We start from the raw sequence: 57049 nt of genomic DNA, 5'->3' as shown, positions 1-57049 counted from the left end.
ATGGGAAAATACGGCTCCACCGCCCAGGTTTTTAGCATGTTCGGCATGATTGCCTGCGCCTATTTTATTTTGAATTACTCTCTGTCGCACTGGGCTCGTCAACAGCAACAGCGTTTACTGCGCAGCTTATAAAACAAGGTAAAGAAAAAACGAGAAAGAACCCGCCTCAGGCAGGGTTCTTTCTCGTTTGCAGCGAAATTATACAATCAATCATGCAATTAACACAAAAATGAAGGAGAGATTCTTATGCAATTACTGCTGGTTGGAGGCGGCCGCAGCGGCGCTGAATTGCTTAAAATATTTCAAAACATTTCCGAAGTATCGGTCGCAGGCATTGTCGACGTCAAAACCGACGTTGCCGGTATTCAATTGGCCAAGTCCTTAAGAATCCCTACCTATCAAAATTTAAAAGAAGCCTTGCAAAATCCAGCAGTCGATGTGGTCTTAAACATTACCGGTAATCCGGAAGTGCAGCGACAAATCGAAGAATATAAGCCAGACAAAGTACAGATTGTGGATGGTTATATTACATCTATCTTATATCACCTGCTGAAAGCGCAAATCCTCATGTATGAAGAATTGGGCGGACAGCTGCAATCGCTAAGCCAGTCTACGGATGAAGCTAAGGAACATATCCACAAAACCCACGACGTAATCGACTTCATTAAAAATGTCTCCCAGCAAACCAATCTTCTGGGCCTTAATGCCGCCATTGAAGCGGCTCGCGCCGGTGAACAAGGAAAAGGGTTTGCCGTCGTAGCCAGCGAGGTACGCAAGCTGGCCGACAACAGCGTTGAAGCCACCAAGAAAATCACCGACATTCTCACCAAAGTGGAAAATTCCATGCAAGTTGTCGTTTCCGGCATCGAAAACACTTCTAAACTTGCCGAAAAACATATGCGCCATGAAAAAACCAGCGTTTCCTAAAACGCTGGTTTTTTCATGAGAATCCTATCGTTAAATTCTTATCATCACTAGGAATTCGCTAATGTAAAGAATCGTTTTGACGTAAGACGTGAACAAATCGGCGATTTCCTTAAACTAAACGATCTTAGTAGTCCAGTCCTCCACATTCCAAATGTGAGTTACCCAGTCTTCATAGAACTCCGGTTCATGCGACACAAGGAGAATGGTTCCCTTAAACTCCTGCAGCGCTCGCTTAAGCTCGGCTTTGGCTTCTACGTCCAAATGGTTGGTCGGCTCGTCAAGCACCAGCCAGTTAATATCTTTGAGCATCAGTTTGCATAGGCGTACTTTGGCGCTTTCCCCGCCGCTGAGCACCATGATCTGACTGGTAATATGCTCATTGGTCAAACCGCAGCGCGCCAAGGCCGCCCGCACTTCATAATTGGTCATGCCGGGATATTCCTGCCAGACTTCTTCAATGGCCGTGTTGGTATTATGGCGAGTGGATTCCTGCTCAAAATAACCGGTAAATAAATACTCTCCTTGGATGACTTCGCCGGCAAACGGCTTGATTTCTCCCAACAGGGTCTTAAGGAGCGTAGATTTACCCAAACCGTTAACCCCGCGAATGGCTACCTTCTGGCCTCGTTCCAGCAAGATGTCTACTGGGCGGGTCAGCGCCTCATCATAACCCAGCACCAGACCTTTCGCCTCGACAATGGTTCGGCTTGGCGTACGGGCTTCGCGGAAAGAAAACGATGCAGTCGTCTTTTCCCGGGGTTTTTCTAAAATTTCCATCTTATCCAGGCGCTTCTTGCGGCTGTTGGCCATGCCGCGCGTAGCTACGCGCGCTTTGTTGCGGGCAATGAAATCCTCCATACGCTCCACTTCCTGCTGCTGCCGTTCATACGCCCGTATCTCCTGGTTCTTGCGCACCTCATAGGCCGCCTGGAATTGATCATAGTTGCCGCTGTAGCGGGTCAACACGGTATTTTCCACATGATAAATGACATTGACCACTTCATTCAAGAAAGGAATATCATGAGAAACAAGAATGAAGCTATTTTCGTAGGACTTCAAGTAGCCCTTGAGCCATTCAATATGTTCAAAATCCAGATAGTTGGTAGGCTCATCGAGAATCAATATCGTGGGGTTTTGCAGCAGCAGCTTGGTCAAAAGCACCTTGGTCCGCTGACCGCCGCTCAGATCCGCCACATCGCGATCCAGGCCGATTTCACCTAAACCCAGGCCATTCGCCACTTCCTCGATTTTAGCATCCAAAATATAAAAGCCGCTATGTTCCAAGGAGTCCTGAATCTCTCCCACAGTAGCCATCATTTCATCCATTTCTTCCGGAGACGCCTCGCCCATTTTCTCGTATAAAGACAACATTTCCGCTTCCATATCGAACATGGCTTGAAAGGCTTCCCGCAGCACTTCCCGAATGCTTTTGCCCCGGCTAAGAACCGTATGCTGATCCAAATAGCCCACCGTTACCCGGCTGGACCAGGCTACTTTCCCCTCATCCGGCGTCAGTTGCCCCGTAATAATATTTAAAAAGGTAGACTTCCCTTCGCCATTGGCGCCGACCAAGCCTACATGCTCTCCCTTAAGCAAACGAAACGACACTTCCTGCAAAATCTGGCGAGCCCCAAAGCCTTGGGACACGTTTTCAACGGTCAATACACTCATGTTTTTCTCCTCGAAACTTCATACTCATTCACTCACAGATAGCTTATATTTTAACGTGTCAAAGCCCTGGCTGTCAAAGGAAAAGTGCTTTTCCCCGCTCGATCTCTTGCCAGTCAGCAGGCATCGTGCTATGATGAAATTCAGAATCAAATAGCAAGCTAGGGGGGCCAGAAGCGGCTGGCTGAGATACGAATCCTCATTTCGTGACCCTTTGACCTGATCTGGATTATACCAGCGTAGGAAAAGCTCCCATGCATGCCATGCAAGCGCATTCCCTGCGGAATGCGCTTTTGTTTTTCCCTCACCTTGTTCATTTGCTTGCTTTTTCAAAAGAAAGAAGGTATCTTCATGCAACAAACCTTAAAAACCATTCGCTTTCCTCATTTTTTCTTTCTCTGGTTCGGCGCCGCCGTTTCCATGGCGGAAATATTAGCCGGAGGTCTCTTAGCTCCATTAGGATTTCAAGACGGCTTGCTGGCTATTTTAGGCGGTCATGCACTGGGAACGGTTCTATTGGTTCTCTGCGGTCTCATCGGCTTTCGCGAAGGCCTTTCCGCTATTGAATCTACACGCATCTCCTTTGGCGTCTACGGCGCCAAGCTCTTTTCTGTCTTCAATATTTTGCAGTTGGTTGGCTGGACTTCGATTATGATCCTGGCGGCCGCCCGCTCACTGAATGAAACCAGCCGCCAACTTTGGCAAATAGATCAGTATGGCCTTTGGTGCCTTATTGTCGGCGCTTTGGTACTTTTCTGGATCGTCCTAGACCGCGAAGCCGGCTGGAAAAAAGCCAATATGGCCGCCGCTTTGCTTTTATTCGCCTTGACCCTCGTCATGAGCAGCGTCGTCTTCTCTGACACTACGGTTTTAAGCAAGCCCGCCGAAGGAGGCATGCCTTTTGGGGCTGGCTTTGAACTCAGCGTGGTCATGCCCCTTTCCTGGCTGCCGCTTATCGCCGACTACACCCGCTTCGCCCGTTCCGGCCAGGGAGCCGCCTGGGGCAGCGGCTTAGGCTATTTTCTCGGCAGCTGCTGGATGTACATTATCGGCCTTAGCGTGGCTCTTGTCGCTGGCCAGGCCGATCCCGCCGGTATGCTGCTGGCTGCCAATCTGGGCCTCTCGGTTTTAGCCATTGTTCTATTAGCCACCATTACCACCACTTTTATGGATGCCTACTCCGCCGGTGTCAGCGTACATACGCTGCTCCCGGGCTTCAATGAAAAGCACGCGGCTTTAGCGGTAACCGTCGCCGGTACCTTGCTGGCTCTCGGCGTCGACATGGAACAATACGAAGATTTCCTGCTCTTAATTGGTTCGGTCTTCGCGCCGCTCTTCGCCATCTTGCTCAGCGACTATTTTCTCTTAGGAAACCGCCAACTGCGCCCCGGCCTCATGGTTAATTGGCTGGCGCTGGTCATTTGGGCTTTGGGTGTTGCGCTTTACTACCAGCTGCTCAAGCTTGATTTAGTTATCGGCGCGACCATTCCGGTCATGTTCGCCACTGCGGTTACGTATATCCTCGTAGGGAGGTTTGCAGCCAAATGGAGCTTGCAGAAAGACTCGCTGAAAACATCCGCTTAATTCAAAAGCAACGCCCCTTGGTACATCAAATTACCAATCAAGTGACCATGCAAGATTGCGCCAACATCACCTTGGCCATCGGCGCTTCCCCAGTCATGGCTAATGCGCCGGAAGAAGCCGCTGAAATCACGGTTCATGCCAAGGCGCTGGTGCTAAATCTGGGAACTTTGCAACCCCGCAGCGCTGAAGCCATGCTCTTGGCAGGAAAAGTCGCCAAAGCTCACGGCGTGCCCGTCGTGCTGGACCCTGTGGGCGTAGGAGCGACTCGCCTGCGGCAGCAAACGGCCGCACAACTGCTCACAGAATGTCCTCCTGATATTATCCGAGGCAACCTGGCGGAAATCGCCGCCCTGGCAGGACAGACAATCACCAGTCCCGGTGTTGATGCTTTAGCCGAGACGGCTCAAGCTGCTGAAACCGCTTACTCTCTAGCCAAAAAGCTGCGCTGCATCGTCGCGGTTTCCGGAGAAACCGATTGGATTGCCTCTCCTCAGCACCAAGCAGCCAGCTTGCATAACGGAGTGCCTTTATTGCGTTTAGTAACAGGCACAGGCTGTATGAGCAGCTCCCTTATCGGCTGCGCTGCAGCCGTTTCTTCTCCCTGGGAAGCAGCCATAACCGGCCTTGCTTGTATGGGCATTGCCGGCGAGCTGGCTGCTGCCAGCTTAACTCCTTCGCAAGGAACTGGCAGCTTCCGCACCGGCTTATTTGACGCCGTCTCCACTTTGACCGGCGCTGCGCTGCGCCAGCATCTGCGCCTGCAACTATCATCCCTATCAGGAGGTGCCTAATGCCAATTCGTCCGCTTGCTTTTACCGCTCTATTTGTAGCCTTAGGCGTGCTTTTAGGCCACTTAGTCTACATCCCCATCGGCGTTGCCAAATGCTTTCCTATGCAGCACGCCATTAATGTCCTTTTAGCCTCCCTCTTAGGCACGCGTTACGCCGTCAGCGGCGCTTTCACGATTTCCCTGCTGCGCAATCTTCTTGGAACCGGATCGATTTTGGCCTTTCCAGGCAGTCTCTGCGGCGCTTTCCTGGCAGGCTGGCTCTTCCGTCGTACTGGTCACATTGCCGGCGCCGTAGCCGGTGAAATCATAGGTACAGGTTTCCTAGGCGGCTTGCTGGCCTATCCAGTCGCCTCGTGGTTTCTCGGTTCTCAAGTCGGCGCATTTTTCTTCATTATCCCCTTTCTTATCAGTACTACCGGCGGCAGTCTGATTGCGTACGTGCTGTACCGCACGCCGTTGACTACAGTTTTACAAAAACGTTTATCTTCGCACTAACTTGTAATTGTAATCTTTATAACCATTGCAAAAAACGTGTTCCGCATATGCGAAACACGTTTTTATATTTTTTGATACTATTACTTTATAACACAACATAAGCCTCTTAACAGCAGTTATCTAACGTAATTTGGATAAATTGCTCTTCTTTTGCCTAAAATAACGATAAATCAGGGAAAAAGAGTAAAAATAGATTGACAGCACAATTTGCGGCATGCTATTTTATTGTTCGTCGGATTTATTTTATTTTTTTAATCAGGAGGCATTTATGGAACAAAAACAGCATGTACAAATCGTCGTCGCCGATCCTACCGCCCTAGGCCTATTTGGCTTAGCCATTGTCACCTTTGTCGCCGCTTCACAGAAGCTGGCTTGGACAACCGGCGTTTCCTTCATCATTCCCTGGGCCGTTTTTCTCGGCTCTGCCGCGCAGCTCATGGCCTGTGTTTACGATTTCAAACATAATAATATTTTTGGCGCTACTGTATTCGGAGCTTACGGCCTTTTCTGGATTGGGGTCGCTTCTTGCCTACTTATTAAGCTCGGGGCTTTCGGACCGCAATTAGCCGCTTCCGTTGATATCCAACAATTAGGCTTTGCTTACTTCGGTTATTTTATTTTCTCGATTTTCGCAACAATAGCCGCCACAGCAGCTCACAAAGTGCTGTTAACCATCATGATCCTGATCGACGTGCTGCTTCTTTGCCTTTCTCTCGACGCCTGGGGCGTAGGCGGTCATTTTCCCCATACGTTGGCAGCCTGGTCGGAATTTGCCATTGCTTTGCTCTCCTTCTATGGCAGCGGCGCTACGTTCCTCAACAAATTCTTTAATCGTCCTCTTCTTCCTTTAGGAAAAGGACTGCAGCTTTTCAAATAAAAGAAGCCGTGCAAAGTGCACGGCTTCTTTTATTGTTCCTCCGCCTCCGCCAAGAGCGCTTCGATTTTAGGCGTACAGCGCTTCCCTCCGCAAGAGCCGCTGCCAGCGCCTGTAGCTTTTTGCACTTCCGCTACCGTTTTAGCGCCGCCGCGAATAGCTTTTTTCATGATAGCCCTTGAAATCCCTTTACACAAGCAAACCTTAGTCAACTTATCAAGAAGTTCTTCATTCAATTCCTGACTCATCTTCGCACTCCTTTCGAACTGTTTTTATACAAGGCCCAGCCATTTCCAATACGTACTGGCCAAGAGCATTGTCGTCAGATAAGCAATGATACAAAGAGGCACGCCAGTACGAATAAAATCACGCACCTCAAAGGTCTCCGTCGCATAAGCCACCATGTTCTGCGGCGCATTAACAGGCAAGATAAAGCCAAAGCTAATCACATACTGCAGCAGCATGGTCATGCCGACCACATTAATGCCGCTCGACGGCGGCATACCCTGAAGAATGGAGATTACAATAGGAATCATGGCTGCCGCCAGAGCCGTGGCGCTGGCAAAACCCAAGTGGATAATAATCAAAAACGCCGCCAGCACGGCAAAAACAATTAATGCCGGCATTATCTGCAAGCCAAACCAACCCACAATCATTTTGGCCAACCACGCTGCCGCTTTCGTCGAGAGCAAAGCGGAACCCAAGCTAATACCAATGCCAAAAAGCAGCAGCGTTCCCCAAGGAATTTTGCTCTGCGCTTCTTGCCAGGTCATAATCCCCACTCCCGGCAGCAGCATAATGGTAATAGCTGCAATGGTAGTAGAAGAAGTATCAAAAGGATGGAGCACTTTTTCTGTCGCCCACAAACAAAGTAGAATCAAAGAAATACCAAAAAGCTTCTTTTCTTCCCCTTTCATCGGCCCCAGTTCCTGCAAAGCCTTCCGAATCGTTTCCTTGCCGCCGGCAATTTCCTCTGTTTCCGGCGGCATCATTTTTAGCAAAAGAAAATAAAGAACCACGGACATGATGATCGCAAAGGGAGCCGCGGCAATAAACCAATCCAGCCAACTAATGTACACACCCAACTGTTTTTCAATGAATCCCAAAGCAATCATGTTTTGCGCGGCAGCCGTCTTGATGCCTACGTTCCAGATGCTATCCGCCTGCGCCGTAGCAATCATCAAAATCGCTGCAAAACGACTTTTCTTTTCTACGCCAAAAGCCAAGATGATGCCCATAACGATCGGCACCATACATGAAACTCGCGCCGTCGTACTTGGCACAAAAAAGCTAAGAAAAAAGCCTACCAAAATAACCCCGGCCAAAACCCGGTTCGTTTTAGCGCCGATTTTGGAGAGAACTACCAGCGCAATGCGTCGGTCCAAGCCGGTTTTCGTCATAGCCGCCGCCAAGAACAAAGCGCCTCCCACCAACGCCAAAGCGCTGTTGTTAAAACCGGCTAGCGCCATTTCTAAGGCCTTGCTTGTTCCTAGCAGCTTATCCGGACTGGCCACGTTAGGCGCCAGACCAACCAAAAAGGCCATCAGCGACATAATTACGGCGGCGCTCGTCGGATACGAAACCGCCTCCGACATCCAGATCACAACGGAAAATACCAGGATGCCCAGCATACGGTGTCCGGCCACGGTTAAACCATCCGGCGTCGGAACCGCCAAAATAACCCCCAGTAAGGCAAAGGCCGCCGCCAAATATAAATATTTAAGATTCCGTTCGCAGCTTCCGTCAGCAGGACAGCTTGGTGCATTGTTCGCCATACTATTCACTCCTTTGCTTTCTTACGTGGTCTCATTATACATAACAATTCAGAAAATTTCAAGAAAACAAGCCGAGCCTGACAAGTTTCCTCGTCAAGCCCGGCTTCATTGCCGAAGCATATTTACAGAAGAATCTTTGATAACACATAACCCACAGCACAACCAGTTCCCACGCCAATCAAACCGGGGATGATAAAGCTGTGATTGATGATAAACTTACCGATTCTTGTCGTGCCGGAGCGGTCAAAGCCGATACAAGCCAAATCGCTAGGATAGGTCGGCAAAACAAAGTAGCCGTAAGCAGCGGAGAAAAAGGCCACCATTATTTTGGGATCGACTCCCAGGCTGATGCCCATGGGCGCAATGGCCGCCAAGGCGGCTCCCTGGCTGTTAACCAGCTTGGACACCAAGAAAAGAACAATGGCATACATCCAGGGCTGCGTAGCCACTACGCCAGCCAATGCATTTTTCAGCAGCGTAAAATGGGATTCAAAAAAGGTATCGCTCATCCACGCTACGCCAAATACGGAAATAATCGCCGTCATGCCTGCTTTGAAAACAGCGCCATTGGCAATTTCGCGAGTATTCACCTTGCAGGCCATCAAAATAACGGCGCCAGCAATCAGCATCAGCATCTGGATGACCAAGTTCATCGACATCGGCTTCATTTTTCCAGGAGCGCCAAAAGCAGGACGCAGCTCTGGAATAGCGCCTAAGGCAACTACTACCACAATCGCGGAGAAAAAGATCCAAGTAGCCCAATAGGCTTCTTTCGGAAATACTTTATCCAACAAGGTTTCGGAGCCGCCGTAAATATATTCTTTCTGCTCCGGATCCTTAAGCTTGGCTTGAAACTCCTCGTCTTTATCCAAATCCTTGCCGCGACGCAAGCTCCACAGCGCCGCAATCAGCACGCCAGCCAGTGAAGAAGGCATAGCGACTGACAAGAGCTGGATAATGCCAATGCTCTGCCCTACGCCATGGGAGGCAGCAAAAATAGAAACCATGGACACTACCGCCACCGACACCGGAGACGCGCAAATGCCCATCTGCGAAGCCACAGAAGCAACCGCCATTGGCCGTTCAGGACGAATCCCTTTTTTAAGAGCGATATCGTAAATAATAGGGAACATCGTATATACCACATGGCCAGTACCGCAGAGAACAGTCAACGTCCAAGTTGTCAAAGGCGCCAAAATCGTGACATACTGAGGGTGACGACGCAGCAAGCGTTCGGCGAACTGCATCATGACATTTAGCCCTCCTGCAGTTTGCAACACCGAAGCACAGCTAATCACCGCCAAAATAGTAAGAATAACATCCACGGGAGGTTTACCAGGCTGTAACCCAAAACCAAAAGAAAGAACAAAAAGTCCGATGCCGCTGATTAGGCCCAGGCCCATACCTCCAAAACGAGTCCCAACAAGCAGGCAGGCTAGAATGACTAAAAATTCCATTGCTAGCATAAGTTTGTTTTACTCCTCTCTATACATTATTTTGAAAAAATATAGCTTATATACTGTATCATGTTCTAATAAATACGGCTCTATTTTATTATTATTTAATTTTTATGCAGTTTATTTATTCTTATTTGTAATGTTCTAAATTATATTTTTTATTTTATTCTTGCTTAAACCGCAAATCCCTGCAAGGTGTTTCCTTTTTTGTTTATTTTTGGGCATACCGACAAAAAAACAGGACTGTGCCGCAAACCAGCACAGTCCTGTTTCATTCGTCTAAAAGTGAGCGCCGCCTCCGCCTTCTACAACAGCGCCTTCTTCCGTCACCGCTACAATCGCTTTGCCCAATAACGACAACATGTCCAAAAGTTCCTCTTCCTTACTGACCAGCGGCGGCATAAAGACCACCACATCTCCCACAGGGCGGATAAACAACCCGTACTCGCGGGCCTTCAAACAAACCCTGGCCCCCATAGTTTCGCCCCAAGGATAGGGGGTTTGGGAATTCGCATCCTGCATAAGTTCAATTCCGACAATCAGACCGCGTTGCCTTGCGTCTCCTACATGCTCCAACAATGCAATACTCTTAAGCGCCTCGGCTACACAGGCTATTTTTTTCTCTAAGCCTGCAATCACCTTATCGTCACGGAATATTTTCAGACTTCCCAGTGCTGCAGCACAAGCCAACTGGTTGGCCGTATAAGAATGCCCGTGATAAAATGTACGCTTTGACTCCATATCTCCCAAGAAAGCATCAAAAATTTCCTGCGTGGTAAGGGTAGCCGCCAAAGGGACATAGCCCCCGGTAATTCCTTTAGAAAGAGCCATAAAATCAGGACTGACTCCTTCATGCTCGCAGGCGAACATTTTTCCGGTGCGGCCAAAGCCGGTAGCCACTTCATCGGCGATAAGATGAACGTTATATTTTTTCGTCAACTGCCGTACTGCGGCCAAATAGCCTGGAGGCGACATCAGCATTCCTGCAGCCGCCTGTACTAGCGGTTCCACGATTACAGCGGCGATTTCTTGATGATGCGCCGCTAAAAGAGCCTCCATCTCCTGTAAACACTGTCTTTTACAAGTGGTTGCGTCGTGGCTGCAATGATAGCAAGATGGAGACGGCGCCTGCAGCGTTGAAAATAGAAGCGGTTGAAACGTCCGATGAAAAAGATCAACACCGCCAACACTCACTGCGCCAATAGTATCTCCATGATATGCTTGCGCTAAAGCTACAAATTTTTCTTTTTTCGGCATCCCTTGATGCCGCCAGTACTGAAATGACATTTTCAAAGCCACTTCAACCGCTGTAGAGCCGTCATCCGAATAGAAAACCTTTTCCAAACCTTCCGGCGCCAAGGTCACCAACTGCTCCGCCAGTTCCGAAGCCGGAATATTAGCCAAACCCAAGGCCGTACTATGAGCTACTTTACCTAGCTGCGCAATAATGGCTTCGTCAATTTCGCGTCGCTGATGTCCATGAATATTTACCCATAAGGAAGACACTCCGTCATAGTAGCTGCGCCCCTCTGTATCTGTCAGCTTTATGCCTTTCGCTTCGCAAATTACGGTCTGTTGATTTTCCAGCCATCCTTGCATCTGTGTAAACGGATGCCATACATACCGCTTATCTTGTTGTTCTACCAGACTTTCTTTCATGAACTCCACCATCCTTGTTAACCTTTTTTCGCACGAAGTTAACCATATGTATTAAAGAAAAGAGCGCCTTTAAACGCTCTTTTTATATTGTAACTTATTTTTTTCTTGTTGTAAAACGTCATCCTTGCTAAGCGTTTTCAACTTCCTGCGTCAATTTGCTGCAACTCCGCCGCTATCCACTCGTAGACTCGGGGAGATGCCGCCACCAGTGAAATCTTCCGGTCATTCCGAAATGAACGTACCACGCCCCCGGCCTCTGTCACCAATAAAACACCTGCCGCTGCATCCCATGGGGACAAATTCATTTCCCAATAACCGTCAAAAGAACCTTCCGCTACACAGGCTAAATCATAAGCTGCCGCTCCAAACCGCCGCACCGCCCTGGTTTTAAGAAGTAAGGAATTAAAATAGTCCAGATTATTCAAGGGATGCGTAGCCACATCATAAGGAAAGCCTGTCGCCAATACGCAAGACTCCAATGATGGCTTATCAGAAACCTGAAGAAGAACGCCGTTTTTTCTGGCGCCGTCCCCTTTTACAGCCGTAAAAAGCTGATCCAGCATCGGCGCATACACAACGCCCAATATGCTTTCTTGTTTATGCTGCAATGCAATGGAAACAGCAAAAATAGGCAGCCCCTGGGCATAATTCGTAGTACCGTCCAATGGGTCAACAACCCAGCAATATTCCGAATCCGGGCCGCTTGCTCCCGATTCTTCCGACATAATGGCGCAAGAAGGAAATTCACGTCGCAGCGTTTCCAAAATCATTGTCTCGGAACGCAGGTCCACTTCGGTCACCAAGTCAATCTCGGTGCTCTTTGTCTGCACCAACAAGTCGCGACGCCCTAAAAACTCCTTTTGCATCATTCCAACGTCTCTGGCTAAGGCGCTAATCACCTGCAAAGCCTGTTGTAAATCCATAACTCTAAGCCCCCTTCTACAGACAACTAACGGAAAGCTTTTCCTGCCACCGGCAGCCTTCTGCTATTAAATTCTGCTCTACTTTCCAATCCCCTGCCTGCTAAAAGAAGCCTCGTGGCGTAAAAAATCACCAACACCGTTGAAATCAATTCCTTTTACTGTTTATACTTCAACATTCCAGCATAATCAACCTTGAAAATTGAAGGCAAATTGCAGTGTACCAAAAAGAACGCTTCTTCTAAATTAGCAAATATTAGTCTCCACAACGTTCCATAGGGTCCTGCAAGTATGTAGCTTGCTCTTCACTGCACATGCCTCTGCGTAATTGTTTAGCCCAAAGGCATTTGCGCAACAACGCCTTGCGATTTCCTTCCGCTAAATAGCCATAAAAGCCCACCAAAAAAACGGCGCGCAATATTTGTCTGGTACCAATTGGGCACGATTGCGATTCTCGCACAAAATAATCAATATCATCGACCGCTTGCATAACCCGACTTGCCAAATCTCTGCGCGAACCGGAAAAACATTCTACTGCTTGACTATGACAAGAAATCACTTCAATACTTAATGCTTGCATGCCCATGCCATTATTCTGCATCTTCTCCGCCAGTTCCAAAATACGCTGCCCGGATCGCAATACTTCCTGCGCCCATTTCACCATCGGTTGTGTTTCGTAAGCTTCGTACTGCATCAACGACCCCACCCCTTCATGTCTGTTTTGCTTTCATTGTTATTAATAGCAAAAGCCATGCCAAAAGAAAAAGGCCTGATTCCAGGCCTTTCGGTCTAGTTAGCGCACCATTTCGTACATCCCGGTACAAATTATCGTTTGACTGTACGCATAAGTACACTATGAGTCATTGACTACTCTTCACCTTCTTGTTGTCGTTTAGAATATAAGCGACTATAAATGGCCCGGCGTGTCAAACCCATGTATTGAGCCGCAGCCGTTTTATTGCCGTCGAACCGTTTCACTACGCTTTCAATGATACGCCGCATAAAATCGTCTAAGTCAAAGCCTTCTTCCGGCAGTACAAAATCATAAGGATTCAACAAACATTGCATCACTGGCTCTTTTTCCGAAACTCCCAAAGGCAAATCTTTCAGAGCAATCCGTCCCGGCGGCAAAAATAGAGTAACCCGCTCCACTACATTACGCAGCTCCCGTACATTGCCCGGCCAAGAATAGCAACGCAAATATTGTTTGGCCGAATCAGTCAACTGGTATTTACCGCCCGCTTTTTGCTGTAAAAACGATTCAAACAGAGGCACAATATCCTCTACCCGCTCGCGTAACGGCGGAATCAAAATGCGACCTACATGCAGCCGATAGTACAAATCTCTCCGAAATTCACCGCTGTCCGCCATATCCTGTAAGTTTCGGTTTGTAGCGCAGATAAGACGCACATCGCATTTTATCTTTTTTAATCCCCCTACACGGTAAAACTCATGCTCCTGCAACACACGCAGCAGTTTCGCCTGCAGTTCTAACGGCAATTCGCCGATTTCATCCAAAAACAAGGTGCCGCCCTGGGCTAAATCCAGCTTACCTTTCTTGCCGGTTCGCAGTCCGCCGGTAAAGGCGCCGGCTTCATAACCAAATAGTTCGCTTTCAAACATGTTGGCGTTTAAGGCCGCACAATTCACATCAATAAAAGGCTGTCCATGACAATCCGATCCATGATGCACAATCCGCGCCAAAATCTCTTTACCTGTCCCAGTTTCGCCTTCAATCAACACGGGGACGCTGCGATCCGAATGAAACCGTTGCGCCCATTCTACGGCTTGCTTCATCGCTGGCGAGGCCACAACAATTTCAGTCACCCCTCCATAGCCTAACTCCGTACGCAAGCGAGACAATTCATCACGCGCTTCTTTAATTTCCGCTTCAACGCATTCACTGAAACGCTCAGTCAAAAGTTTATTTTCCCGACGCAAGGCCAAGTGCTCTTCCATACGGCTTATCTGCAACGCAACTTCATCCAATTGCAGCGGCTTTTGCAAATAATCATACGCTCCGGCGCGCAAAGCAGCCACCGCTGATTGTACATCGCCAAAAGCAGTACACATGACCACTTCAAATTCATCACGTCCGGGTTCTTCTTTTAAACACTCTAATAATTCCAAGCCCGACATGCCAGGCATACACAGGTCTGTAAAGACCAAGTCAAAGCGATTTTGATGAAACAAAGCCAGCGCTTCCTCACCGGAAGCGCATTTCCATACAGTATGCCCTTTCCCCTGCAGATAATCCGTCAACATCGTACGTATCAGTAAATCATCATCTACAATCAAAATTCGCATAAGCCCACCTCGTTCCACAACCGTCCGCATTCCCCAAACTCATTGAAGAAAAACCCAACGCCGCGCGCCCCTTCCTGAGGCTCATATTTATCTTCTTGGACTCTTTGAGCCCGTTACTCCTGACAATCGCGAAGAAAAACCCACGCAAAAAAAAGCTCCACGCCGCGAACCTCTACCGGTCCGCAAAGGGTATCAGCTTCTCCCTCCACTCCATAAAGGGCTACGAATTTTCTATACTCTTGCAAGCTGCCCTCTTCAGAACAATGAAACCAAACTACGGCCTGCCTTGCGCCAACTCGCTCCGCTTCTAAGAGCGCCAATGCCGTACGATATAGAAACTGGTATTTTACATGGACAATACTCTGTCCCACCAGGCCCAATTGCGCCGATAAAAATTGCGTCCGCGAGTCATCTTCCGTCTTAGGAGCGTCTTCTCTCTCTACAGTCATTGGTTTTCCCTTTAGACGCAGCCACTCTTGCACAGACGGCCCCATTGCATTACAAGCCGTCGCTTCCAACATCATTACAACCAGCTCTCTTTGCTGATTGCAAGCCAGTACATACAAATCGCTGCTCGACGGTACGCCTCCCTTTGGCAAGGGCAAGCGATACTCGGGAAAGGCGAAAAGTTTTTTCAGGCCTTGCAACCGAGGCTGCGTGGCCGCCATAGCAAGAACGTAAGCAGGTAAATTCTCACTCTGCCACCACAACTGCGCCATCAGTCGCAACTCTTGGGAACATTCCCACTGCGCTGAATTACCTAGATACTCTTTCCAACGCTCTAATGAATCCAAGGGAACATGCATGCGCATTCCACCCAGCCTCCCATCATTTCCGGTTTTCATGCGCCCTATTATGTATTTTTTGCAGCATCATCGCAAATTGTTTTCGTTCCGTTTCGTCCAAACAGGCTGTAAGCTGTTTAGCAAAATAGCGATATCCTTCATCCTCCAGATGAATTAGCTGCTCTCCTTTTGGCGCTAAATGAATATGATATACCCGCAAGTCTTCTTGAGACTGACATTTGTAGACATATCCCTTAAGCACCAATTTTTGCACAATCGCCGTTACTGTCGATTTTTTTACCTGAAATTTCTCTGCAAGATCACGGAAAGTAGGCCGCCCCAGCTCCCGTACGGCATGCAGGTAATGTAACTGCGTCAAGGTCAGCGCACAAAGATCCGTCCCTGCTTCCGCTTTTTGTCGATGTTCTCGTACAGCCTGCCGCATTACGCACGAAATCGCTTCAATAGTCTCTACCACCAGGTCTTCAAATTGCATTCCCAAGTCTGGCTCCTTTCCTTAGCAAACCGAGTAATCATAAAAAACAAGCTTGCTGCCTGTTATCGCCCTAAGCAATTCCGATTATTTAAAAATATATAAATATACTTTTGTTTTATATTCGTCGACTATTAAATTTTCCCTGCCTTGCTTTTACGCCCCGTTTAAGCAAAAAAACTACTGGAAACCTCAAAATCATTGATACATATATCTCGCACAGTTCAATTGGTAAAATAGTGTCTTGTTAAAGGAAAAAAGGACCGCTAAAGCGGTCCTTCTACTCTTTTTGCCGGTCACGCAGCGCCCGTTCCATGTCGCGCTTTGCGTCGCGTTCCGCCAAATCCTGTCGTTTATCATATAGCTTTTTACCACTGGCCAAGGCCAACTCTACTTTGGCTTTCCCTCGAGCAAAGTATATTTTCAAGGGTACCAACGAAAAGCCTTTTTCCCTGGTTTTCCCCAAAAGACGATTAATTTCCTGGCGATGCAGCAGCAGCTTGCGCGGCCGCAACGGATCGTGATTGAAACGATTCCCCTGATCATAGGGGCTAATATGCATTTGTTGCAAAAATACTTCACCATTTTCAATACGAGCATAGCTATCTTTTAAATTAGCCTTACCGGCGCGCAATGACTTAACTTCCGTACCGGTCAAGACAATTCCCGCTTCAAACGTCTCATGTATATGATAATCGTGGCGGGCTTTGCGATTTTCCGAGACAATCTTTATTCCCGCCCCATTTTGACTCATTGTTTTTTCCTCCTCTTGCTTTTAACCCGGTCCGATGGTTTGCCGCGTTTTCCCCCAACAACATCCTTACCTGCCTGATGTTTCGGCTTATGCGGCGCATTCTGTTTTTTTGCAACAACCGGGCGCGCCCTTTTCTCGTCCCCAACGCCTTTAGGCTGCTTTTCCCCGCCGGCAACCAGTTGAAAATCAATATTTCGCTCTAGCGAATTCACGCGAGCCACCCGGATCGTCACAGGCTGCCCCAATTGGAAGAGGCGACGCGTCCGTTCCCCCAACAGACTGTAACGTTCTTCAATAAATTGATAATAATCGTCATCCAGCGTAGAAATATGCACAAGCCCTTCCACACCGTTATCCAGCTCTACAAAAAAGCCGAAGGCCGTTACACTGCTGATCACGCCGGCAAATTCTTCGCCAATGAAGCGTTCCATATATTCCACCAGCTTCAACTGCACGGTTTCTCGTTCCGCTTCCGCCGCCGCCCTTTCTCGTTGCGAACTGTGCAGCGCAATTTCAGGCAGCTCTTTTTCTAGTTTTTCCCTTCGTTTTCCCTTAAAGCCTTTTTGCAGCCACTCTCGCAGCATGCGGTGCACGATTAAATCCGGATAGCGTCGAATCGGCGAAGTAAAGTGTGTGTAATACGGCGCCGCCAGACCAAAATGCCCCAAGTTTTCCGCTTCATACCGCGCTTGTTTTAAAGAGCGCAGCATAACGGTACTGACTATTTTTTCCTCTGGCCGCCCGGCAATGCGCGTTAGAATCCTCTGCAGCGCCTCAGGGCGCACTTCCCCTTGCGTCCGCCGCAATTGTTCGCCAAAGTTATTCAGCAACAAATCCAACTTCAGCAATTTTTCCGGATCCGGATTCTCATGGACTCTAAACAAGAACGGCAGCTTCTGACGATGCATGTGTTCCGCTACCGTTTCGTTCGCTACCAGCATAAATTCTTCGATAACCGACTCGGCAATGGTCCGAACACGCCGGACAATTTCCAAAGGCCGCCCCTCAGCATCCAGCTTTACTTTGAGCTCTGGAAAATCAAAATCCACAGCGCCGCGGCGCATACGCCGTTCGCGCAAAATGTGGCAAAGCTGCTCCATTTTTTTCAGATGCGGCAAATGCGAATGATACCGTTCTTCCACCGACTCCAGGCCCTCGACAAGCATTTTCCTCACTACTGTATAAGAAAAACGCTCCGCAACTCGAATTACGGCCGGGAATACTTCATATTGCCGAACCCGCCCAGAGGAATCAATTTCCATTTCACAAGACATGACCAACCGGTCCACCTGGGCGTTTAAGCTGCAAATGCCGTTGGATAGGCGCTGCGGCAGCATGGGGAGCACTCGGTCCACCAAATAGACACTCGTACCGCGTTGCCGCGCTTCCACATCAAGACGGCTTCCTTCCCTTACGTAATGGCTCACGTCGGCGATATAAACACCTAGACGGTACATTCCATCAGCCATTGCCTCTACATAAACCGCATCATCTAAGTCCTTGGCATCCTCGCCGTCAATCGTAATGATGGGCAAATGCCGCAGATCACGCCGTTCCGACAATTCCTCTTCCTGTACGGTTTCCGGCACGGCGTCGGCTTCCGCCAGCACTGGCGCATCAAAATCGGAAGAAAGCTGATGCCGCCGCAAAATAGACAAGACTTCCAAGCCTGGATCTCCTGGGCGTCCCAGTTCTTCAATAATCTTTCCTTCGGCGCTGCGTTTTCGCTCTGGCCAGCTAGTAATCTCTACAACGACTTTGCTGCCGCTGGCGGCGCCGCCAAAGAACTCTTTGGGAATAAATACGTCCTGGCCCAAACGCACATCATCGGGTCTGACAAAACCGTAATTGCGCCCGGCTTCGAAGAGACCTACCATCTGCAAATTCGCCCGGCCCACAATGCGAATGATTTCCCCTTCCCTCGAACGTCCCTGTACCGGCCGCCGGGAATGCACACGCGCGATTACTCGATCGTTGTGCATAGCTGTCCCCATATCATCAGGAGCAATAAATACATCGCTTTCCTCCGGATGCAGGCGCACTTCGGGAATAACAAAACCAAAGCCCTTATTAGTCATTGCCAAACGTCCGACAACAAGGTTCATTTTTTCCGGCAAGCCATACCGCTCATAGCGAGTTTTAACGATCACCGCTCGTTCTTCTAATTCTGCCAAGACCTCCCAAAATTCAGCCAGATCGTTACCCTTCAAACGCAGTTTTTCCGCTAATTCCTCTGCGCTCAAGGGCCGATAAGCTTCTTCTTGCATAAATGACAGTACAAGCTCTTCCAGGCGGCTCATGACAGATCACCAAGAATCGCCACCAGGGCCTTCCCTTCCGCCGTAACCGAGCCGTCAGCCAAGCGGATTTGCGCAGTCATTTCCGCCATGTTCCCTCGTTGACCCACAACTCTTCCTTCAATCAGCAGTTCTTGGCCGATCGGCGTCGGCGCGCGAAAGCGAACCTCCAGCTTAGCCGTAACAGCCTGCTTTCCTTTGGCATAGTAATACCGCCCCATGATCTCATCCAACAGTGTGCTTACAAGCCCGCCATGCATAACGCCGTTGTAGCTTTGATGTTCCGGTCCCGCCGTGAAACGGCTGCGATACACGCCGTCGGCCGTATCTTCTTCAAAGTGCAGCTTCAAGCCAATTGGATTCAAAGAACCGCAAGCGAAGCACCACTGATTAGGATCTTCTTTCATTTCCGCCATTTTCTAGCCCTCCCGTCATTCTTCTTAGGGAGCCGTCAAAAACGCTTTCACTTGCGCAAAGACCAGCTCCCGTTCTATATCCAAGGTCACCAAATGACCCGATTTCTCCAGCCAGACCAATTCCTTTTGCAAACTACCGGACTGTTCGTAAATATGCAGCGCGCTCCGCGGCCGCACTGTGTGCTCGCGGCGGCCCTGCATCACCAGCAAAGGCGCCTGCACCTGCGGTAGCAGCCGCTGCACATGGCGAATCAGTTGTAATAGGCTTTTTACGCATGCCAACGGAGTCGACTCATAGGCTACGGTATAGCAATCGTCTACATCCGCAAAGCGACGCCGTTTTTTAGGCGCATAGGTGCGAAAGAGACGAAACATATCTACATAATGAGCTCTTTTATCATACAAATCAATGGGGGCGCTTAACGATACTGTCTTCCATACCGGCAGTTGCGCGCTTAACGCCAATGCCAGCAATCCCCCCATGGAAAGTCCCACTACAGCTACTTCTGAACACAAGGAACGAAGCAGCCAATAACCGTCTTCAGCTCCTCCATACCAGAGCGGCCAGCGAGTTTCCGCCATTTCTTCCACCGTTGTTCCGTGCCCAGGCAGTCTCGGCGCCAGCACTGTATACCCTTCTTGATGCAACGCTTCGCCCAAAAGGCGCATCTCCGCCGGCGAACCGGTAAAGCCATGCAGCAGCAAAACTCCTTTTTCTCCTCCTGGCAGCAAAAACGGCTCTGCACCGTGTAAAATCGCCATTGCCCGTCCCCTTCCCTGCTTATTTCTTAATTATACCATTGAGACGCAAGAAGAGCACCGCTTGCAGCGGCGCTCTTCCGTTAATAGCTTATGTTTTATACACGAAATTTAGCAATTCCTTGCCGCAAATCTTCCACTGCTTGCAGTAATTGCTTGGCTTCGGTTTGCACTGATTGGACTGCCTGGGCCTGTCCATCCATGGTCGAAGCCAGTTGTCCAGTAATAGCGGAAGTCTCCTCCGCGCCAGCGGACAAGGAACTAAAGCTGCCCACTACCTCTTCCGTCTCATGAAGCATTGATCCAAAACGCTCTTCCATAGCATTCAAAACGCCCTGCATCTCCTCGACGGCTTGCGTAATTTCCTGGAACATAGCATCCGTGCTCCGCACCGCCTCCTGCTGCCGTTCCGTAACATCGCAGGCTCGCTTGATTTCCGCCACCGCCTGGTGTGAAGCTTCTTGAACCTGACCGATTACCTGCCGTATTTCGCCAGCTGCCTTGCTGCTCTCCTCCGCCAGCTTGCGTACTTCTTCCGCCACTACGGCAAACCCGCGACCATGTTCGCCCGCTCTAGCCGCCTCAATGGAAGCGTTAAGCGCCAATAGATTGGTCTGCTCGGCAATCCCCTCGATCGCTTCAGTGAAGGAAGCAATGCGACGATTTTCCTGGTCAACACGCTGGACTACCGCATCAACGCCTTCCACGGCCTGCCGCTCTTCGTTCATCTGCTGATTCAGCACGCCCACAATTTCATTTAGATCCTTACTGAAGCGGCGAATCATCTCATAGGCTTGCCGCACATCCTGCAAACGGTTGCCTGCATGCTGCACATGCCCAGCCATATCATGCATCCGGGCCACGCCCTGCTCCAGCTCTTTCGCTTGCGAAGCGGAAACAGTGGCAATTTCCTGTACTGACGCCGCCACTTCCTCTACGGACTGCGCCGCCGAAGCAGCGTTGGCATCCAATTGGCGCGAGCGGTTTTCCACATCACCGGCTACATTCCTAGCGCCGGCAACCAAAGCGCCCACTTCTTGGCGCATATTCTCCAACGACTGAAATAAAACGCCGCTTTCATCGCTATAGTTCAAATATGCAGGTTCAACTTTTTGCGAAAAATCCCCCTGTCCCAGTTGTCCCAGTAAGTTCGCTGCATTTGTTAAAGGCGCAGCAAAGCGACGCGCCAGCAAGAAGGATAGCCCCAAAACCAGAAGAATAGTAACGCCAAGCACAAGCAGCAGCGCACTACGCACATGGGAGGCGCTCTCATTCAGCTGCGCCGCTTCTACCAGCACAACATATTTCCAGCCGGATTGTTGGGAAGTCACTACGTTCGCAACATGCTCCACACCATTGAGTTCTAAGGAAACTTGCCCCTCTGCAATGCCAGCTAATGTACTCAAGGAAGAATCCTTCAAATCCGCCAGCTTTTTAAAATTCAATTCCGGATTACGAGGATGGGCAATAATCGTTCCTTTACTATCCAAGAGTACCACATAACCAGTTTCACCAATTTTGATGTCCTGAATCAGCTTTGTCACTACCGGCAAATCTACATTCACGCCCATCACGCCGCGGAACTGCCCTTGTTCATCCGTCACAGCCGTAAAAATACCAATCGTAGGCACGCCTTTGCTCGTCATAAAGGGATCTGATACCCAAGCGTCCTTTTGCTTCAAGCTCTCTTTGTACCAATCGCGGCTGCGCGAATCATATCCTGTTTTCCGCGGAATAGCCGGCCACTGCAAATAGCCGCCATCTGAGAGACCGAAAGAAATCGTGTTCACCTTCGGATGGCTTTTGGAAAACTGTACAAATTGCTGGTACAGCTCCGCTTCATACCCCCCTGTAGCGAAGGGGTCCATAGGTACCATGCCATCCGGACCTCCTTGCTTTTCCATATAGCGTGTGACGCTAGCGCCGCTGCGGCGAGCCAAGGGCCATTGCGCCAGCAAACGGACATTTTCCTTTTGTCCTTCAAAAAATAAGTTCACCGCGTTGTCTACTTGCATGACCTCGCGAGTCGTACTTTGCAAAAAATCGCTTTGGGTCTGTTCCTTAACGGTCCGATCCAAAACAGCCGCCAGTATAAAAAGCGGTATCAAGACAATGGCCAGCAGGGCCAACGATAATTTTCCCTGCAGTGAACGAAACGGCTTTAACATCCTAGTTCCTCCCTATGTTTCAACAATGAATGGTTTCAGTGTAACGAATTCTGTTCTGGAAAACTATCAGATAAATTCTGATAAAAAAGCCGGAAGCAGCTTGCGCTGGCTTCCGGGCATCTTTTTATGTTTTAATCACTTTTTTCACTTCAATGCCACTGCGGTCATTAATGCGGTAAAATTCACCCTTTTCACCGCTAACCAACATATTTTCGCCGCATTCTTCATCCCACTGCACAACCCAGCCTGTTTTTCCATTCGAAAGCTCTACTTTTTGCCCCAATAAGAAAAAATGAATTTCCTTAAGAAGCGCTCTGCCAGCCATTACCTCAAATTCGGCTCCATATACCTGTTTATACAGCTCTCTAGCCGCTCCAAAAGGGCTGACCTCTGAACCATCCGGCTGCCTGCGGCTGGTTCGGCTTTCATACGCATCTGCTAACGCCAGCACTTTAGCATACGGATGTGTTTTCATGCTGCCCACCCGCATCGGATATCCCTGTCCGTCCGGGCGCTCATGGTGTTGCAGCACTCCCATAAGCACAGGCAGCGGCAATGGCGTCTCTTTGCATGTTTCTTGCAAATATCGATAAGCCACAAGCGGATGCGTCCGCATAATGCGCTCTTCTTCAAAGGTTAACGTCCCTTTTTTATCCATAATGCGCAGAGGCAAGTGAAATTTCCCTACATCATGGAGCAATGCCGCGAAAACGGCTTCGCGAATATCTTTCTCGCCAATATTTCCTTGCGCCCGCATAATCATCGCCGTCAAGAAAGCAACACTCAACAAGTGATTGTTAATGAGTGTTTCCTCTTTTTTTTCAAAATGAAGCAACGGCAAAACTTCAGCCCGCACTAGACATAAATCGGCAATTTCATCCGACACCCGCCAGAGAATCGGCCAATCCACAGGACTGCGCAACCGTATAGCCGCCCATATTTTCTTCATTTCTTCGGAAAGAACGTTGTAGCGCTGCTTAAATAAGGTTTGTACAGGACTAACCAACGGACAGTACGCGCCTATCGTCTTCCACGCTTCCTCAGCGTTTACCGAAGCTGGCAACTCGTCTGTTTCCTGCATTTCTCCTATAACAAAAGTATTTTTATCGGTCCGCACCACATCAATCGCAGATAAGGACAGCCGCTGCAACAAAGCAATCGCCCGTTCATCCAGCACGGTCCCGCCTTGCATTACAATCGCGCCTTTACTGTTTTTCGCAGGTCCAGCCAAACACATGCCCGGCCGCAATTGCTGCACCGAGCAAGACATACCTTGTGCTTCCTGATTCATACCATGTCCCCTCCTGGAGGCATTACTGATTTCAAGCGTCTTGCCTAAATTTATAGAGTTTCTGAAGATAACTCGCAAAAATATAGATAATTTAAAAAAATTATACCAGTTTGCAACAAAAAAAAGAATCCTCCAAAAGGAGGATTCTTTAACATTGGAATTTAAAGACAACCAGCATTAGTAAGACTTTAGTCCCCCAACATCTCTTTTCTACGCGGCTGTACAATGGTTTGAATAGCCATACCGCACCGATCATTCAACAAATAAGTACGCCCTCGTTTGTCCATTACCACTGCATTTTCTCCGCAGCTTTCATCCCATTGAGTCAACCAGCCTTCACTGCCATTGTCCAAACGCACTTTTTGGCCTACTAAAAATTGATGTATTTGAGTCAATAAAGCCCGCGTCGCTGGAACGTCCAGACGGTCACGCGACATATCGCGCCTCAGTTCCCTCGCTGCCGTAAAAGGATTGTGCTGTTTTCCATACATTTTTTTAGATGTCATCGCATCATACATATCAGCAATAGCCAAAACGCGGGAATATGCATGCATTTTAGCTTGCCCCACCGAAATAGGATAACCGCTGCCGTCTAAGCGCTCATGATGCTGCAAAACGCCAGCTAAAACAGGCAACGGAAACACGCCAGCTTCCTGCAGCAAGCGAAACCCTAAAACGGCATGCCCTTGTACAGTTCGCATTTCCATTGGAGTCAGCGATTCTGTTTTATGTAAAATTTCTTCCGGAACTTGCAATTTTCCTACGTCATGAAGCAACGCAGACAGGGCCACTTCATTTACTTCTTGTTCATTCCAATCCAGTAAGCGAGCCATCATCGCCGCCAATAAAGAGACATTTAGAGAATGATGCACTAAATACTCTTCCTGGCGAGACATAAAATGAATACAAGGCAGCACTTGCACTGCCAGCAATGATAAGTCCGCAATTTCGGATACGACCGCCTCAATTTCATTCCAAAGGACTTCTTCTTTTGCTTCATTGCTTTCCGCCTGCAAATTGGCAAACTGCCTCGTCAGCCGCACCATCCATCCTTCATAATGCTCACGAAACAAATCCCATAACGGATCAACAATGCTGCAGAAAGGGCCAGGATGCCAAGAAGACTCCCTCTCCACAATTTCAGATACAACGGCCCGTCGGGGCGGCGCCATCCCTTCTTCGCGCCACTCCACAACATCTACAGGCCCGATATGCAGCCGTCCAAGAATTTCAATAACCCTGCGATTCAGCTCGGTTCCCGGTTTCAGGATCATACGGCCGCAGCCATCTGTCACCGGCGCCACTAGCCTCATGCCCGGCCGCAGTTCTTCTACCGCACAGCCTCGGATTACCGCCATGCCGCCCATAAACAACACTCCTCCTTTGCAAAGAATGAAAAACCCCCGACAAAATGCCGGGAGTTAATGATCTCAGAATGTGCTGATTGGCGAGCAATGGCTCGAATAACCAGCCGATTCTTACCGCATGATAACGGATAAAGCCATAGTTACCAAACCAAAAAGAATACCTAATATCATTGTCGCTCTCGCTAAAAACTGGTCCAACCCTCTCGCTCTGCCGCCAAAAAGGCTCTCAGCGCCGCCGCCGATGGAGCCGGATAACCCTGCGCTTTTTCCTGATTGCATTACCACGCTGGCAATCAAGGCTACGCAGATGATTGCATCAATAATCATCAAGGCTGTGCTCACTACCTACACCCCCATTTTTGTCTTAGCTTATATTTTAACACAAAAGTCAAGAAAGCCCAAGCGAAAGATACTCTCTGTCCGACTACTCAGCCTCTAGAACTACTGGCTAAAGCCAGTCCTTCCACTTTTTCAGCTCCCACCGCTAAGAGCGTTTTAGCACATTCATCCATCGTAGCGCCAGTTGTAAAGATATCATCCACTAAGAGAATCCTTTTCCCTTGGATTAAGTTGCTTTTTTGTACCCGAAACGCGCCGCGAATATTTTTTCTTCTCTCATTCGACGGCAACTCCCATTGCGGCAGCGTCTCCCTCTCCCGAAGCAGCACATCAGGAAGCCATAAAAATCCTTGTTTGCGACTCCAAGAGGAAAACAGTAATTCGGTTTGGTTATAGCCTCGTTCTCGCCGCCGCTTCGGATGCAACGGCACTGGAACCACCGCATCTATACCTGCAAAGCGTACCGTTCCTGCCGCCTGCGTTAAAAGCCAAGCTAAAGCGGCTTGTTTATTATCCTCGCCATGGAATTTAATATCCTGCAACAAATGGCGCACCGCGCCGCTGTACTGACAAACAATGAAACAACCTGCCAAGTGCTTCAATCGATGCAACGCAGGAGACAAAGCTTTGAGGGAGAGCACCGGTCCTAAACATAAAGGACACCATTGCCCATGTTCCGCCACCGCTTTGCCGCAACCAGGGCATTTAGGAGGATACACCAGGTCTAGACAGGCTTTGACTAACGTCCCCAACAAGAAAACACGCCTCCTTTGAGGAAAAACCAATGCATTAAACCATACAGTTTAGTAAAAGCACTAAGCAAGTCGCTTTCGCATGAGATGTGAATAAATGATTAGCTCCTGCTCTAGCATGTTTCGCCTTTTAAGCGCTCCGCCAACAAGGAATACCTCTTCTTCGTCCGATCATTGCCTACGGCCGTATTAATTGCCGCTTGGCTGCCAAGAAGAATGACTTTCTCTTTCGCTCTGGTAATAGCCGTATAGAAAAGATTGCGCTGCAGCATGCGGTGATGTCCTGGCACAAGAGGCAAAATGACCACCGGGTATTCACTGCCCTGGCTTTTGTGTACGCTCATCGCATAAGCCAAAAGAAGCTGATCCCCTTCACCGGCCTCATAGACTACCTTTTGCTCCGGGTAACGCACCGTCACTTTGCCGTCTGCCAGTTCGCAAATTTGGCCGATATCACCGTTAAAGACGCCTTTTTCATAATTATTACGAATCTGCATAACTTTATCTCCCAAGCGGAGCACTTGATAAGGCAAATTCAATTCTCCCTTGCCTGGTCCCGGAGGATTAACCGCCTGCTGTAACAGCTTGTTGAGATTTTCCACGCCGCAAGCAAGTCGGTGCATCGGCGATAAGACTTGAATATCACGCAGCATATCATATCCTTGAGCCGGCAGCTCCTCTTGACACAAGCGCACCACCATCTCCGCCGTCATTTCATCGCTGCTGCAGGGATAAAACTGAAAATCCCGGCTGCTGCGGCAGTCCGGCGTATAGCCGCCATTAATGCGGTGAGCGTTTTCCACAATCCCTCCGCCTTGCGCCTGACGATACACTTCAGTAAGACGCACGACCGGTACCGCCTCCGAACGCATTAAATCCTTCAAAACGGCGCCCGGCCCCACCGAAGGCAGCTGATCCGCATCGCCTACAAAGATAACCCGGCAACCATCGGGTACAGCCTGTAGAAAACTATCTGTCAAGGGCATGTCCATCATGGACACTTCGTCCAAAATCACCACGTCCGCTTCAAGCTGCCTGTCGGCATCCCGCAAAAAGACCTGCGCCCCGGAACCGTCCACCGAAGCTTCCAAAAGTCGGTGTACCGTAGAAGCCTCTTTGCCGGTAGCTTCCGCCAGCCGCTTAGCCGCTCTGCCGGTCGGCGCACCGAGAAGAATCTTAAATCCTTCTTTTTCCAGTACCTCCAGCATACCGCGTACTACCGTCGTTTTGCCTGTTCCAGGTCCGCCGGTCAAAATCAAAACCCCGTGCTGTAGCGATGCCATCATGGCTTGCCGCTGCGCCTCCGCCAATTCTAAACCAGCCTGATCTTCCCACTGTTCCACAAGGCTTTCATAGTTTGCAGATCGCCCCGCACGCGCCCTGCAGGCAAGCTGTTTAAAGCGCTGGGCCACTCGGGTTTCCGCATGGTACAGATACCAGGGATACAGCAACGTCAAACCGTCCCAAGCTTCGCTGCAAAGCACGTCTTCCGCAATAAGCCGCCGCAAGCATTCTCCCACCTCCAGCGAATCCACACCTAAAAGCTTGCTGCATTCGCTGCGCAGCATTTCCTCCGGGATGCAGCAATGTCCGGCTTGTCCTACAAGAGACAAGGCGTATTCAATCCCCGCTTCCAAGCGTTCATCGCTGTTCCTAGGCCGCCCCATAGCTTGGGCCATTTGGTCTGCCGTACGAAAACCAATGCCATCGACTTCCGCCGCCAAGCGGTAAGGGTTGTTTTGCAGTATCTCCTGCGAAAGCGAACCGTAGACAGAAAAAATTTTAGCTGCATAAGCGCCGCTAACGCCGTGCATTTCCAAAAACAGCATCAGTTCACGCTGCTCGGAAACCTCGCTATAGGCATCATGTATGGCCTGTGCTTTTTTCTTGCCAATCCCGTCCACTTCCGCCAGCTTTTTGGGCGAAGCCATTAACACGTCTAGCGTCCGCTCCCCAAAGCGCTGCACCATCCGAGCGGCCAAAGCCGGTCCAATACCTTTAACAACGCCGGAAGCCAAAAAGCGTTCAATTCCTTTGATGCTTGTCGGCGCGACGCGCTTCAAAGACGCCACCTTGAACTGCCGACCAAAACGGGCATGTTCCACCCATTCGCCGCTCGCTTCCACAGCCTCGCCCACTAACGGCGCCGACATTTGACCGGTTACGGTGCAAGCGCCAGTACGCCCGTCCAGTTTCATGCGAAACACCGCAAAGCGGCCATCCGGACTTTGATAGGTGACGGAATCCACCGTCCCGGTGATGACTTCCATAAAAACTCCTTAGTATCATTGAACACAGAGCAACAGAGCAAACAGAGGAAATGCGGAGAAAATTACGTTCTCCTGCGTCTCCCCTGTTTTCTCTGTTTTTCTTTGTTACATCATTTACAGTTGCTATATTATTTCGCTTTACACAGCCAATTTCCTGCCTCTAAGCGTTATTCTTCCTGCAGCTCCAGCCACTGGGCATAGACTTCATCCAATTGGGCCGCCAATTTTTCTCTTTCTTCGGCCAAGCGCTGCATTTCCTCCGGCTGCTCCAGATTTTCCGGCAAGTATAGCTGCTGTTCATTCCATTTTAACAGCATTTCCAGCTCCGCAATACGCTCCTCCAGTTTAGGCAATTTACGTTCTGCGTCGCCTTTGCGGCGTGAAGCGCTCATCGCAACAGGAGCCGGTTCTTCTTTTGGGAGAGTTACCGCCGGTTTTGGCGCAGCACTCTGCTTGCCGGCCGGTTCCGCCGCTTCCTCTGCCAGCAGTTGCTGCGCTGCTTCTTTTTGCTCTTGATAGTAGCTGTAATTGCCCACATATTCCCGCAATACGCCGTCTTCCAGCTCCAAAATGCAATTGGCTACTTTATCGAGAAAATATCGGTCATGAGATACCACTAAAAAGGTGCCCGGAAACGCCATAATCGCTTCTTCCACCGCTTCACGCGCCGGAATATCTAAATGGTTCGTCGGTTCATCCAGCACCAGAAAGTTGGCCCCGGACAACATGAGCTTTAAAAAAGCCAGTCTCGCCTTTTCACCGCCGCTCAAGTCGTCAATACGCTTATACACGTCGTCACCGCGAAACAAGAACGCTCCCAAATAACCTCGGCTGCGCTCTTCGCTCAAATGGTACTCGCTCATAATTTCATCCAGCAAGCGATGCGGCCCATAGAGAGTCTCATGCTCCTGCGCAAAATAGCCCACTTTAACGCGATTTCCCAGTTTAATTTCGCCCCGTAGCGGCGTTAGCTCGCCCAGTACCAGCTTCAAAAGAGTTGTCTTCCCCGCGCCATTCGGCCCTACCAGCGCTACACCGTCGCCGCGCCGAATTAAGAGAGACAGCTTTTCAAAAATAGTACGGCTGCCATAGGCGGTAGCCACATTCTTGCACTCCAGCACCCGCTCGGCGCATTCCGCCGGCGGCGAAAAAGCAAAGTGATCAAAGCGGGCTTGCGAAGCCGGCAGCACAATGCGTTCCATACGAGCCAGACGTGTCTCACGCCCCCGAGCTTGTTTTGATTTAACCCCTGCCTTATAGCGTCGAATGAATTCTTCCGTCTGGGCAATAACGGTCTGCTGTTTCTCATAGGCCCGTTGCAAGGACTCCATACGCAGCGCTTTTTGTTCCAAATAGCGGCTGTAGTTACCTTCATAAGCGGTGACCGTGCCGCTTTCCAGCTCCAAAATACGCGTAGCTACGAGATCTAGGAAATAGCGGTCATGGGAGATAATCAGCATGCCCCCGGCGTAACCGCGCAAAAACTCCTCCAGCCACTTCGTCATGGCAATATCCAAATGGTTTGTCGGCTCGTCCAAAAACAAAAAGTCAGGCTGCCGCAAAAGCGCCCGAGCCAACAAAATACGCGTTTTCTGCCCGCCTGAAAAGGCAGCCGCCTCCCGCCCAAAATCATCTTCCGTAAAGCCCAGACCAAAGGCCACTTTGCGGATGGTTGCGTCTACCTCATAGCCGCCGCCACGCTCAAAATGCTCTGTTGCCCTGGCATAGGCCGCCATTTTCCGTTCCAGCTCTTCCGGTTCTTTTTCGCCGGCCAATTCCTTCTCCAACCGCCGCATCTCTTCTCCGCAAGCCAGCACATCCTCATACGCCTGGCGCAGTTCTTCATACAGCGTAACCGCTCCAAAATCGCCCTGCTGCTCTACATGCCCCACGGTTTCGCCGGCCGGCCAGGAAATCTGCCCTTTGTCATGCTGCTCCGTACCTAAAAGGCAGCGAAACAGCGTGGTTTTGCCAGCTCCATTGGCTCCAATAATGCCGATTTTATCACCGCGCCGCACTTCAAAAGATACATTTTGAAACAGCGTCTCTATACCAAAGGCTTTGCCTAGCTGCTGCACCCGAATCGTTCCCATTTTGCTCTCCCATCATTCGTCCCTAAAATCTGTTCTTAATTATAGCATACAAGAAACGGTTTCGGTGAAAATGGGAACGAAGCTCGACGATTGAACAAGAGTCGCGCTGAGAACCGGAGGGCGTGCAAGAAGGCGCGATGGAGTTAGAAATTTTGCATAAAACAATGGCGTAAAGCCAGAAAAAAGCAAGCCGCCTCGCAACGGAGACGGCTTGCTTAAGCTCAATGATATAGGTCTTAGCCTTCCAAGGTGCAGATCGCGTCAGGACGGCGTACTAAGAGCGCCGCCGTTTCCAGCACACGGAAGACATGGTTCATATTGGTGGCCCCCATATAGGCAGTGGCCATATCCTGACCGATGGCCAGATTCAAATTCTGTGTGCCTGTGGCCAAAACAACGGCTTTATTGCCGGATATAACATTCGAGTAGTGAACGCCGCCGGTCAAAATGGCTTTTACCTGATCCAGTTCCAGCATGCCCGTATTGCCGAAAACGCGCACCAGCTTACCGAATAGCATCGGGCTCACCACCATGGCGTACGGACCGTAATGACCCGCTTCAGAAAGAGCGCCTACGGCTTTCACTACATCCGCTAACGCTGCGCCAGTCTCGCTCCAGTCGCTCATCTTCTGCGTCAGACGGCCGGCCACATTAAAGAGCCCGGCATGTCCTAGCTCCGCATTGCCGTTAAAAATCAAAGAATCTTCCTGCACCGCCACATAGTTGGCCGCCACCGCTGCTGTCGATACATCCAGAGGCAATCCCAGATGCCGGTCCGCTTCCACATCGCGCCACATAATTTTGAAATCCTTATACAACATTGGCAGATTCACAGTCGCTCGATGGCTGGCTTCCACCACAAATTCTTCCGTTTCTCCTACCATATCAATCCCGGTGGGAGATTTTCCGCTGAATACGGAATAGGGAATACTGTACACGCCCGAGCCCATGGGGCCCAAAACATCGATTACACGACGCGCTACCAACATAGTACGCGCGGTTTCAACTACCGCTTGATCTACGCGAGCCCATTCGCCGTCTGTCAAAGGCGCTGATTTACGATCTAAATAATCCATGTTCATTCCTCCTTATTTTTTACCAAACAAGCTGCCTACGGTCATCGCCGGAGCCTCTTCCGTCTCGCCCTCAACCACATGCTCGCCTCCAGCGGTATGGTCTTCTAAAAACTTTTCTTTTTGAATTTCATCAATCCGCGTAATTAAATGAGTCAGTTCAGCTACATGCTCTTTTTCATCATCCCGTATGTGCGCCAAAAGGCCTTTAATTTCTTCGTTATCAATATTGTCAATATGCCACTGGTATTGGTTGATGGCTTCCAATTCGCCCACCAAATCCTCACGCAGCCAAATCAACGTCTGTTCCAACGGAGTTGCTTCTCGGGACTCATTTTTTCCATAAGCCATGTATATCTCCTCCTAGTAATTAATTCTATTGTTTCATTTCTTCACAAATAAGAATTATCCTTCTTTTAATTTTCTGTCTTTTATGGAAATCAAGCTCTATTTTCTTAGAAAAGATCAGCTTGAGAAAAAAAGAAAACCGCTTACGCGGTTTTCCCTCTTCTAGCCTATTCCACTTTATATTTTTTCCCTACAGCCGCCCCGTAAACGACGAAACGCTCTTCTTCGCCTAAATCCAAAAGATCATGCAGCGCTTCATCATCAAAAGCGCCGATGGCGCAGCAGCCACAGCCAACTGCTTCGCTGCTAAGATACAAATTCTGACAAACATGGCCTGCGTCTAAAAATAAATAGCGATAGCCTCGTTCGCCGTAACGCCAAGTCATGCGCGGCGATTCGGCCACCCAAAAAAAGCTGACCGCACTGTTTTTTACAATTTCCTGTCCTTTGCAAGCATGACTGAGCACTGCCGGCCAAGCCGCCTCTGTGCTCAACTGCTGTAGTTGATGATCCAGCGCCAAAAAGCGATATAACCCCGGTTCCAATCCTTCGACGCGGTTAATGAGCAAGTACGTCTCCAAGGCATGCCGCGCCCCGGCGGAAGGAACAGTCCGAAAGGTAGCCGCCCGCGGCACTACCTGCTTGACCCCTTGGGTGCACCAAAGTAGGAAGGACAATTCCTCCTGGGTCAATGCCTTACTGGCGTATTCGCGGACGCTTGTACGCAATTCAACAAAGGCTAAAAAATCCACCGGCATAGCTGGAAAGGTATCCGGCTGCGGCAAGTTAAAAATAGGCAGTTCCCGGTCAACTTCCGTTTCCAGCCGCGGCTGCGCCAGCCCCATCTGCTGGGGTGTCGGCACGCCGCCGTCCAAACGAGTTTTCTTTAAGAATTCCTGCCCCGCAGGCTTTCGCATTAGGCTTTGCCTCCTTTGCCTTTTTTACGACGCCCTTTTAACTCCAGCAGCAGCTGCTGCGGCGTCAGCTCATGGAAGGCCAAAAGCACTAGGCAGTGATACCACAAGTCAGCCATTTCGTAGAGAATTTCCCCAGCGTCGTGATTTTTCGAGGCAATAATGGTTTCCGCCGCCTCTTCGCCGACCTTTTTAAGAATCTTATCCTGTCCTTTTTCAAAAAGATAGGTTGTATAAGATCCTTCTACAGGCGTCAATTTGCGTTGATGAATGACATCATACACTTCGCCCAGTACCGCTGGCAGCGATGCGCCATACACTTCAGAGGCGTCCACTTCCGGCGCCAGCACAGCCGTTTTATTCTCTAAGCGCCGGCTGAAGCAAGAAAAGGTTCCTTCGTGGCAGGCAACGCCGCTTTGCTCCACTTTAACCAGCAGGGTATCGCCGTCGCAGTCATAGAAAATATCCTTTACCTTTTGCACATGACCGGAGGTTTCTCCTTTTTGCCACAACCGCCCGCGGCTGCGGCTGAAAAACCAGGTCACACCGCTGGCCAGAGTCTTCTCCAGCGCTTCTTTATTCATATAAGCGACCATCAGCACCGCGTTTGTTGCTTCATCCTGAATGACCGCGGGCAATAATCCCTGAGCGTCAAATTTTAGTTGTTCCCATTCCATTAATAACGCACCTCCACTTGGCGGCTTCGCAAATAGTCCTTGACCTGCCGCACTGTAAACTGTCCATAGTGAAATACCGAGGCCGCCAGCACTGCATCTGCTTTGCCAGCCGTCAACACATCATAAAAGTGACTCATTTCGCCAGCGCCGCCGGAGGCGATTACCGGAACATTGACCGCCTCCGCCACAGCGCGTGTCAGCGGGATGTCATAGCCGTCCTTCGTGCCATCCTTATCCATGCTTGTGAGCAGAATTTCTCCGGCTCCCAGTTCTGTAGCCTTGCGGACCCATTCCAATACATCCATACCTGTCGGCGTCCTGCCGCCATTGACATAGACTTCCCAGCGATTATCACCGCAGGCTTTAGCATCTACCGCCAGCACAATGCACTGCCGCCCAAAGGCGTTCGCGCATTCACGCAGCAGTTGAGGATTTTTGACAGCCGCCGTGTTAAAGGAAGCCTTATCGGCTCCGGCTTTCAGCATGCGACGCACATCATCCACGCCGCGAATACCGCCGCCAACGGTAAAGGGGATAAAGACTTTTGAAGCCGTACGCTCCACTACCTGCACCATAGTATTGCGTTCTTCACACGAAGCGGTGATATCAAGAAAAACCAATTCGTCCGCCAATTCTCCGTCATAACGCTCCGCTAGCTCCACCGGATCGCCAGCGTCGCGGAGACCGACAAAATTGGTCCCTTTCACCACTCGGCCGTCTTTTACATCTAGACAAGGAATAATACGTTTCGTCAGCATGCCCCCTCGCCTCCCTTCGCCGCCTGCAACGCCTCTGCTAAATCCAAGCTGCCTGTATAAAGAGCCTTGCCGATAATGACGCCCTCTACGCCGCGCGAAGCGACACGGCCAACTTCGCGAATATCCGTCAAGTCCTTGACGCCCCCCGAAGCAATAACCGGAATTCCCGCCGCTTCCGCCAAGCGCGCAGTAGCCTCGGCATTGACGCCGCTTAACGTTCCGTCGCGGCTGATATCGGTATAAATAATGCGGGCCACCCCTACCGCCGCCATGCGTTTTGCCAACTCCGTCGCTTCCATGCCGCCGCTGACACCCCAGCCTTCCACCGCTGCAATGCCGTCTTTAGCGTCAATGCCCACAACAATGGCGTCACCAAAAATACGACAGCCTTCTTTAACCAATTCAGGCTGGCGCACCGCCACAGAGCCGAGAATCACCCGGCGTACGCCTTTAGTCAAAAGCAGCTCCACCGTTTGCAGGTTGCGAATGCCGCCGCCAAGCTGTACAGGCATAGTTACGGCCTTTAATATTTCTTCTATTGCTGGCAGATTAGCAGGCTTCCCCGCTAAAGCGCCGTCAAGATCGACCACATGCAGATATTCTGCACCGGCTTCTTGCCAGCGCTGCGCCATCGCGGCAGGGTTATGGCCATAGACCGTTTCCTGGTCAAAGCGCCCTTCCGTCAAACGGACACAGTTGCCGCCGCGAATATCAATTGCCGGAAAAAGTATCATGGCTGCCACTCCTTAAAGTTTTTCAAGATCTGCAAACCAACGGTTCCGGATTTTTCCGGATGAAACTGCACGGCCTGCACATTGCCTTGGCCGACTGCGGCCGTAACGTCCCCGCCGTATTCCGTCACCGCCGTCACCAGCGATGCATCCTCCGGCACCGCATGGTAGCTATGCACGAAATAAACAAAGCTTCCCTCTGGCAGTCCTTGAAACAAAACTGATTCCTGCCGCCAAGTCAGACTGTTCCAGCCCATGTGAGGAATTTTCAGTCCCGGAGCTTCTATCAACTTGACTTGCCCTTGAAAAATCCCTAATCCCGGCACGCCAGGATCTTCTTCACTGCCCTCAAAAAGCATCTGCAGCCCTAGGCAAATGCCCAATAGAGGCTTACCAGCTGCTGCTGCTTCCTGAATGGCCGGAACCAAGCCGTACCTTTCCAGGTTTCCCATGCAATCGCCAAAAGCGCCAACCCCTGGCAGAATCACTTTATCCGCGCTTAAGATATCTTCCGGCTTGGATGAGACGCGCACCTCGGCGCCCAGCCGTTCCAAGGCTTTTTGCACGCTGTGCAGATTGCCTCGCCCGTAATCAATAATGTTGATCATACGCCTCTCTCCTCCATGCCTTTTTATTTAATCCAAGGTTCCTTTCGTCGAAAGAACGCCCCTCACCCGGCTATCTTTAGCCATGGCGTCCGCTAGCGCCCGTCCCAGCGCTTTAAAGATGGCTTCTACCATATGATGGGCGTTCTTGCCGGATAACAGGCGTACATGCAAAGTTAGCCCTGCATGCACCGATAAAGCCCGCAAAAACTCTTCCACCAGCTCCAAATCAAAGTCTCCCACCTTGCCAAAAGGCAGCTGCGCATCAAACACAAGGTACGGACGGCCGCTGATATCCAGGCTGACCATCGCCAGCGCCTCATCCATCGGTACAAAAGCCGTGCCATAGCGAGCAATGCCGGCCTTATCTCCCAGCGCCTGCTGCAGCGCCTGCCCCAGGCAAATGCCGGTATCCTCCACCGTATGGTGGCCGTCCACTTCCAGATCCCCCTGCACTTCCAGTTGCAAACCGAAAAAGCCGTGCTTTCCCAGCAAAACCAGCATATGGTCAAAAAAGCCAAGACCTGTCTGTACTAGCGGTGTTTTCGGTTCATCCAGTTGTACTGAAAGACAAATTTTCGTTTCCGCCGTGCGGCGCTCTACCGCAGCCGTACGCATTAGCTTCGCTCCCAAAAAGCGCGCATTTCCCGAAGCAACGCATCGTTCTCCATAGAAGACCCGACGCTAATTCGGAAACAGTCGCTCAATTCGCCGCCAAAATTGCGGATACAGATGCGTTTTTCCATTAAATATGCTACCATTTCTTGCGTTTTAGCACTGCGCCCAAAGATAAAATTCGTCTCAGACGGATACACTGTCAAATCTTGGATCTTACCCAGTTCTGTAGCCAAGCGCTTACGCTCCAACACCAAGGTATCAATCAAAGGTTGAAACTCGTCGCGCATCTGCCATACGGTTTCCGCCACTACCAAAGATATTGCGCTCACATGGTAAGGCATCATCAGCTTGCTGATCATCGTTGTAACCTGCGCGTCAGCCAACATGTACCCCACCCGCGCCGCCGCCAAACCATACGCTTTGGAGAAGGTTCTGGCTACAATAAGATGTCTGTATTTAGGCAGCAAATCCACCACAGAATCCCCGTAGAACTCCATATAGGCTTCATCCGCCACAACCGGACAAGGCGCACCGGCAATGATGCGTTCAATTTCCTCGCGCGGCGTCACCGAGCCAGTAGGATTATTGGGGTTGCAAAGCAGAATCACCGCGGCATTGTTTTCTCTAGCCGCCTGCAGCACTTTAGCCGCATCCAGTTGGTATTGTTCATTAAGAGCAACCGGCACAGCCACGCTGTCCGTAATTTTCGCATAAATACCATACATGGAAAAAGAAGGCGTCGGATAGACAATGCCTCTCCCCGGTCCGCCTAATGCATGACAGATAGCAGCCAAAATCTCGCTGGAGCCGCCGCCTACCTGCACCTCTTCGACAGCTAAGCCATAGGATTCAGCAAGCATTTCCCGCAGCCCCATTTTCCCCAGATCCGGATAGCGGTTAAAGGCCAAACAAGCCAAACGGTCCTCTACTCGCTCCGCCACCCTTGGCGGCAGATTAAAGGGGCTTTCGTTTGCATCCAGTTTTACAGCCCAATCGCTTTCTTCCACAGTATATACCGGCAGTTCTTCTAAGCCGGGACGATAGGTCCACATCAGTCATTCCTCCTTACCTTTACTGCATTGGCATGCGCCTGCAAGCCCTCCGCTTCGGCCAAGCGAATGACGTCATCCGACACGGCTGCCAGCGCTTCCTGAGTGTATGCAATCAGGCTGGTTTTCTTCATAAAAGTCTCTACATTGAGTACCGAATAAAATCTCGCTGTGCCGCCGGTAGGCAGCACATGGTTGGGCCCAGCAAAATAATCGCCCAAAGGCTCCGGCGAATAAGGCCCTAAAAAGATGGCTCCTGCATGCCTTAGCAGCGGCAGCAAAGCAAAGGGCTGCGCCGTCAACACCTCCAAATGCTCCGGAGCGGCTACATTGGCCAATTCCGCCGCTTCCTCAATGGAGTCCGTCACTAAAATCAGACCGCTCTTTTCTAAAGCCGCCTCCGCCATCTCACGGCGCGGTAAAAGAGCCAACTGGCGCTCCAATTCGCTTTCTACTGCTGCCGCCAAAGTTTCGCTATCTGTAATCAAGATGCTCGAAGCCAGTACATCATGCTCAGCCTGACTAAGCATATCTGCGGCAATATAATCCGCTCGAGCGCTATTGTCCGCTAAAATTAAAATCTCGCTAGGTCCTGCCAGCATATCAATATCACAGTGGCCGTAGACGGCTTTTTTGGCTAACGTAACAAAAATATTGCCCGGTCCGGTAATTTTATCCACTTTGGGCACGGTTTCCGTACCGAAAGCCAGCGCAGCCACGGCTTGAGCGCCGCCCACTTTAAAGACCCTATGCACTCCGGCTTCGCGCGCTGCCGCCAATACGCAGGGAGCTAAACGCCCTTGACGATCTGGAGGAGCTACCATGATAATTTCCCGCACGCCAGCAACCGCCGCTGGTACAGCATTCATAATAACCGACGAAGGATAGGTGGCTGTGCCTCCTGGTACATACAAGCCAACTCGGTCCAACGGCCGACTGTTCTGCCCCAGCATAGCCCCATGCTCTCGATACGTCAGCCACGATTTGGGCAGCTGTTCACTGTGGTAGCGACGCACATTAGCCACAGCCCGACGAATGCTTGCCAATAACGCCTCATCTACCGATTGACAAGCTTCCTCCCACTCCGCCGCCGTCACTTCCAACGTATCCGCCGTCAACTGCGCCCCGTCAAAGCGCTGTGTATAATCGCAAAGAGCTTCATTTTTACGGCAACGCACATCGTCCACAATCCGCTGCACAACCTGTACCGCAGATAATTCCTCCCCAAAGGATTCTTTAATACGCGCCTTCGCCTTTTCTCCCAGCTCCACTTCGTCAAAAGCAGGCTTGCGCAGCAACGCTTCACAGCCTTCACGGCCTAATTCTCTACTATTTTTTCTGCGAATCATTGCTTCCCCTCCTCCTGCAACAAAGCGCGAAGCCCTTCTACCATCGCTTGGATACGGTCAAACTTCATTTTAAAGCTCACGCGGTTAGCGATAAAGCGAGCTGTCGCCTCTTCAATCGGTGCAATTTCATCCAATTGATTTTCCTTCAAGGTCGTGCCTGTTTCCACGATATCCACAATCAGCTCCGCCAGCCCCACCATAGGCGCCAGTTCAATCGAACCGTTAAGCTTAATAATTTCTACTTGAATTCCTTGCTGATAGAAAAAGCGTTCCGCCACGTTAGGATATTTTGTAGCCACCCGCATGTGCGCATAATCGCTCAGCTTCTCTCGCTTCATGGCCCGCGGCACTGCAACCATCAAACGACAGCGTCCAAAACCGAGATCCAGCAGTTCATAAACATCCCGCTCTTCTTCCAGCAATACGTCTTTGCCAATAATCCCCACGTCCGCCGCTCCATATTCTACATAGGTCGGCAAATCCGCTGTTTTGGTAATAATAAAGCGCACTTTCTTTTCTTCGTTCGTCAATACCAGCTTGCGTGATTTTTCGCTGAGATCATCGGCTGTATAGCCAATGCGTCCCAATAATTCCGCCGCTTTGGCAAACAATTTCCCTTTAGGCAAAGCTACCGTCAGGTAATTCATATCACTCGAAGTCATTGCGCCGCCTCTTTTCCGTTAATTCTTTATCTAGTTAAAGTGCTAATACGTAGATATTAACACTTGTAAAAAGATTCGTCAAGATGTGTAGGATTTTGCCAAAGAATGTCGAATAAGAAAAACTATTCGTGTTATTTCAATGTTTACAGGAGGGTTTTTCTATGCCCGCATTTCATATTGTCGTTCTTAATAAGCTAAAGCAGGAGCATCTAGAAATGATCGAGGCCGCCGCACCGGGCAGCACCATCATTTCCTGCACCCTGGAAGAAGCCAGCATCCACATGGACAAAGCGGACATTCTCCTGGCGTGGGGCTTTAATGACATTCGCCCGCTCTTTTTATCCGCTTCCCGTCTGCACTGGGTTCATTCTCTCAGCGCCGGCGTAGAAAAGCTGACCTTCGCGGAGATGCGTCGCAGCCAGTGCTTGCTTACCAACTCGCGGGGCATTCACGGCATCCCTGTTTCCGAGCACGTTTTGTCCATGATGCTTTCTTTTTCCCGCAGCCTGCCGGGATGCGCTAAAAATCAAGCAGCTCACCTTTGGAAACGCGTGTCCTGTGATGAGGTGCACGATAAAACCATTGGCATCTTAGGCTTGGGTAGCATTGGACGAGAAATTGCCAAAAAGGCAAAAGCGTTCAGCATGAATGTTCTGGCCATGAAAAGGGAAGAAACCTCTGAGCTTTTCGTTGACCAGCTTTATAAGCCTCATGAACTAATGGAAATGCTGCCACAATGCGATTTCGTCGTCGTCTCTCTGCCTTTGACGGAAGAAACCAAGGGCCTCCTAACGCTGGAACAGTTCCGCGCCATGAAATCTTCCGCTTATTTTATCAACATCGCCCGCGGTGAAGTACTTGTAGAAGCAGATTTAATTACCGCCCTGCAAGAAGGCTATATCCGCGGCGCCGGCTTGGACGTTTTTGCCCAGGAACCGTTGCCGACGGATTCGCCGCTTTGGGATATGCCTAATGTCATCATAACGCCCCATGTAGCCGCACTATCTCCCTACTACCTAGACCGCGCTATTAAATTGTTCGCCGACAATCTTACCCGGCTCATTCATGACCGGGAAATGTTTAACATTGTCGACAAGACGAAAGGGTATTAAACTTATCAATTTAAATCGTCGGCTTGCCGCAATAAGGTCAGCTCCGGAGGCTCCTCTGCTTCCGGAGCTTTATGATGCTTTTTTACCGCCTCTACCAATGCGGTTTCGCACCCTGCCGCTAAAAGCAGGCGCGCACTGCGTTCCGGATGGTGAAAATAGACATGAATGGCGTGTCGTAGGTTACGCAGCCTGCCCCCTCTGCCTTCACGCCCCCATTTGCGAATTCCCGGCGCTAGGCGATGCAGCAGCACCATGGCAATTTTATCCTGAGTGCTGACATCGCCTTTTATTTTGCCTACGTCATGTAGAAGCGCCAAACGAATGAGAAAACGCTCCTCTATATCCTTCCTGCCTACTGCAAGCCGCCTGGCGCTCCGTACTACACCCAAGCAATGATATTGATCCGGCAGGTTCATACCCCAAAACAGTTTTTGCTCCGCCTCATTTAAATAGGCTTGCACCAAATCCCGATCCTCATCGGTTATGACGGCATGGAGCGCCGCCCATACCTGCCGCACGCGCTGTTGCCACATAACAATCAATCTCCTGTAAAGTATTCCAGTCGCCCGCAGCAACGGCCCTCACAGCGTTGTTTCGCTTCAGTATGATTTTCCTCTTGCGCCGCCAGCTCGACCCTCAGCCCCTCCTGGCGCAAGCTTGTCGCCCGTTGAATCGCTTGCACCAAGCCTTTCTTTGCCCAAGAAATATATACATCGCTTTTCGCGGCGCAAACCTCCAGTTTTTGCCTTTGTCTCGCCAAGAGGACTCGTTCAATTCCCAAGGCAAAGCCGGTAGCCGGACAATCCTGCCCGTAAGCGCCCGCCAACTGGTCATAGCGTCCGCCGCCAAGCACCGGAAAACCAAGCCCTGGCGTGTACGCTTCAAAAACCATGCCTGTATAATAGGAGAAATTACGAAAAACTCCTAAATCAAAAACCACATGCTCCGCCACCCCATAATGCTCCAGCAAGGCGTAAATTTGGGCTAAATTATCGAGCGCCCGGCGGCTGACGTCATTATTCACTAAGCTGCGGGCTTCTTCCAGCAATTCTCGTTTGCCATGCAGCAAAGGAATCCGGCGTAAAAGCTGCTGCACTCCTGCAGAAATGCCACTGTCTGCGAGCAATTTTTCCAAACCGACTAAATCCCGGCTTGTTAAAGCCTGGCGAATTTCACGGCTTTGTTCTCCCTGCAAGCCAGCTTCCATTAAGAGACCATTGATAAAATCAACCTGTCCTAAGCTGATTTGAAAGGAACCCAATCCGGCATCCAACAGACTTTCCACTGCTAAAGCCACTACTTCGGCGTCCGCCGTAGCGCCGCCTTCACCCAAAAGTTCAACCCCTGCCTGGTAAAATTCGCATTGCCGTCCGGCCTGCGCCTCTTCATAGCGAAACACATTCGCTAAATAGCAAAGCCGCAGCGGAGCTTCCTGATCCTTCAGACGGGTAGCCGCCACTCTGGCAATGGGAGTGGTCATGTCCGGCCGCAAAGCTAAAAGACGATTATGACGGTCGAAGAACTTGTATAAATGCGCCTCAATCCCTTCGCTGCCAGCCTGCAAAGTTTCCATATACTCCATAGTAGGGGTAATGATCTCCTCATACCCCCAACGAGCAAACAAACGAATAAGGCTTTCCTCCACTTGTCGTTTTTGTCCTACTTCGCCCGGCAGGAAATCACGCATCCCATAGGGAATTTTAGGTACAAATTCATTTTTTCTCATGTATCTCTTCGTCTCCTTGCTCCGCCTCATTTTTGACTTCCATACGTTCTAAAATCAGCTTGTAGCCGTCAGCGCCGTAATGCAAACAACGCTTGACACGGCTGATCGTAGCGGTGCTGGCTCCGGTACGATCTACAATTTCATCATAGGTATGTTTTTTACGCAGCATCCGAGCTACTTCCAACCGCTGCGCCAGCGCCTTAAGCTCGCTAATTGTACAAATGTCTTCAAAGAGTTGATAACATTCTTCCACTGTTTCCAACTGCAATACTGCTTCACACAAATGGTCGGTAAGAACATCTTTCAACTTCGGATTTACCATTAGATTACCCCTTTCATCAACACATGAACATCTTATACATATTCTCTCTTTCCCTTCAAAGTCCTCCCTTCACTTCTTTTCTTCTTTAGTTTGTGAAAATATTTTTTTCTTGACAGCGCTCTAGACGCGTGCTAAAGTTATTCTCACGTAATCAATTGCATCCGTAAGCATTTGATTTTTAAGAACTGATAATTTCATATTTTTTCATCAAGAGCTGGCAGAGGGACGGGCCCGATGAAGCCGCGGCAACCATCACATAGGTGAACGGTGCCAATTCCTGCAGGATACGCCTGGCAGATGAAGAACTGAGTTGTACTCATGACGTCTCTTCGCTTGCCACGAAGAGATTTTTTGTATTTACATGCATTTGCAGAGAGGGGATTCACCATGATTCAGCTAGAAAACATCGAAAAAACCTATCCCGCTTCCAGCGGCTCCGACGCCGTTCACGCCTTGCGGGGCATCAGTCTCACCATTGAAGAGGGAGAGATTTTTGGAGTCATAGGCAAAAGCGGCGCTGGCAAGAGCACCCTTATTCGCTGCATCAATCTTCTGGAGCGGCCTACTGCCGGAACCGTTACTGTTAACGGCCAAGAACTGACTTCCTTTAATGAACAACAGCTCCGGGAAGCGCGCAAAAAAATCGGCATGATTTTTCAGCATTTCAATCTGCTTTCCTCCCGCACAGTATTTGAAAACATAGCCTTCCCCTTAGAGTTGGCTGGTGTCAGCAAAAAAGAAATCGAACAAAAAGTCAGCCGCCTCTTAGAGTTGGTCGAGCTCTCCGACAAGCGTGATCAATATCCGGCGCAACTTTCTGGCGGACAAAAACAGCGCGTAGGCATCGCTCGCGCACTGGCAAACCAGCCAACCGTGCTGCTTTGCGATGAAGCCACCTCCGCTCTAGACCCGCAGACCACCAAAGCCATTTTAGAGCTACTGAAAAATATTAACAAGCAACTTGGCCTGACCATTGTGCTCATCACGCACGAAATGCAAGTCATTAAAGAAATTTGCGACCGTGTCGCAGTCATTGAAAACGGCGTCATCAGCGAAGAAGGCCCTGTTTTGGATGTATTCACCCAGCCTAAAACCGATACAACAAGAGAATTCATTCGCACCATCATTAACCATGATCTGCCGGAAGTTCTCGCAGACGTGGCTTTCTCTTCTACCCCCTTGCCGGAAGGCAATCTGGTACTGCGCCTATCCTTCTTAGGGCAATCCGCCGAAGAGCCTGTTATCGCTACTTTGATTCGTCAGTATCAAGTCACGCCCAACATTCTCTACGGCAACATCGACCACATTCAAAGCACTCCCTATGGTACGCTCATTTTAGAACTGTCAGGCGCGCAAACAGATCTAGATGCGGCCTTAGCCTATTTGAAACAACGCAATCTTGGAATTGAGGTGATCGGCTATGTCTCAAGACATGCTTCTCTTGCTGGTTAAGTCTTTGGGAGAAACCACCTATATGGTAGCTTTTTCCTCCTTTGTCGCCGCTCTTTTCGGCATTCCCTTGGGTGTCATTTTAGTCACAACTGACAAAGGACACATCCTGGAAAATTTAGCTCTCTATCGCGTTTTAGGCGCTATTGTTAACGCTTGCCGTTCGGTTCCTTTTATTATTTTGATGGTAGCCATCATTCCTGTCACCCGTATGATCGCGGGAACCTCTATTGGCACTGACGCCGCGGTTGTGCCCTTAAGTTTGGCCGCCATTCCCTTTTTAGCTCGTATTGTAGAAACCGCTATTAAGGAAGTAGATTATGGATTGGTGGAAGCTGCGCAAGCTATGGGCGCGTCGCCGCTGGCCATCATTACCCGGGTGCTTTTACCAGAGTCTATGCCTTCCATCATTTCGGGATTAACCTTAATGGTCATTAGCCTTGTAGGCTATTCCGCCATGGCCGGCGCCATTGGAGGCGGCGGTCTGGGGGATTTGGCCATTCGCTATGGTTATCAGCGTTTTCGCGGTGATGTGATGTTGGCAACGGTTGTCGTTTTGGTCGCTCAGGTACAAATCATCCAATCCTGCGGCGATCTGATTGCAGCCAAGCTCAATAAAAAATAAGAAAATTTCAAGGAGGTAATTTCTATGAAAAAAAAATCTCTGCTTCTTCTGGTAGTTCTTCTCTCGTTGACCTTGGTTATTGCCGGTTGCGGCGGCAATGACTCCAAACCCGCAGCGCAAAATGCCAAAACCGTTCTGAAAGTCGGCGCCACTCCGGTACCGCATGCGGAAATTCTCAACGTCGTTAAGCCGATTTTAGCTAAAGAAGGAATCGACCTGGTAATCGTCGAAATGAACGATTATGTACGTCCAAATCTTGCGGTAGCGGATAAGGAACTGGACGCCAACTTCTTTCAGCATGTACCCTACTTGAATAAATTCATTTCTGAACGCAATTTGCAGTTGGCTTACACTACAAAAGTTCATATTGAGCCTATGGGCGTATATTCTCAAAAAATTAAAAATCTTAACGACTTAGCCGATGGCGCTCAAGTTGGCATTCCCAATGACCCGACAAATGGCGGACGCGCCCTTTCTCTGCTGGAAAAAGCCGGTTTACTGAAACTTAAGGAAGGCGTTGGCGTAAACGCTACGATTTCCGATATTGTCTCCAACCCCAAAAACCTAAAAATCCGTGAACTCGAAGCGCCGCAACTGCCTCGTTCTCTTGAAGATCTGGCTATTGCCGTTATCAACACGAACTATGCGCTAGAAGCCAAATTAGTCCCTGCTAAAGATGCTTTGTTCATTGAGCAGAAGGATTCTCCTTACGCTAATATCTTGACGATTCGCAAGGGAGATGAAAATCGTCCTGAAATTCAAAAGCTGACGAAAGCGCTGACCTCTGACGAAGTGAGGAAATTCATCAACGAGAAATATCAAGGTGCAATCGTTCCAGCGTTTTAATCTGACGTGCAGCCCCTGTGCGGAAGCAACGCTGCGTTGCGCCTGCATGGGGGTTTTTCTATGTCAAATCGCAAACTAGCCATCTTACTAGTAAGTCTTTTAGTAGTTATGATCGGCATTGGCTATGCCGTGGCCATTATGACCAGCACGGTCAAACCGATTAAAGTGGGCATTGTGGCCGGACCGCACGAAGACATCTTAAAGGTCGTACAAAATGTCGCTGAAAAAGACGGCCTGCACATTCAAGTCGTAAAATTCAACGATTATGTCAAAATCAATGAAGCCCTGGCCAATGAAAAGATAGACGCCAATATTTTTCAGCCGGAAGCCTATTTAACAACTGTCAATAAAGACCGTGGTTTTAAATTGCAAGCAGCAGCCAAGACGGTACTTTTCCCCCTGGGTTTTTATTCAAAAAAAATCTCCAGCCTCAATGATTTGCCGCGCGGGGCTGTTGTCGCCCTGCCCCAGGATCCGATCAGTCTGAGCCGAGCCTTGCTACTGCTCCATAAAAGCGGCGTCATCGCCTTGCGGCAGGATGCGCTGCCAGCCCCTACGCTGGAAGATATACAGGGAAACCCCTTGGGGCTTGTCTTCAAAACAGCTATGGCCAATACACTTCCCAGACATATGGAAGACGCACATCTCTTAGGCATTCCCAGCGGCTATGCTTTTTCATACGGCCTAGCGCCCAACAAGGCTCTGCTCATGGAACCGGCATCCTCCGCCTATGCGCATGTCATTGCCGTACGCGAAGGCGAAACCGATAACCGTTCCCTCCAGCTATTTATCAAAGCGTACCACTCTCCTGAAGTACGCAATTACATTGAAGAACATTTTCAAGGCACTATTTTACCAGCTTGGTAAAACGTTCTCTCGGTGTGAACACTTGACTTTTTGCAATGTTCTTGTTATACTTAAATCAAAGAAAAGGGTAGATGAAGAGAAAGTCGCCGGAAGCAGTGGCGACAGGTAGCTCGACAACTACCACAGTCAGGGGTGAGTCCAATGAAAGAGGAAGCAGAGTTTCGGTCACCATGTAAGGGGGCGGTCGTATCAGCAAACAATTGGGCAGTCCCACAACTGAATAACTGACTAAACGAAGTGCATCAAGTGTATGCACCGAAGAGCGCGATTCCTATCGTGCGAAAAAATAGAAATCCCCGGTCGACTGGCTGAGTCGACCGGGGATTATTTATTGTGAAGAAGCGACAATGCCATACAAGACAATTTCATTAACGCTATTCGCCATCTCGTCAATATTATCTTGCACAAAACCCTGAAACACCATCATTACGATCACGCTAAAAATACCGCAACCCACAAGGCGGGTTTCGCAGTCTCGCAAAGCTCCTGCTTCAATACCTTGCAAAATAACAGCCTCCAGGCGGCCTATATTACGACAAAACCATTGGTTGTATTTTTCCATGGTCTGCTGCGGCACCGCCGCCAATTCCGGAGCTCCTAAGCCACGCATTTCATGCATCATGACGCGCCATAAATCCGCATTCACCATAAAAAACGCTAAAAACTCCCGAATCAGCGTATGGATTTTTTGCAGCGGCGGCTCTGAAGAATTAACAATCGCTTCGGCAACCTCTTCAAACGGAGCGCTCCGCTCTTGTATCAAGGTATAAAAAAGCTGCTCCTTATTGACAAAATAGTTATACACTGTACCTTTGCCTGTATCGGCTAGGGCAATGATTTCATCAACGGTCGCTTTATGATAGCCCTTTCTTGCAAACACTACGCCTGCCGCATCCAGAATCTGTTGTCTTTTACTCCGGACCTCTGCCGCTGCTTCCGAGGCGTGTCGCTTGCGCATGGCCTAGTTCCCCCTATATAAAAAGTGCGGGGGCCTTCCGCCCCCGCCTGCTTATGAACGCGCCGCTTGATTCAAGACGGCGTTTCTTAGTTGAAGCCTGATTCGATTACATTATAGTTCCATTTCTCACAGTCTGTCAACCAAGATCCCCGGAAAGATAACTTAGCGGCGAGCCAACGCTCGATACGCGATATCTTTACGATACTGAACACCTTCAAAGGAAATACATTTGACTCCTTTATACGCTGTCGCTACTGCTTCAGCAATATCAGCGCCGCTGGCGGTAACCCCCAGCACTCGGCCTCCTGCAGTAACAATATTCCCGTCCGCCGACAGGCCGGTTCCCGCATGAAATACGACCGTTCCTGCTGCTGCAGCCTCAGCCAAACCCTGGATAACGTCTCCCTTACGGTAGCTTTCTGGATACCCGCCAGCCGCCATAACTACGCATACGGTGCTGCTTTGCTTCCACTTGACCTCTGTTGTCGCCAGCTTGCCATCTATGCATGCCAGCATAATCTCAACCAGGTCGCTTTCCAGCAAAGGCAATACCACTTGGGTCTCCGGATCGCCAAAGCGCGCGTTAAATTCAACTACGCGAGGGCCTTTCTCCGTAATCATCAGCCCGGCATAGAGCACGCCTTTATAGGGACAGCCTTCTGCCGCCATAGCTTTAACCATAGGCTGCAAAACTGTTTCCAAAGTCTGCTTTAAAATAGACTCCGTAGCCACCGGAGCCGGAGCATAGGCGCCCATGCCGCCCGTATTCGGTCCTTGATCGCCGTCAAAAATACGCTTATGGTCTTGAGCCGCGACCATTGGCACTACCGTTTCGCCATCGGCAAAAGCCAGCAAAGAAGCTTCTTCTCCCTGCATAAACTCTTCGAGCACAACTCGGTTGCCAGCGCTTCCGAAGCGTCCCTGGCAAAGCATATCATCGATAGCAGCTACGGCTTCTTCTTCCGTCATGGCCACGACCACGCCCTTGCCAGCCGCAAGGCCGTCCGCCTTGACTACGATCGGCGCGCCATTTTTACGCACATACTCTTTCGCGGCTTCAGCATCAGTGAATACCGCAAAATCCGCTGTTGGAATACCGTATTTAGCCATGATTTCCTTAGCAAACTGTTTAGAGCCTTCCAAACGGGCCGCCGCCTGGGAAGGTCCGAATGCGCGCAAGCCTTTGGCGGCAAAAAAGTCCACGATTCCTTCTACCAAAGGCCCCTCCGGCCCTACCACTGTCAAATCAATATCGTTTTCTTGGGCAAATGCCGCTAAGGCTTCGTGATCCTCCACACCGAGATTCACGCATTGCGCCAAAGGCGCCATCCCAGGATTTCCGGGAGCGCAAAAAATAGCTGAAACTTGTTCGCTTTGCGCCAGCTTCCAAACCAACGCATGCTCGCGGCCGCCGCCGCCAATGACTAAAATACGCACAATCCCACCTCTTTCCAAACATCGTCTTTGAGTTTGCCGTCTATTAACAAACACTAGCATACAGAAAAAGCAGAGACAGACGGTATTCTGCCAAGAAAACACTCATGCCGCATTTGCCTCAACACCCATGTTCTCTAACATCCTCCGCTGCCTCTGCCTGTTTTTAATGTTTAAAGTGGCGCATACCGGTAAAGACCATGGCAATGCCATGCTCATCGGCCGCCTGAATGGATTCTTCATCCCGAACGGAGCCGCCAGGCTGAATAATGGCGGTAATTCCCGCTTTTGCCGCCGTATCAATGGTATCGCGGAAGGGGAAGAAAGCATCGGAAGACAATACCGCTCCTTTAGCCGCTTCGCCGGCCTGTTCCAAGGCAATAGCCGCAGAACCGACTCGGTTCATTTGACCAGCACCGACTCCTAGAGTTTTATCTTCTGCTGCTACGACAATAGCGTTGGACTTCACATGTTTAACCACCGTCCAGGCAAAACGAAGCTGCTTCCATTCCTCTTCTGTCGGCTGGCGCTTAGAAACCACTTTCAGTTCGCTCTCTACGAGCTCCTGCGTATCTTTTTCCTGCAGCAGCAGACCGCCGGAAACTTTTTTAATATCCCATTCTTTATGGCCCTTCTGAGGTAATGGCGCCGCTAAAAGACGGATATTCTTCTTCTGAGACAAAATATCCATCGCTTCCTTCGTATAGGAAGGAGCAATGACCGCCTCCAAGAAAATAGTGCTTAACTCGCCGGCTGTTTCGGCATCTACTTCCCGGTTTAAGCCGACAATACCGCCAAAAGCGGATACCGGATCCGCGCTATGCGCTTTGCGGTAAGCATCGGCCAACGTTACGCCCATGCCAGTGCCGCAAGGATTGGTATGCTTGATAATAGCCGCTGCTGGCTGCGAAAAATCCGCCGCTACTGCATAGGCCGCTTCCAAATCCACCAGGTTGTTAAAGGATAATTCTTTGCCATGCAGCTGCTGCGCTGCCGCCAGGCCGCTGTGAGCGCCTCTTTCCTTGTAAAAGGCAGCCGCCTGATGAGGATTTTCGCCATAACGCAGATCTTGCGCTTTTTCCCATACGCCGTGCAGCGTTCCAGGAAAATTGTCCTCTCCATCCAACCGTTGCGCCAAGTACCGAGCAATGCAGGCATCATATTCGCCGGTATGACTGTAGGCTTCCTGGGAAAGACGCATGCGGGTTTTATCCGATACTTCGCCGTTTTGGCGCAGCTCCTCTACCACCGTCTGATATCGATCAGGATTGACGACCACGGTCACATAAGCGAAATTTTTCGCTGCCGCACGAATCATAGCCGGTCCGCCAATATCAATGTTCTCAACGGCTTCCTCCAGGGTCACCCCTTCTTTAGCTATGGTTTGACGGAAAGGATACAAATTCACGGCTACCAAATCAATCCCCGTAATGCCATGCTCTTTCATAGCCGCCACATGCGCTTCATTGTCACGGATGGCCAAGATGCCGCCATGCACATACGGGTTCAAGGTTTTTACGCGGCCATCCATGATTTCCGGAAAGCCCGTAATATCGCTTACATAAGTTACAGGCAGTCCCGCCGCCCGCAGAGTCTTCATCGTACCGCCGGTAGAGACGATTTCCACGCCCATTTGGCAAAGCTCTTTGGCAAACTCCACTACGCCGCTTTTATCAGAAACGCTAATTAATGCGCGCCGAATTTTCATCATTTTTACCTCACTTTTCGCTTCGGATATGAACCTGTCGTCCTTCAATCTCCAGACGTTCCTCGCAAAACAACGCAATGGCCCGAGGATACAGCCGATGTTCCACATGAAGAATACGATCCGCCAGCGTCTGGGTTGTATCCCCTGCTTCAACCGGTACGGCTTCCTGCAGGATGATGGGACCGCTGTCCATGCCTTCATCTACAAAATGCACAGTACACCCTGCCACTTTAACACCGTAACGGAGCGCTTGTCCCTGCGCATCCAGTCCTGGAAACGCAGGCAGCAACGACGGGTGAATGTTGACGATAGCTCCTGGGAAGCGCTGAATGAAGCAAGAACTCAAAATGCGCATAAAACCAGCCAATACCACCAGGTCTACTTGATGCCGTTCCAGCTCGTCCGCCAGAGCGGTCTCATAAGCAGCCCGATCTGCAAAAGCTTTCCGTTCTAACACTACCGTCGGAATGCCCATGCCGCGTACACGCAGCAACGCTTTGGCCTCTGGATTATCGCTGATCACAACCCCCACCTTGGCCAAAGGCAGTCTCCCCGCATGAATGGCGTCCAAAATAGCCTGTAAGTTGCTGCCGCGTCCAGAAACAAGTACGCCCAATGCCTTTTTAGCGGTCATGGTCGAACTCGCCTCCTTTAAGGGTCACTTCTCCGTTGCCAGCGACGACGGAACCGATGCGATAGCAGGTTTCTCCGCGCTGCGCCAAATCATCCATTACAGCCTGCGCCTGTTCCTGCGGCACTACCAAAATCATGCCGATACCCATATTGAAGGTACGGTACATTTCCGGCCAAGCCACATTGCCCCATTGTTGCAAAAGCGAGAAAATCGCAGGGCGCGGCCAAGCTTCAATATCCACTTCCACCGCCGTACCCTCAGGCAGCACGCGCGGAATGTTGTCGTAAAAACCGCCGCCGGTGATATGCACCAGCCCGCGCAGATCGAAGCGGCCGAACAAAGGCAGGCACGCCTTAGGATACAAGCGAGTAGGTTCTAAAAGCTCTTCGCCCAAAGGGCGCCCCAGCTCCGGAACCACTGTTTTCAAATCCAGCTTTTGCACATCCAAGCAAATTTTGCGCACCAACGAATAGCCATTGGAATGAACGCCGCTTGAAGGTAAGCCCAAGAGAACATCGCCGGCTTGAATGGTTTCACCAGTGATAATCTCTTCTTTTTCCACGACACCGACGGCAAAGCCTCCGATGTCGTATTCGCCTTCGCCGTAAAAGCCGGCCATTTCCGCAGTTTCTCCCCCAATGAGAGCGCAGCCGGACTCTTTACAGGCCCTGGCAATACCGCCGACGATATCAGCCACCTGGGTCGGACTAACTTTGGCAACCGCCAGATAGTCCAGGAAAAAGAGAGGCTCCGCTCCTTGCACCAAGATGTCATTTACACACATGGCTACCGCATCCTGGCCGATGGTATCATGCTTGTCCATCAGAAATGCCAAGCGCAGCTTAGTACCAACGCCGTCTGTGCCCGAAACAAGTACAGGCTCCCGATATTTTCCCGTATTCAAAGCGAAAAGACCGCCAAAACCGCCTATATCGCCAAGCACTTCCGGTCGATAGGTGCTGCGCACATGCGCTTTCATCCGTTGTACCGCCTCGTTACCAGCGTCAATATCTACGCCGGCGTCGCGATAAGTCAGGGACGGCGCGTTTTTCTTCATCTCAGACATGCACTCTTCCTCCATTAACGTCGCTTTTGCTCAAAAATGAATTTCTGGGTTGCAATTTCCGCTTCGCACTCGATCTCTGTCGGATAGTCATTATTAAAGCAGGCGTAGCACATTTGGCTGGCGTCCACATTAGCAACACAGCCTTGCAAGCCTTCAATAGTCAAATAATGCAAAGAATCGGCGCCAATAAACTCACGGATTTCCTCTACGCTTTTGCTGGCGGCAATCAATTCCTTACGAGCCGAAGTATCAATGCCGTAATAGCAAGGACAGGAAATTGGCGGGGAGCTGACACACATATGCACTTCCTTAGCTCCTGCTTCCTTAAGCATATGCACGATTTTACCGCTCGTCGTGCCGCGCACAATGGAATCATCCACCATCACAACGGATTTTCCGGCCACAGCCGCCCGAACAGCATTCAACTTCAAGCGTACGCCCATATCCCGCTTCTTCTGCTCCGGCTGAATAAAGGTCCGGCCAATATAGCGGTTTTTCATTAGGCCTTCCATAAAAGGAATGCCCGACTCGTAACTATAGCCCAAAGCGGCTGTCGTTCCCGAATCCGGCACGGAAATGACGACGTCCGCTTTGACGCCATGCTCTCTGGCCAGTTGACGACCCATTTCAAAACGCGCCTGCTGCACGCTTTGACCGTCAATCACGCTGTCAGGACGAGCAAAGTAAATATATTCAAAAATACACAACGCTTGCCGTTTCGGTTGGGCAAAGCGGAAGGAATGCAAGCCACTTTCGTCCACAACCACCATTTCACCGGGTTCCACGTCACGAACGAACTCAGCGCCTACCGTATCCAGCGCACAAGATTCCGAAGCAATTACATAGCCGTCATTCAAACGACCTACGCAAAGAGGCCGAAACCCGTTCGGATCTCGTACTCCTAACAGTTTGTCCTCGGTCATAACCACCAAGCAATACGCGCCATCCACATCCCGAAGGCTCTCCATAACCTTTTCTTCCAAGGAGTCTTTGCGGGAACGAGCAATCAAATTGACGATCACTTCGCTATCAATGGACGTTTGAAAAATACAGCCTTCCTCTTCCAGCTTCTTGCGCAGCGAACCGGCATTCGTTAAATTGCCGTTATGAGCCATAGAAATGGTCCCGCCTGCGTATCGCACCATCAACGGCTGCGTATTGGCCAAAAGACTAGAGCCAGTTGTCGAATAGCGCACATGGCCAATGGATATATATTGGTTCTCCATACGAGGAAGTTGGTGGCGAAATACTTCGCCCACCAGTCCCATGCCGCGATGGACATCCATCCAGGCTCCGTCAGTAACGGCAATGCCGGCGCTTTCCTGACCTCGGTGCTGCAAAGCGTACAGCCCCCAATAGGTGCAATGCGTCACATCTTCCGTATGGGAATAGATACCGAAGACGCCACATTCTTCATGCAGAGTATCGTTGTCCATCACATCGATCATTGCTTATTTCTCTCCTGTCAAGCGATACAATACTTCTTTATAAGCTTCTTCTACATTGCCCAAATCCCGGCGGAAGCGGTCCTTATCCATCTTTTCGCCGGTTTTGCTGTCCCAGAAGCGGCAGGTATCCGGAGAAATTTCGTCACCCAGAATCACTTCTCCTTTATGAATGCCGAATTCCAGTTTGAAGTCAATCAATTCCAAGCCTTTTTCTTTCAGGTAAGCAGAAAGAATTTCGTTGATTTTCAAAGCATACTCGGAAACCTTCTGCATTTGCTCTGGAGTAGCCAAATTCATAGCGGCAATATGATAATCGTTGATCATAGGATCGCCCAGTTCGTCATCTTTGTAGTAGAATTCCAAAACCGTTTTAGCCATTTTGGTTCCTTCCGCAAGGCCCAGACGTTTCGCCAAGCTGCCAGCGGCAATATTGCGCACTACCACTTCTACCGGTAAAATTTGCAAAGTTTTTACCAGCATTTCCCGATCGCTGAGACGTTTTACCAAATGATGAGGAATACCGGCTTTGCCCAGCATTTCAAAGAAAAACGCGGAAATTTTGTTATTCAAAACACCTTTATCCTGAATGGTTCCTTTTTTCTCGCCGTTAAAAGCGGTGGCATCATCCTTGTAATACACGAGCAGCTCATCTGGATTGTCTGTTGCAAAAATCTGTTTCGCTTTGCCTTCGTATAAGGGTTTCTTTCCCACAGATATATCCTCCTTATGCCTTTGCAGCTTCCTCATTCCAAATTTTTGTCACCTTATCCGCTTTAGCGGCTACTTCTTCAGCCATTTGCTTGCGGTACTCTTTCAACTTGGCCGCTAGCTCTTCATTGCCTACAGCTAAAATCTGCACAGCGAAAATCGCGGCATTCTTAGCGCCGTCTACAGCCATGGTCGCTACAGGAATCCCTGAAGGCATCTGCACAATGCTCAAAAGAGCGTCAAAGCCTGCCAAAGGAGTCGCCGCAATCGGCACGCCGATGACCGGCAGCGTAGTAAAGCTGGCAATTACGCCAGGCAAATGAGCGGCTGCGCCAGCAGCTGCAATAATAACCTTCACGCCGCGCTCAGCAGCGCCGGCGGCAAACTCATGAACCACATCCGGCGTACGATGCGCCGAAGCCACGATGACTTCACATTCCACGCCAAAAGACTTGAGTACTTTGGCCGCTCCTTCCAGCCTAGGCCAGTCGGAATCGCTTCCCATTATGATAGCAACCTTCATAAACAGCCTCCCTTTGCATTTCATCATTTCATCACATTGGGTCAGTTCTATGTTTGCTGCGATTCTCCTGCACCTTTCCTTCCGGCACCGGACTCGTTGCGGAAGGAAAACCCGGAGAACAGGCGCGGAAGAGTTTCCTCTTCCGCGCCATGGCTGCATCGCCTCACAGGATATTTTAAAGATAAAGGCGGCTTATTCCGCAAGGAACATATAACGCAGCACCACCAGCACCGCTAAAATATAGACAATCCAATGCACTTCTTTACTGCGTCCATTGATAAGCTTCAATAGAGGGTATAACACCAAGCCGGCGGAAATGCCGTTGGCAATGCTATACGTAAAAGGCATCAGAATAATGGTCATAAAAGCCGGGAAAAATTCGGTAAAATCGGTGAAATCAATATTGCGCACTGATTCCATCATCAAGGCGCCGACAATGATCAAGGCCGGAGCCGTCGCCGCACTGGGAATAAGACCTACCAACGGCGTGAAGAACATGGACAATAAGAACAGCAAACCGCAAACCACAGCCGTCAAACCGGTACGACCGCCAACCCCAACGCCAGCGGCGCTTTCTACAAAAGCGGTAATGGTGCTGGTTCCTAAAAGCGAACCGATACTGACACCGGCAGCGTCCGTGAGCATCGCCTTGCCCATCCCCGGAAAACGACCTGTTTTATCCATTAGACCGGCTTTCGTAGCCATCCCCACCATAGTACCCATGGCGTCGAAGAGTTCCACAAAAGTAAAGGTAAAGATAATGGTCAAGAGTCCCATGTTTAAAGCGCCCATGATATCCAAGGCAAAAAAAGCATTGCGGCTAAAATCAGGGATAGACACCGGCGAAAAACCGGCGGGAATATTAACAATGCCTGTAGCAATACCTGCAACCGAAGTCAGCAAAATGCCGATCAAAATCGCGCCCTTTACTTGACGGCCCATCAGGATCGCCGTGATAAAAAGACCGCACAGCGCCAAAAACACATCCGGGCTGCCCAACTTGCCCAGCTCGATAATGGTTTCAAAAGATAGCGGCGTGCCATTGCCATGTGCCGCGACAATCTTTTCCAGCGTCGGCGGAATAAGAGACAAACGAATACTCATAATGCCGGAAAGCTTCAGTCCCACAACGGTGATAAACAAGCCAATCCCCACGGTAATAGCCTGTTTCAAGGCCATGGGCATGCCTTCCACCAGCAGTTGGCGAACTCGAGTAACTGTCAATAAGATAAAAATAAGACCGGAAATAAAAACAGCGCCTAACGCAGCCTGCCACGGCACTCCCATGCCGATAATAACCGTAAAAGCGTAAAATGCATTCAAGCCCATTCCCGGGGCCATGGCGATCGGATAATTAACAAATAAGCCCATCATAATTGTAACCAGACCGGCTCCAATGGAGGTAGCCAGCAAGACGGCATTTTTATCCATCCCTGCGGCGCCTAGAATACTAGGATTGACAAACAGAATATAGGCCATAGCCATAAACGTAGTAATCCCTGCGGTGATTTCGGTATTTACATTGGTGTTTCTTTCACGCAATGCAAATAGCTTTTCCAACATGTGCGTCTCTCCTCTGTCTGCTATTTTTTGATACCTAGAGAAATCTCCTGATTTTCCGAATAAGTGCAGCTACCCGCTCAAACAAAAAACACCGCCAGAAAATTCGCGGGTTTTGCCTGAGCGAAAATTCCGTCCGGTGCGGCAGCTAGGGAGTCTTTCCCTGCACTATCTGGCATCTGCTGGAGATTCCGCTCGTAGTCAGACAATTTACGGTTGTCCGGTAGAGACATTTGGGCCGTATTCCCAAACATATACGAGCCGTATGCGGTTACGGTTTTATTTTAACAGCATCAGCAGAGTGAGTCAACGAAAACATGAACCTTATTTCTTCATTTTTATTTAACGTTCGGATTTCTCTTTTTTTCTTTCCCCTTAAGGTTTCTTCTATTTCGTACGATATAAGGGATGAAGGTCCTGTATTGTTCGTGACCAATTTTAACACAAAGGAGGCCCCTGTCATGGTTCAACGCATTCAACGCATCGATCGCATCCGCCCTATTGATTCATACTCCTCGGGGCAATCCGGTTTGAAGCAAAAGCGAAAAAAACAAGCGCCTTCCTTTGGCCGTTCCTTGCAAAATGAAGTAGCCGCCGAAGCAGATAAAGAAAAAAACACGCCCCTGCCGCCATTACAAGCGACCATTTACTATACGGTATAGATAACAATAAAAAAATGACCGTAACGCCCAAACGGCTGATGTGACCCCAATAAGTTAGACTTTATAGCGTATCAGTTTTTACTGGTACGCTATGTTTATGCAGCATTAAGATGAAGCCTGTATTCTAGAGGACTCATCCAACACAAGGACTGCTTGATTCTTTGCTCGTTGTAATATTTTACATACTTGTTTATTGCATCTTTCAATTCATCATAGCTGTAATAAACGACGCCGTAGTACATTTCTTGTTTCATAATTCCAAAAAAGTTTTCCATTACCGAGTTGTCATGACAGTTTCCCTTGCGAGACATACTTTGATATATTTTATTAGCCTTTAAAGTTCGTGTATATGCTTTCATCTGGTAAGCCCATCCCTG

At 49.9% G+C, this 57049-nt stretch carries 57 protein-coding genes and 3 riboswitches (1 of these 60 cut by a window edge); of the genes, 12 read left to right on the top strand and 45 right to left on the bottom strand.

Annotated elements, in window-relative coordinates; translation table 11 throughout:
* Together C508_RS0108055 and C508_RS20830 are read left to right on the top strand one after the other, a co-directional pair.
* Positions 1-132, top strand: partial view of an amino acid ABC transporter permease gene (locus tag C508_RS0108055; protein ID WP_018703042.1) — the end only. The gene continues 513 nt to the left of window position 1, outside the view; only the last 132 of its 645 coding nucleotides appear in the window; the start codon falls outside the window, past its left edge; the stop codon is at positions 130-132.
* 114 nt (positions 133-246) lie between these two features.
* On the top strand, positions 247-927 hold the full coding sequence (locus C508_RS20830; RefSeq protein ID WP_018703041.1) for a methyl-accepting chemotaxis protein: 681 nt from the start codon (positions 247-249) through the stop codon (positions 925-927).
* A gap of 114 nt (positions 928-1041) precedes the next feature.
* Here C508_RS20830 and C508_RS0108045 read toward each other — a convergent pair whose 3' ends face one another.
* Positions 1042-2598: an ABC-F family ATP-binding cassette domain-containing protein gene (locus tag C508_RS0108045; protein WP_018703040.1), complete on the bottom strand. Its 1557-nt coding sequence runs from the start codon at positions 2596-2598 to the stop codon at positions 1042-1044.
* A 150-nt stretch (positions 2599-2748) separates the two neighbouring features.
* Positions 2749-2859, top strand: a riboswitch (TPP riboswitch).
* A gap of 87 nt (positions 2860-2946) precedes the next feature.
* Here C508_RS0108045 and cytX point away from each other — a divergent pair.
* The 4 genes from cytX (at position 2947) to C508_RS0108020 (ending at position 6341) form a co-directional block, all read left to right on the top strand.
* Positions 2947-4179, top strand: coding sequence for a putative hydroxymethylpyrimidine transporter CytX (gene cytX, locus C508_RS0108035; protein WP_018703038.1), 1233 nt, complete (start codon positions 2947-2949; stop codon positions 4177-4179).
* Complete coding sequence (gene thiM, locus C508_RS0108030; RefSeq protein WP_018703037.1) at positions 4140-4970, top strand: hydroxyethylthiazole kinase; 831 nt, start codon at positions 4140-4142, stop codon at positions 4968-4970. The genes cytX and thiM overlap by 40 nt, the downstream gene beginning before the upstream one ends.
* Positions 4970-5464, top strand: a complete 495-nt coding sequence (thiW, locus tag C508_RS0108025; protein ID WP_018703036.1) for an energy coupling factor transporter S component ThiW — start codon at positions 4970-4972, stop codon at positions 5462-5464. The genes thiM and thiW overlap by 1 nt, the downstream gene beginning before the upstream one ends.
* Positions 5465-5732: 268 nt before the next feature.
* Positions 5733-6341, top strand: coding sequence for an acetate uptake transporter (locus tag C508_RS0108020; protein WP_018703035.1), 609 nt, complete (start codon positions 5733-5735; stop codon positions 6339-6341).
* A gap of 29 nt (positions 6342-6370) precedes the next feature.
* Here the strand turns inward: C508_RS0108020 and C508_RS0108015 are convergent, their stop codons facing one another.
* The 31 genes from C508_RS0108015 to hisG form a co-directional block, all read right to left on the bottom strand.
* A complete protein-coding gene (locus C508_RS0108015; protein ID WP_018703034.1) occupies positions 6371-6586 on the bottom strand; it encodes a (2Fe-2S)-binding protein in 216 nt (71 codons plus the stop codon).
* Positions 6587-6610: 24 nt separating this feature from the next.
* Positions 6611-8113: a DASS family sodium-coupled anion symporter gene (locus C508_RS0108010; RefSeq protein WP_018703033.1), complete on the bottom strand. Its 1503-nt coding sequence runs from the start codon at positions 8111-8113 to the stop codon at positions 6611-6613.
* Positions 8114-8235: 122 nt separating this feature from the next.
* Positions 8236-9579, bottom strand: a complete 1344-nt coding sequence (locus C508_RS0108005) for an anaerobic C4-dicarboxylate transporter (protein ID WP_018703032.1) — start codon at positions 9577-9579, stop codon at positions 8236-8238.
* 270 nt (positions 9580-9849) lie between these two features.
* Complete coding sequence (gene bioA / locus C508_RS0108000; protein WP_018703031.1) at positions 9850-11229, bottom strand: adenosylmethionine--8-amino-7-oxononanoate transaminase; 1380 nt, start codon at positions 11227-11229, stop codon at positions 9850-9852.
* 137 nt (positions 11230-11366) lie between these two features.
* Positions 11367-12152: an inositol monophosphatase family protein gene (locus tag C508_RS18145; protein WP_018703030.1), complete on the bottom strand. Its 786-nt coding sequence runs from the start codon at positions 12150-12152 to the stop codon at positions 11367-11369.
* Between the two features lie 253 nt (positions 12153-12405).
* Positions 12406-12846, bottom strand: coding sequence for a hypothetical protein (locus tag C508_RS0107990; protein ID WP_156817598.1), 441 nt, complete (start codon positions 12844-12846; stop codon positions 12406-12408).
* A gap of 170 nt (positions 12847-13016) precedes the next feature.
* The gene (locus tag C508_RS0107985) at positions 13017-14456 is read right to left on the bottom strand and encodes a sigma-54-dependent transcriptional regulator (RefSeq protein WP_018703028.1); all 1440 of its coding nucleotides are present in this window, start codon (positions 14454-14456) and stop codon (positions 13017-13019) included.
* A gap of 113 nt (positions 14457-14569) precedes the next feature.
* Positions 14570-15268: a DUF6946 family protein gene (locus C508_RS0107980; protein ID WP_018703027.1), complete on the bottom strand. Its 699-nt coding sequence runs from the start codon at positions 15266-15268 to the stop codon at positions 14570-14572.
* A 16-nt stretch (positions 15269-15284) separates the two neighbouring features.
* Positions 15285-15737: a MarR family winged helix-turn-helix transcriptional regulator gene (locus C508_RS0107975; RefSeq protein WP_018703026.1), complete on the bottom strand. Its 453-nt coding sequence runs from the start codon at positions 15735-15737 to the stop codon at positions 15285-15287.
* Between the two features lie 277 nt (positions 15738-16014).
* Positions 16015-16488, bottom strand: a complete 474-nt coding sequence (smpB, locus tag C508_RS0107970; protein WP_018703025.1) for an SsrA-binding protein SmpB — start codon at positions 16486-16488, stop codon at positions 16015-16017.
* Positions 16485-18788, bottom strand: coding sequence for a ribonuclease R (gene rnr / locus C508_RS18140; protein ID WP_018703024.1), 2304 nt, complete (start codon positions 18786-18788; stop codon positions 16485-16487). Before rnr ends, smpB begins: the two co-directional genes overlap by 4 nt.
* Entirely contained in the window at positions 18785-19201 is a 417-nt protein-coding gene (locus tag C508_RS0107960) for a PaaI family thioesterase (protein ID WP_018703023.1), read from the bottom strand. Before C508_RS0107960 ends, rnr begins: the two co-directional genes overlap by 4 nt.
* 24 nt (positions 19202-19225) lie before the next feature.
* Positions 19226-19963, bottom strand: coding sequence for an alpha/beta hydrolase (locus tag C508_RS0107955; protein ID WP_018703022.1), 738 nt, complete (start codon positions 19961-19963; stop codon positions 19226-19228).
* Between the two features lie 95 nt (positions 19964-20058).
* Positions 20059-22128, bottom strand: a complete 2070-nt coding sequence (locus C508_RS0107950; protein ID WP_018703021.1) for a methyl-accepting chemotaxis protein — start codon at positions 22126-22128, stop codon at positions 20059-20061.
* A 124-nt stretch (positions 22129-22252) separates the two neighbouring features.
* Positions 22253-23419, bottom strand: coding sequence for an HD-GYP domain-containing protein (locus C508_RS0107945; RefSeq protein ID WP_018703020.1), 1167 nt, complete (start codon positions 23417-23419; stop codon positions 22253-22255).
* A gap of 188 nt (positions 23420-23607) precedes the next feature.
* A complete protein-coding gene (locus C508_RS0107935) occupies positions 23608-24786 on the bottom strand; it encodes an HD-GYP domain-containing protein (RefSeq protein WP_018703018.1) in 1179 nt (392 codons plus the stop codon).
* Between the two features lie 111 nt (positions 24787-24897).
* Entirely contained in the window at positions 24898-25128 is a 231-nt protein-coding gene (gene secG / locus C508_RS0107930) for a preprotein translocase subunit SecG (protein ID WP_018703017.1), read from the bottom strand.
* 86 nt (positions 25129-25214) lie between these two features.
* Positions 25215-25880 carry a ComF family protein gene (locus C508_RS0107925; RefSeq protein ID WP_018703016.1) on the bottom strand — a complete coding sequence of 222 codons (666 nt, stop codon included), beginning with the start codon at positions 25878-25880 and terminating at the stop codon, positions 25215-25217.
* Positions 25881-25990: 110 nt separating this feature from the next.
* Positions 25991-28147, bottom strand: coding sequence for an SF1B family DNA helicase RecD2 (gene recD2, locus C508_RS0107920; protein ID WP_018703015.1), 2157 nt, complete (start codon positions 28145-28147; stop codon positions 25991-25993).
* 167 nt (positions 28148-28314) lie between these two features.
* Complete coding sequence (locus C508_RS0107915; protein ID WP_018703014.1) at positions 28315-30240, bottom strand: ABC-F family ATP-binding cassette domain-containing protein; 1926 nt, start codon at positions 30238-30240, stop codon at positions 28315-28317.
* Between the two features lie 236 nt (positions 30241-30476).
* Positions 30477-31316: a family 1 encapsulin nanocompartment shell protein gene (locus tag C508_RS0107910; RefSeq protein WP_018703013.1), complete on the bottom strand. Its 840-nt coding sequence runs from the start codon at positions 31314-31316 to the stop codon at positions 30477-30479.
* 12 nt (positions 31317-31328) lie between these two features.
* Positions 31329-31664 (bottom strand): encapsulin nanocompartment ferritin-likeEncB family encapsulin nanocompartment ferritin-like cargo protein cargo protein, encoded by a 336-nt coding sequence (locus C508_RS0107905; RefSeq protein WP_018703012.1) that lies wholly within the window; start codon positions 31662-31664, stop codon positions 31329-31331.
* Positions 31665-31828: 164 nt separating this feature from the next.
* On the bottom strand, positions 31829-32578 hold the full coding sequence (locus C508_RS0107900; RefSeq protein ID WP_018703011.1) for a SagB/ThcOx family dehydrogenase: 750 nt from the start codon (positions 32576-32578) through the stop codon (positions 31829-31831).
* Positions 32578-33252 carry a bifunctional phosphoribosyl-AMP cyclohydrolase/phosphoribosyl-ATP diphosphatase HisIE gene (hisIE, locus tag C508_RS0107895; protein ID WP_018703010.1) on the bottom strand — a complete coding sequence of 225 codons (675 nt, stop codon included), beginning with the start codon at positions 33250-33252 and terminating at the stop codon, positions 32578-32580. The genes C508_RS0107900 and hisIE overlap by 1 nt, the downstream gene beginning before the upstream one ends.
* Positions 33252-34010, bottom strand: coding sequence for an imidazole glycerol phosphate synthase subunit HisF (gene hisF, locus C508_RS0107890; protein ID WP_018703009.1), 759 nt, complete (start codon positions 34008-34010; stop codon positions 33252-33254). Before hisF ends, hisIE begins: the two co-directional genes overlap by 1 nt.
* Positions 34004-34744 (bottom strand): 1-(5-phosphoribosyl)-5-[(5-phosphoribosylamino)methylideneamino]imidazole-4-carboxamide isomerase, encoded by a 741-nt coding sequence (hisA, locus tag C508_RS0107885; RefSeq protein ID WP_018703008.1) that lies wholly within the window; start codon positions 34742-34744, stop codon positions 34004-34006. The genes hisF and hisA overlap by 7 nt, the downstream gene beginning before the upstream one ends.
* Positions 34741-35349 (bottom strand): imidazole glycerol phosphate synthase subunit HisH, encoded by a 609-nt coding sequence (hisH, locus tag C508_RS0107880; protein ID WP_018703007.1) that lies wholly within the window; start codon positions 35347-35349, stop codon positions 34741-34743. The genes hisA and hisH overlap by 4 nt, the downstream gene beginning before the upstream one ends.
* Positions 35350-35376: 27 nt before the next feature.
* A complete protein-coding gene (gene hisB, locus C508_RS0107875) occupies positions 35377-35964 on the bottom strand; it encodes an imidazoleglycerol-phosphate dehydratase HisB (protein WP_018703006.1) in 588 nt (195 codons plus the stop codon).
* Entirely contained in the window at positions 35964-37016 is a 1053-nt protein-coding gene (gene hisC / locus C508_RS0107870) for a histidinol-phosphate transaminase (RefSeq protein ID WP_018703005.1), read from the bottom strand. Before hisC ends, hisB begins: the two co-directional genes overlap by 1 nt.
* Complete coding sequence (hisD, locus tag C508_RS0107865; protein ID WP_018703004.1) at positions 37016-38362, bottom strand: histidinol dehydrogenase; 1347 nt, start codon at positions 38360-38362, stop codon at positions 37016-37018. The genes hisC and hisD overlap by 1 nt, the downstream gene beginning before the upstream one ends.
* Positions 38359-39024, bottom strand: a complete 666-nt coding sequence (hisG, locus tag C508_RS0107860; protein WP_018703003.1) for an ATP phosphoribosyltransferase — start codon at positions 39022-39024, stop codon at positions 38359-38361. Before hisG ends, hisD begins: the two co-directional genes overlap by 4 nt.
* 161 nt (positions 39025-39185) lie before the next feature.
* Between hisG and C508_RS0107855 the strand changes: the two genes are divergently transcribed.
* A complete protein-coding gene (locus C508_RS0107855; protein WP_018703002.1) occupies positions 39186-40136 on the top strand; it encodes a D-2-hydroxyacid dehydrogenase in 951 nt (316 codons plus the stop codon).
* A gap of 5 nt (positions 40137-40141) precedes the next feature.
* On the opposite strand, the gene C508_RS0107850 is transcribed toward C508_RS0107855, so the two are convergent.
* From C508_RS0107850 to C508_RS0107840, 3 genes are read right to left on the bottom strand one after another with little or no spacing between them, the layout of a single operon-like run.
* Positions 40142-40669, bottom strand: a complete 528-nt coding sequence (locus C508_RS0107850; RefSeq protein WP_018703001.1) for an HD domain-containing protein — start codon at positions 40667-40669, stop codon at positions 40142-40144.
* Positions 40670-40674: 5 nt separating this feature from the next.
* A complete protein-coding gene (hisZ, locus tag C508_RS0107845) occupies positions 40675-41862 on the bottom strand; it encodes an ATP phosphoribosyltransferase regulatory subunit (protein ID WP_018703000.1) in 1188 nt (395 codons plus the stop codon).
* Complete coding sequence (locus tag C508_RS0107840) at positions 41849-42184, bottom strand: YerC/YecD family TrpR-related protein (RefSeq protein WP_018702999.1); 336 nt, start codon at positions 42182-42184, stop codon at positions 41849-41851. The genes hisZ and C508_RS0107840 overlap by 14 nt, the downstream gene beginning before the upstream one ends.
* 201 nt (positions 42185-42385) lie before the next feature.
* A riboswitch (SAM riboswitch) is annotated at positions 42386-42488 on the top strand.
* Between the two features lie 83 nt (positions 42489-42571).
* On the opposite strand from C508_RS0107840, the gene C508_RS0107835 reads away from it, so the two are divergent.
* From C508_RS0107835 to C508_RS0107820, 4 genes are read left to right on the top strand one after another with little or no spacing between them, the layout of a single operon-like run.
* Positions 42572-43636, top strand: coding sequence for a methionine ABC transporter ATP-binding protein (locus C508_RS0107835; RefSeq protein WP_018702998.1), 1065 nt, complete (start codon positions 42572-42574; stop codon positions 43634-43636).
* Entirely contained in the window at positions 43605-44258 is a 654-nt protein-coding gene (locus C508_RS0107830; protein ID WP_018702997.1) for a methionine ABC transporter permease, read from the top strand. The genes C508_RS0107835 and C508_RS0107830 overlap by 32 nt, the downstream gene beginning before the upstream one ends.
* A gap of 24 nt (positions 44259-44282) precedes the next feature.
* Positions 44283-45104 (top strand): MetQ/NlpA family ABC transporter substrate-binding protein, encoded by an 822-nt coding sequence (locus C508_RS0107825; protein ID WP_018702996.1) that lies wholly within the window; start codon positions 44283-44285, stop codon positions 45102-45104.
* A 60-nt stretch (positions 45105-45164) separates the two neighbouring features.
* Positions 45165-45971, top strand: coding sequence for a MetQ/NlpA family ABC transporter substrate-binding protein (locus C508_RS0107820; RefSeq protein WP_018702995.1), 807 nt, complete (start codon positions 45165-45167; stop codon positions 45969-45971).
* Between the two features lie 328 nt (positions 45972-46299).
* On the opposite strand, the gene C508_RS0107815 is transcribed toward C508_RS0107820, so the two are convergent.
* The 9 genes from C508_RS0107815 to C508_RS0107775 form a co-directional block, all read right to left on the bottom strand.
* A complete protein-coding gene (locus C508_RS0107815) occupies positions 46300-46929 on the bottom strand; it encodes a TetR/AcrR family transcriptional regulator (RefSeq protein ID WP_018702994.1) in 630 nt (209 codons plus the stop codon).
* Positions 46930-47091: 162 nt separating this feature from the next.
* A complete protein-coding gene (gene purD / locus C508_RS0107810; RefSeq protein ID WP_018702993.1) occupies positions 47092-48366 on the bottom strand; it encodes a phosphoribosylamine--glycine ligase in 1275 nt (424 codons plus the stop codon).
* 163 nt (positions 48367-48529) lie between these two features.
* Positions 48530-50074, bottom strand: a complete 1545-nt coding sequence (gene purH, locus C508_RS0107805) for a bifunctional phosphoribosylaminoimidazolecarboxamide formyltransferase/IMP cyclohydrolase (protein WP_245553726.1) — start codon at positions 50072-50074, stop codon at positions 48530-48532.
* Positions 50075-50081: 7 nt separating this feature from the next.
* On the bottom strand, positions 50082-50705 hold the full coding sequence (gene purN, locus C508_RS0107800) for a phosphoribosylglycinamide formyltransferase (protein ID WP_018702991.1): 624 nt from the start codon (positions 50703-50705) through the stop codon (positions 50082-50084).
* Positions 50695-51771 carry a phosphoribosylformylglycinamidine cyclo-ligase gene (purM, locus tag C508_RS0107795; RefSeq protein ID WP_018702990.1) on the bottom strand — a complete coding sequence of 359 codons (1077 nt, stop codon included), beginning with the start codon at positions 51769-51771 and terminating at the stop codon, positions 50695-50697. Before purM ends, purN begins: the two co-directional genes overlap by 11 nt.
* Before the next feature lie 14 nt (positions 51772-51785).
* Complete coding sequence (gene purF / locus C508_RS0107790) at positions 51786-53219, bottom strand: amidophosphoribosyltransferase (protein ID WP_018702989.1); 1434 nt, start codon at positions 53217-53219, stop codon at positions 51786-51788.
* 3 nt (positions 53220-53222) lie between these two features.
* Positions 53223-53930, bottom strand: coding sequence for a phosphoribosylaminoimidazolesuccinocarboxamide synthase (gene purC / locus C508_RS0107785; protein WP_018702988.1), 708 nt, complete (start codon positions 53928-53930; stop codon positions 53223-53225).
* Between the two features lie 13 nt (positions 53931-53943).
* Complete coding sequence (purE, locus tag C508_RS0107780; protein WP_018702987.1) at positions 53944-54450, bottom strand: 5-(carboxyamino)imidazole ribonucleotide mutase; 507 nt, start codon at positions 54448-54450, stop codon at positions 53944-53946.
* Between the two features lie 192 nt (positions 54451-54642).
* On the bottom strand, positions 54643-56013 hold the full coding sequence (locus tag C508_RS0107775; protein WP_018702986.1) for an NCS2 family permease: 1371 nt from the start codon (positions 56011-56013) through the stop codon (positions 54643-54645).
* Positions 56014-56188: 175 nt separating this feature from the next.
* A riboswitch (purine riboswitch) is annotated at positions 56189-56290 on the bottom strand.
* Between the two features lie 181 nt (positions 56291-56471).
* Here C508_RS0107775 and C508_RS0107765 point away from each other — a divergent pair.
* Positions 56472-56672, top strand: a complete 201-nt coding sequence (locus C508_RS0107765) for a hypothetical protein (RefSeq protein ID WP_018702984.1) — start codon at positions 56472-56474, stop codon at positions 56670-56672.
* 95 nt (positions 56673-56767) lie between these two features.
* Here C508_RS0107765 and C508_RS0107760 read toward each other — a convergent pair.
* Positions 56768-57049: IS3 family transposase (locus C508_RS0107760; RefSeq protein ID WP_018702983.1), on the bottom strand; the 282-nt coding region annotated here is incomplete at its 5' end.

The organism is Anaeromusa acidaminophila DSM 3853 (assembly GCF_000374545.1).
Lineage (GTDB): Bacteria > Bacillota > Negativicutes > Anaeromusales > Anaeromusaceae > Anaeromusa > Anaeromusa acidaminophila.
This window is presented reverse-complemented; position numbering and strand designations above follow the sequence as displayed.

Excerpts from the sequence above, each read along its gene's own strand:
- hisA (WP_018703008.1), bottom strand. The coding sequence starts at position 34,744 with ATGATACTTTTTCCGGCAATTGATATTCGCGGCGGCAACTGTGTCCGT.
- C508_RS0107910 (WP_018703013.1), bottom strand. The coding sequence starts at position 31,316 with ATGGATTATTTAGATCGTAAATCAGCGCCTTTGACAGACGGCGAATGG.
- purE (WP_018702987.1), bottom strand. The coding sequence starts at position 54,450 with ATGAAGGTTGCTATCATAATGGGAAGCGATTCCGACTGGCCTAGGCTG.
- C508_RS0107825 (WP_018702996.1), top strand. The coding sequence starts at position 44,283 with ATGAAAAAAAAATCTCTGCTTCTTCTGGTAGTTCTTCTCTCGTTGACC.
- C508_RS0107905 (WP_018703012.1), bottom strand. The coding sequence starts at position 31,664 with ATGGCTTATGGAAAAAATGAGTCCCGAGAAGCAACTCCGTTGGAACAG.
- C508_RS0108010 (WP_018703033.1), bottom strand. The coding sequence starts at position 8,113 with ATGGCGAACAATGCACCAAGCTGTCCTGCTGACGGAAGCTGCGAACGG.
- C508_RS0107935 (WP_018703018.1), bottom strand. The coding sequence starts at position 24,786 with ATGGGCGGCATGGCGGTAATCCGAGGCTGTGCGGTAGAAGAACTGCGG.
- C508_RS0107840 (WP_018702999.1), bottom strand. The coding sequence starts at position 42,184 with ATGGTAAATCCGAAGTTGAAAGATGTTCTTACCGACCATTTGTGTGAA.
- C508_RS0107980 (WP_018703027.1), bottom strand. The coding sequence starts at position 15,268 with ATGCGCATGCATGTTCCCTTGGATTCATTAGAGCGTTGGAAAGAGTAT.
- C508_RS0107850 (WP_018703001.1), bottom strand. The coding sequence starts at position 40,669 with ATGTGGCAACAGCGCGTGCGGCAGGTATGGGCGGCGCTCCATGCCGTC.
- C508_RS0107950 (WP_018703021.1), bottom strand. The coding sequence starts at position 22,128 with ATGTTAAAGCCGTTTCGTTCACTGCAGGGAAAATTATCGTTGGCCCTG.
- C508_RS0107915 (WP_018703014.1), bottom strand. The coding sequence starts at position 30,240 with ATGGGAACGATTCGGGTGCAGCAGCTAGGCAAAGCCTTTGGTATAGAG.
- hisH (WP_018703007.1), bottom strand. The coding sequence starts at position 35,349 with ATGATCAACATTATTGATTACGGGCGAGGCAATCTGCACAGCGTGCAA.
- C508_RS0108005 (WP_018703032.1), bottom strand. The coding sequence starts at position 9,579 with ATGCTAGCAATGGAATTTTTAGTCATTCTAGCCTGCCTGCTTGTTGGG.
- purM (WP_018702990.1), bottom strand. The coding sequence starts at position 51,771 with ATGTCTGAGATGAAGAAAAACGCGCCGTCCCTGACTTATCGCGACGCC.
- purN (WP_018702991.1), bottom strand. The coding sequence starts at position 50,705 with ATGACCGCTAAAAAGGCATTGGGCGTACTTGTTTCTGGACGCGGCAGC.
- thiM (WP_018703037.1), top strand. The coding sequence starts at position 4,140 with ATGGAGCTTGCAGAAAGACTCGCTGAAAACATCCGCTTAATTCAAAAG.
- C508_RS0107820 (WP_018702995.1), top strand. The coding sequence starts at position 45,165 with ATGTCAAATCGCAAACTAGCCATCTTACTAGTAAGTCTTTTAGTAGTT.
- C508_RS20830 (WP_018703041.1), top strand. The coding sequence starts at position 247 with ATGCAATTACTGCTGGTTGGAGGCGGCCGCAGCGGCGCTGAATTGCTT.
- hisC (WP_018703005.1), bottom strand. The coding sequence starts at position 37,016 with ATGTGGACCTATCGTCCCGGCTTAGAAGAACTGCCGGTATATACTGTG.
- C508_RS0107975 (WP_018703026.1), bottom strand. The coding sequence starts at position 15,737 with ATGCAATTTGAAGACCTGGTGGTAGAGACTATTGAAGCGATTTCGTGC.
- hisF (WP_018703009.1), bottom strand. The coding sequence starts at position 34,010 with ATGCTGACGAAACGTATTATTCCTTGTCTAGATGTAAAAGACGGCCGA.
- C508_RS0107960 (WP_018703023.1), bottom strand. The coding sequence starts at position 19,201 with ATGGCGGAAATGAAAGAAGATCCTAATCAGTGGTGCTTCGCTTGCGGT.
- rnr (WP_018703024.1), bottom strand. The coding sequence starts at position 18,788 with ATGAGCCGCCTGGAAGAGCTTGTACTGTCATTTATGCAAGAAGAAGCT.
- C508_RS0107985 (WP_018703028.1), bottom strand. The coding sequence starts at position 14,456 with ATGCGAATTTTGATTGTAGATGATGATTTACTGATACGTACGATGTTG.
- C508_RS0107815 (WP_018702994.1), bottom strand. The coding sequence starts at position 46,929 with ATGCGCAAGCGACACGCCTCGGAAGCAGCGGCAGAGGTCCGGAGTAAA.
- C508_RS0107955 (WP_018703022.1), bottom strand. The coding sequence starts at position 19,963 with ATGGCGATTTTACACGGTGCAGAGCCGTTTTTGCTGCCAGGAGGAGAA.
- recD2 (WP_018703015.1), bottom strand. The coding sequence starts at position 28,147 with ATGGAAGTCATCACCGGGACGGTGGATTCCGTCACCTATCAAAGTCCG.
- hisZ (WP_018703000.1), bottom strand. The coding sequence starts at position 41,862 with ATGAGAAAAAATGAATTTGTACCTAAAATTCCCTATGGGATGCGTGAT.
- C508_RS18145 (WP_018703030.1), bottom strand. The coding sequence starts at position 12,152 with ATGGATTTACAACAGGCTTTGCAGGTGATTAGCGCCTTAGCCAGAGAC.
- hisG (WP_018703003.1), bottom strand. The coding sequence starts at position 39,024 with ATGACTTCGAGTGATATGAATTACCTGACGGTAGCTTTGCCTAAAGGG.
- C508_RS0107945 (WP_018703020.1), bottom strand. The coding sequence starts at position 23,419 with ATGAATCAGGAAGCACAAGGTATGTCTTGCTCGGTGCAGCAATTGCGG.
- smpB (WP_018703025.1), bottom strand. The coding sequence starts at position 16,488 with ATGAGTCAAAATGGGGCGGGAATAAAGATTGTCTCGGAAAATCGCAAA.
- hisB (WP_018703006.1), bottom strand. The coding sequence starts at position 35,964 with ATGCGTACGGCTGCGGTAGAGCGCCGCACGGCGGAAACGAAAATTTGT.
- C508_RS0108015 (WP_018703034.1), bottom strand. The coding sequence starts at position 6,586 with ATGAGTCAGGAATTGAATGAAGAACTTCTTGATAAGTTGACTAAGGTT.
- purH (WP_245553726.1), bottom strand. The coding sequence starts at position 50,074 with ATGATGAAAATTCGGCGCGCATTAATTAGCGTTTCTGATAAAAGCGGC.
- C508_RS0107855 (WP_018703002.1), top strand. The coding sequence starts at position 39,186 with ATGCCCGCATTTCATATTGTCGTTCTTAATAAGCTAAAGCAGGAGCAT.
- thiW (WP_018703036.1), top strand. The coding sequence starts at position 4,970 with ATGCCAATTCGTCCGCTTGCTTTTACCGCTCTATTTGTAGCCTTAGGC.
- cytX (WP_018703038.1), top strand. The coding sequence starts at position 2,947 with ATGCAACAAACCTTAAAAACCATTCGCTTTCCTCATTTTTTCTTTCTC.
- C508_RS0107835 (WP_018702998.1), top strand. The coding sequence starts at position 42,572 with ATGATTCAGCTAGAAAACATCGAAAAAACCTATCCCGCTTCCAGCGGC.
- C508_RS0107900 (WP_018703011.1), bottom strand. The coding sequence starts at position 32,578 with ATGCGAAAGCCTGCGGGGCAGGAATTCTTAAAGAAAACTCGTTTGGAC.
- C508_RS0107775 (WP_018702986.1), bottom strand. The coding sequence starts at position 56,013 with ATGTTGGAAAAGCTATTTGCATTGCGTGAAAGAAACACCAATGTAAAT.
- bioA (WP_018703031.1), bottom strand. The coding sequence starts at position 11,229 with ATGAAAGAAAGTCTGGTAGAACAACAAGATAAGCGGTATGTATGGCAT.
- hisIE (WP_018703010.1), bottom strand. The coding sequence starts at position 33,252 with ATGGAATGGGAACAACTAAAATTTGACGCTCAGGGATTATTGCCCGCG.
- C508_RS0107830 (WP_018702997.1), top strand. The coding sequence starts at position 43,605 with ATGTCTCAAGACATGCTTCTCTTGCTGGTTAAGTCTTTGGGAGAAACC.
- C508_RS0108045 (WP_018703040.1), bottom strand. The coding sequence starts at position 2,598 with ATGAGTGTATTGACCGTTGAAAACGTGTCCCAAGGCTTTGGGGCTCGC.
- purF (WP_018702989.1), bottom strand. The coding sequence starts at position 53,219 with ATGATCGATGTGATGGACAACGATACTCTGCATGAAGAATGTGGCGTC.
- C508_RS0107765 (WP_018702984.1), top strand. The coding sequence starts at position 56,472 with ATGGTTCAACGCATTCAACGCATCGATCGCATCCGCCCTATTGATTCA.
- C508_RS0108020 (WP_018703035.1), top strand. The coding sequence starts at position 5,733 with ATGGAACAAAAACAGCATGTACAAATCGTCGTCGCCGATCCTACCGCC.
- hisD (WP_018703004.1), bottom strand. The coding sequence starts at position 38,362 with ATGATTCGCAGAAAAAATAGTAGAGAATTAGGCCGTGAAGGCTGTGAA.